General features: G+C 68.0%; 69 protein-coding genes, 4 tRNA genes and 1 pseudogene (1 of these 74 running past the window's edge). 40 read left to right on the forward strand and 34 right to left on the reverse strand.

The window, feature by feature from the left end; genetic code table 11:
- The 5 genes from DQP58_RS11160 to fdxA form a co-directional block, all read right to left on the reverse strand.
- Window positions 1-469, reverse strand: a 469-nt coding sequence (locus DQP58_RS11160) for an NAD(P)H-dependent flavin oxidoreductase (protein ID WP_133259360.1), incomplete at its 3' end; no start/stop codon positions are given.
- A gap of 6 nt (window positions 470-475) precedes the next feature.
- A complete protein-coding gene (locus DQP58_RS11165; RefSeq protein WP_112708458.1) occupies window positions 476-820 on the reverse strand; it encodes a cupin domain-containing protein in 345 nt (114 codons plus the stop codon).
- A gap of 49 nt (window positions 821-869) precedes the next feature.
- On the reverse strand, window positions 870-1,295 hold the full coding sequence (locus DQP58_RS11170) for a hypothetical protein (protein WP_112708459.1): 426 nt from the start codon (window positions 1,293-1,295) through the stop codon (window positions 870-872).
- Window positions 1,292-1,918 carry a helix-turn-helix transcriptional regulator gene (locus DQP58_RS11175; protein ID WP_240629754.1) on the reverse strand — a complete coding sequence of 209 codons (627 nt, stop codon included), beginning with the start codon at window positions 1,916-1,918 and terminating at the stop codon, window positions 1,292-1,294. The genes DQP58_RS11170 and DQP58_RS11175 overlap by 4 nt, the downstream gene beginning before the upstream one ends.
- 87 nt (window positions 1,919-2,005) lie before the next feature.
- Window positions 2,006-2,353, reverse strand: a complete 348-nt coding sequence (gene fdxA / locus DQP58_RS11180; protein WP_112708461.1) for a ferredoxin — start codon at window positions 2,351-2,353, stop codon at window positions 2,006-2,008.
- Window positions 2,354-2,732: 379 nt separating this feature from the next.
- On the opposite strand from fdxA, the gene DQP58_RS11185 reads away from it, so the two are divergent.
- From DQP58_RS11185 to DQP58_RS11195, 3 genes are all read left to right on the forward strand, one after another.
- The gene (locus tag DQP58_RS11185) at window positions 2,733-2,942 is read left to right on the forward strand and encodes a hypothetical protein (RefSeq protein ID WP_205869398.1); all 210 of its coding nucleotides are present in this window, start codon (window positions 2,733-2,735) and stop codon (window positions 2,940-2,942) included.
- A gap of 178 nt (window positions 2,943-3,120) precedes the next feature.
- Window positions 3,121-3,384: a hypothetical protein gene (locus tag DQP58_RS11190; protein WP_112708462.1), complete on the forward strand. Its 264-nt coding sequence runs from the start codon at window positions 3,121-3,123 to the stop codon at window positions 3,382-3,384.
- A 97-nt stretch (window positions 3,385-3,481) separates the two neighbouring features.
- Window positions 3,482-4,129 (forward strand): TetR/AcrR family transcriptional regulator, encoded by a 648-nt coding sequence (locus DQP58_RS11195; RefSeq protein WP_112708463.1) that lies wholly within the window; start codon window positions 3,482-3,484, stop codon window positions 4,127-4,129.
- Here DQP58_RS11195 and DQP58_RS11200 read toward each other — a convergent pair.
- From DQP58_RS11200 to DQP58_RS11220, 5 genes are all read right to left on the reverse strand, one after another.
- Window positions 4,117-5,346 carry a lyase family protein gene (locus DQP58_RS11200; RefSeq protein ID WP_112708464.1) on the reverse strand — a complete coding sequence of 410 codons (1,230 nt, stop codon included), beginning with the start codon at window positions 5,344-5,346 and terminating at the stop codon, window positions 4,117-4,119. The two genes, DQP58_RS11195 and DQP58_RS11200, sit on opposite strands and share 13 nt — an antisense overlap.
- Entirely contained in the window at window positions 5,343-5,906 is a 564-nt protein-coding gene (gene pcaG / locus DQP58_RS11205) for a protocatechuate 3,4-dioxygenase subunit alpha (RefSeq protein WP_112708465.1), read from the reverse strand. Before pcaG ends, DQP58_RS11200 begins: the two co-directional genes overlap by 4 nt.
- Window positions 5,899-6,672, reverse strand: coding sequence for a protocatechuate 3,4-dioxygenase subunit beta (gene pcaH / locus DQP58_RS11210; RefSeq protein WP_112708466.1), 774 nt, complete (start codon window positions 6,670-6,672; stop codon window positions 5,899-5,901). Before pcaH ends, pcaG begins: the two co-directional genes overlap by 8 nt.
- A 65-nt stretch (window positions 6,673-6,737) precedes the next feature.
- Complete coding sequence (locus DQP58_RS11215; protein WP_066866110.1) at window positions 6,738-7,223, reverse strand: hemerythrin domain-containing protein; 486 nt, start codon at window positions 7,221-7,223, stop codon at window positions 6,738-6,740.
- On the reverse strand, window positions 7,220-8,191 hold the full coding sequence (locus DQP58_RS11220) for a Rieske 2Fe-2S domain-containing protein (protein ID WP_112708467.1): 972 nt from the start codon (window positions 8,189-8,191) through the stop codon (window positions 7,220-7,222). The genes DQP58_RS11215 and DQP58_RS11220 overlap by 4 nt, the downstream gene beginning before the upstream one ends.
- Window positions 8,192-8,469: 278 nt before the next feature.
- Here DQP58_RS11220 and DQP58_RS11225 point away from each other — a divergent pair, with 278 nt between their 5' ends.
- From DQP58_RS11225 to DQP58_RS11245, 5 genes are read left to right on the forward strand one after another with little or no spacing between them, the layout of a single operon-like run.
- Entirely contained in the window at window positions 8,470-9,816 is a 1,347-nt protein-coding gene (locus DQP58_RS11225; RefSeq protein ID WP_112708468.1) for a Rieske 2Fe-2S domain-containing protein, read from the forward strand.
- The gene (locus DQP58_RS11230; RefSeq protein ID WP_112708469.1) at window positions 9,813-10,349 is read left to right on the forward strand and encodes a 3-phenylpropionate/cinnamic acid dioxygenase subunit beta; all 537 of its coding nucleotides are present in this window, start codon (window positions 9,813-9,815) and stop codon (window positions 10,347-10,349) included. Before DQP58_RS11225 ends, DQP58_RS11230 begins: the two co-directional genes overlap by 4 nt.
- On the forward strand, window positions 10,346-10,612 hold the full coding sequence (locus DQP58_RS11235) for a dihydrodiol dehydrogenase (protein WP_112708470.1): 267 nt from the start codon (window positions 10,346-10,348) through the stop codon (window positions 10,610-10,612). Before DQP58_RS11230 ends, DQP58_RS11235 begins: the two co-directional genes overlap by 4 nt.
- The gene (gene hcaB / locus DQP58_RS11240) at window positions 10,609-11,412 is read left to right on the forward strand and encodes a 3-(cis-5,6-dihydroxycyclohexa-1,3-dien-1-yl)propanoate dehydrogenase (RefSeq protein WP_112708471.1); all 804 of its coding nucleotides are present in this window, start codon (window positions 10,609-10,611) and stop codon (window positions 11,410-11,412) included. Before DQP58_RS11235 ends, hcaB begins: the two co-directional genes overlap by 4 nt.
- On the forward strand, window positions 11,409-12,140 hold the full coding sequence (locus DQP58_RS11245; RefSeq protein ID WP_112708472.1) for a class II aldolase/adducin family protein: 732 nt from the start codon (window positions 11,409-11,411) through the stop codon (window positions 12,138-12,140). Before hcaB ends, DQP58_RS11245 begins: the two co-directional genes overlap by 4 nt.
- On the opposite strand, the gene DQP58_RS11250 is transcribed toward DQP58_RS11245, so the two are convergent.
- Entirely contained in the window at window positions 12,125-12,943 is an 819-nt protein-coding gene (locus tag DQP58_RS11250) for an IclR family transcriptional regulator (RefSeq protein WP_112708473.1), read from the reverse strand. The genes DQP58_RS11245 and DQP58_RS11250 overlap by 16 nt on opposite strands.
- Window positions 12,944-12,992: 49 nt before the next feature.
- Between DQP58_RS11250 and DQP58_RS11255 the strand changes: the two genes are divergently transcribed.
- A complete protein-coding gene (locus DQP58_RS11255) occupies window positions 12,993-13,835 on the forward strand; it encodes an SGNH/GDSL hydrolase family protein (protein WP_205869399.1) in 843 nt (280 codons plus the stop codon).
- Between the two features lie 3 nt (window positions 13,836-13,838).
- Window positions 13,839-14,504, forward strand: coding sequence for a DedA family protein (locus DQP58_RS11260; protein ID WP_112708475.1), 666 nt, complete (start codon window positions 13,839-13,841; stop codon window positions 14,502-14,504).
- On the opposite strand, the gene DQP58_RS11265 is transcribed toward DQP58_RS11260, so the two are convergent.
- Complete coding sequence (locus DQP58_RS11265) at window positions 14,505-15,122, reverse strand: TetR/AcrR family transcriptional regulator (protein ID WP_112708476.1); 618 nt, start codon at window positions 15,120-15,122, stop codon at window positions 14,505-14,507.
- A 155-nt stretch (window positions 15,123-15,277) separates the two neighbouring features.
- On the opposite strand from DQP58_RS11265, the gene DQP58_RS11270 reads away from it, so the two are divergent.
- A complete protein-coding gene (locus tag DQP58_RS11270) occupies window positions 15,278-15,715 on the forward strand; it encodes an anti-sigma factor antagonist (protein ID WP_112708477.1) in 438 nt (145 codons plus the stop codon).
- A gap of 22 nt (window positions 15,716-15,737) precedes the next feature.
- Window positions 15,738-16,823, forward strand: coding sequence for a glutamate--cysteine ligase 2 (locus tag DQP58_RS11275; RefSeq protein ID WP_112708478.1), 1,086 nt, complete (start codon window positions 15,738-15,740; stop codon window positions 16,821-16,823).
- Between the two features lie 31 nt (window positions 16,824-16,854).
- Here the strand turns inward: DQP58_RS11275 and DQP58_RS11280 are convergent, their stop codons facing one another.
- The 3 genes from DQP58_RS11280 to DQP58_RS11290 form a co-directional block, all read right to left on the reverse strand.
- Entirely contained in the window at window positions 16,855-17,625 is a 771-nt protein-coding gene (locus tag DQP58_RS11280; protein ID WP_112708520.1) for a sulfite exporter TauE/SafE family protein, read from the reverse strand.
- A 79-nt stretch (window positions 17,626-17,704) separates the two neighbouring features.
- On the reverse strand, window positions 17,705-18,646 hold the full coding sequence (locus tag DQP58_RS11285) for a catalase family peroxidase (protein ID WP_112708479.1): 942 nt from the start codon (window positions 18,644-18,646) through the stop codon (window positions 17,705-17,707).
- An 18-nt stretch (window positions 18,647-18,664) separates the two neighbouring features.
- Complete coding sequence (locus DQP58_RS11290; RefSeq protein WP_112708521.1) at window positions 18,665-19,456, reverse strand: SDR family NAD(P)-dependent oxidoreductase; 792 nt, start codon at window positions 19,454-19,456, stop codon at window positions 18,665-18,667.
- Window positions 19,457-19,614: 158 nt separating this feature from the next.
- Between DQP58_RS11290 and DQP58_RS11295 the strand changes: the two genes are divergently transcribed.
- The 3 genes from DQP58_RS11295 (at window position 19,615) to DQP58_RS11305 (ending at window position 22,658) form a co-directional block, all read left to right on the forward strand.
- Window positions 19,615-20,217: a hypothetical protein gene (locus DQP58_RS11295; protein WP_240629744.1), complete on the forward strand. Its 603-nt coding sequence runs from the start codon at window positions 19,615-19,617 to the stop codon at window positions 20,215-20,217.
- Window positions 20,218-20,310: 93 nt separating this feature from the next.
- Entirely contained in the window at window positions 20,311-21,870 is a 1,560-nt protein-coding gene (locus DQP58_RS11300) for a long-chain-fatty-acid--CoA ligase (protein WP_112708480.1), read from the forward strand.
- Between the two features lie 8 nt (window positions 21,871-21,878).
- A complete protein-coding gene (locus tag DQP58_RS11305) occupies window positions 21,879-22,658 on the forward strand; it encodes an MBL fold metallo-hydrolase (RefSeq protein WP_112708481.1) in 780 nt (259 codons plus the stop codon).
- On the opposite strand, the gene DQP58_RS11310 is transcribed toward DQP58_RS11305, so the two are convergent.
- From DQP58_RS11310 to DQP58_RS11320, 3 genes are all read right to left on the reverse strand, one after another.
- Window positions 22,653-23,483 carry an enoyl-CoA hydratase/isomerase family protein gene (locus DQP58_RS11310; protein ID WP_112708482.1) on the reverse strand — a complete coding sequence of 277 codons (831 nt, stop codon included), beginning with the start codon at window positions 23,481-23,483 and terminating at the stop codon, window positions 22,653-22,655. The genes DQP58_RS11305 and DQP58_RS11310 overlap by 6 nt on opposite strands.
- A 77-nt stretch (window positions 23,484-23,560) precedes the next feature.
- Entirely contained in the window at window positions 23,561-23,854 is a 294-nt protein-coding gene (locus tag DQP58_RS11315; RefSeq protein ID WP_112708483.1) for a hypothetical protein, read from the reverse strand.
- A gap of 30 nt (window positions 23,855-23,884) precedes the next feature.
- A complete protein-coding gene (locus DQP58_RS11320) occupies window positions 23,885-24,331 on the reverse strand; it encodes a hypothetical protein (RefSeq protein WP_112708484.1) in 447 nt (148 codons plus the stop codon).
- A gap of 149 nt (window positions 24,332-24,480) precedes the next feature.
- Between DQP58_RS11320 and DQP58_RS11325 the strand changes: the two genes are divergently transcribed.
- Window positions 24,481-24,753, forward strand: coding sequence for a hypothetical protein (locus DQP58_RS11325; RefSeq protein ID WP_133259361.1), 273 nt, complete (start codon window positions 24,481-24,483; stop codon window positions 24,751-24,753).
- Between the two features lie 96 nt (window positions 24,754-24,849).
- Here DQP58_RS11325 and DQP58_RS27480 read toward each other — a convergent pair whose 3' ends face one another.
- The 5 genes from DQP58_RS27480 to DQP58_RS11350 all read right to left on the reverse strand — a co-directional run bounded on the left by DQP58_RS27480 (window position 24,850) and on the right by DQP58_RS11350 (window position 30,101).
- Entirely contained in the window at window positions 24,850-25,911 is a 1,062-nt protein-coding gene (locus tag DQP58_RS27480; protein ID WP_346427272.1) for an MAP_0585 family protein, read from the reverse strand.
- A gap of 15 nt (window positions 25,912-25,926) precedes the next feature.
- Window positions 25,927-26,385: a lipoprotein LpqH gene (locus DQP58_RS11335; protein WP_205869400.1), complete on the reverse strand. Its 459-nt coding sequence runs from the start codon at window positions 26,383-26,385 to the stop codon at window positions 25,927-25,929.
- Between the two features lie 40 nt (window positions 26,386-26,425).
- The gene (locus DQP58_RS11340; protein WP_133259362.1) at window positions 26,426-26,812 is read right to left on the reverse strand and encodes a hypothetical protein; all 387 of its coding nucleotides are present in this window, start codon (window positions 26,810-26,812) and stop codon (window positions 26,426-26,428) included.
- A 165-nt stretch (window positions 26,813-26,977) separates the two neighbouring features.
- Window positions 26,978-29,737, reverse strand: coding sequence for a helix-turn-helix transcriptional regulator (locus DQP58_RS11345; RefSeq protein ID WP_165827846.1), 2,760 nt, complete (start codon window positions 29,735-29,737; stop codon window positions 26,978-26,980).
- Between the two features lie 289 nt (window positions 29,738-30,026).
- Window positions 30,027-30,101 (reverse strand) — tRNA-Val (locus tag DQP58_RS11350).
- A 180-nt stretch (window positions 30,102-30,281) separates the two neighbouring features.
- Between DQP58_RS11350 and DQP58_RS11355 the strand changes: the two genes are divergently transcribed.
- The 4 genes from DQP58_RS11355 (at window position 30,282) to DQP58_RS26600 (ending at window position 31,118) form a co-directional block, all read left to right on the forward strand.
- Window positions 30,282-30,354, forward strand: a tRNA-Gly gene (locus DQP58_RS11355).
- Window positions 30,355-30,382: 28 nt separating this feature from the next.
- A tRNA-Cys gene (locus DQP58_RS11360) sits at window positions 30,383-30,456 on the forward strand.
- Window positions 30,457-30,472: 16 nt separating this feature from the next.
- Window positions 30,473-30,547 (forward strand) — tRNA-Val (locus DQP58_RS11365).
- 286 nt (window positions 30,548-30,833) lie between these two features.
- A complete protein-coding gene (locus DQP58_RS26600) occupies window positions 30,834-31,118 on the forward strand; it encodes a hypothetical protein (protein ID WP_133259363.1) in 285 nt (94 codons plus the stop codon).
- Between the two features lie 143 nt (window positions 31,119-31,261).
- Here DQP58_RS26600 and DQP58_RS11375 read toward each other — a convergent pair whose 3' ends face one another.
- Together DQP58_RS11375 and DQP58_RS11380 are read right to left on the reverse strand one after the other, a co-directional pair.
- Window positions 31,262-31,834 (reverse strand): hypothetical protein, encoded by a 573-nt coding sequence (locus tag DQP58_RS11375; protein ID WP_205869401.1) that lies wholly within the window; start codon window positions 31,832-31,834, stop codon window positions 31,262-31,264.
- A pseudogene (locus DQP58_RS11380) lies at window positions 31,815-32,162 on the reverse strand (alpha/beta hydrolase); the annotation flags it as partial. The pseudogene DQP58_RS11380 and the gene DQP58_RS11375, both read right to left, overlap by 20 nt.
- Window positions 32,163-32,452: 290 nt before the next feature.
- Between DQP58_RS11380 and DQP58_RS11385 the strand changes: the two are divergent.
- Window positions 32,453-32,623 carry a hypothetical protein gene (locus DQP58_RS11385; RefSeq protein ID WP_240629750.1) on the forward strand — a complete coding sequence of 57 codons (171 nt, stop codon included), beginning with the start codon at window positions 32,453-32,455 and terminating at the stop codon, window positions 32,621-32,623.
- Window positions 32,624-33,382: 759 nt separating this feature from the next.
- Window positions 33,383-33,667: a hypothetical protein gene (locus tag DQP58_RS11395; RefSeq protein WP_112708492.1), complete on the forward strand. Its 285-nt coding sequence runs from the start codon at window positions 33,383-33,385 to the stop codon at window positions 33,665-33,667.
- A gap of 57 nt (window positions 33,668-33,724) precedes the next feature.
- On the opposite strand, the gene DQP58_RS11400 is transcribed toward DQP58_RS11395, so the two are convergent.
- Window positions 33,725-34,183, reverse strand: coding sequence for a universal stress protein (locus DQP58_RS11400; protein ID WP_112708493.1), 459 nt, complete (start codon window positions 34,181-34,183; stop codon window positions 33,725-33,727).
- A 100-nt stretch (window positions 34,184-34,283) separates the two neighbouring features.
- Between DQP58_RS11400 and DQP58_RS11405 the strand changes: the two genes are divergently transcribed.
- The 3 genes from DQP58_RS11405 (at window position 34,284) to DQP58_RS27485 (ending at window position 35,972) form a co-directional block, all read left to right on the forward strand.
- Window positions 34,284-34,583 (forward strand): hypothetical protein, encoded by a 300-nt coding sequence (locus tag DQP58_RS11405; RefSeq protein WP_112708494.1) that lies wholly within the window; start codon window positions 34,284-34,286, stop codon window positions 34,581-34,583.
- 139 nt (window positions 34,584-34,722) lie between these two features.
- On the forward strand, window positions 34,723-35,244 hold the full coding sequence (locus DQP58_RS11410; RefSeq protein ID WP_112708495.1) for a hypothetical protein: 522 nt from the start codon (window positions 34,723-34,725) through the stop codon (window positions 35,242-35,244).
- Window positions 35,245-35,678: 434 nt separating this feature from the next.
- A complete protein-coding gene (locus DQP58_RS27485) occupies window positions 35,679-35,972 on the forward strand; it encodes a hypothetical protein (RefSeq protein ID WP_112708496.1) in 294 nt (97 codons plus the stop codon).
- An 11-nt stretch (window positions 35,973-35,983) separates the two neighbouring features.
- Here the strand turns inward: DQP58_RS27485 and DQP58_RS11420 are convergent, their stop codons facing one another.
- Together DQP58_RS11420 and DQP58_RS11425 are read right to left on the reverse strand one after the other, a co-directional pair.
- The gene (locus tag DQP58_RS11420; RefSeq protein WP_112708497.1) at window positions 35,984-36,490 is read right to left on the reverse strand and encodes a hypothetical protein; all 507 of its coding nucleotides are present in this window, start codon (window positions 36,488-36,490) and stop codon (window positions 35,984-35,986) included.
- A gap of 118 nt (window positions 36,491-36,608) precedes the next feature.
- A complete protein-coding gene (locus tag DQP58_RS11425) occupies window positions 36,609-36,800 on the reverse strand; it encodes a hypothetical protein (protein ID WP_165827845.1) in 192 nt (63 codons plus the stop codon).
- Between the two features lie 197 nt (window positions 36,801-36,997).
- Between DQP58_RS11425 and DQP58_RS11430 the strand changes: the two genes are divergently transcribed.
- The 3 genes from DQP58_RS11430 to DQP58_RS11440 all read left to right on the forward strand — a co-directional run bounded on the left by DQP58_RS11430 (window position 36,998) and on the right by DQP58_RS11440 (window position 38,092).
- A complete protein-coding gene (locus DQP58_RS11430; RefSeq protein ID WP_112708499.1) occupies window positions 36,998-37,216 on the forward strand; it encodes a hypothetical protein in 219 nt (72 codons plus the stop codon).
- 19 nt (window positions 37,217-37,235) lie between these two features.
- Window positions 37,236-37,610: a DUF4189 domain-containing protein gene (locus DQP58_RS11435; RefSeq protein WP_112708525.1), complete on the forward strand. Its 375-nt coding sequence runs from the start codon at window positions 37,236-37,238 to the stop codon at window positions 37,608-37,610.
- A 113-nt stretch (window positions 37,611-37,723) separates the two neighbouring features.
- A complete protein-coding gene (locus tag DQP58_RS11440) occupies window positions 37,724-38,092 on the forward strand; it encodes a DUF732 domain-containing protein (protein ID WP_112708500.1) in 369 nt (122 codons plus the stop codon).
- 33 nt (window positions 38,093-38,125) lie between these two features.
- On the opposite strand, the gene DQP58_RS11445 is transcribed toward DQP58_RS11440, so the two are convergent.
- Window positions 38,126-38,476: a DUF732 domain-containing protein gene (locus tag DQP58_RS11445; protein ID WP_112708501.1), complete on the reverse strand. Its 351-nt coding sequence runs from the start codon at window positions 38,474-38,476 to the stop codon at window positions 38,126-38,128.
- 133 nt (window positions 38,477-38,609) lie between these two features.
- Window positions 38,610-39,227: a TetR family transcriptional regulator gene (locus tag DQP58_RS11450; RefSeq protein ID WP_112708502.1), complete on the reverse strand. Its 618-nt coding sequence runs from the start codon at window positions 39,225-39,227 to the stop codon at window positions 38,610-38,612.
- Window positions 39,228-39,309: 82 nt separating this feature from the next.
- On the opposite strand from DQP58_RS11450, the gene DQP58_RS11455 reads away from it, so the two are divergent.
- From DQP58_RS11455 to DQP58_RS11480, 6 genes are all read left to right on the forward strand, one after another.
- On the forward strand, window positions 39,310-40,140 hold the full coding sequence (locus DQP58_RS11455; protein WP_112708503.1) for a mycofactocin-coupled SDR family oxidoreductase: 831 nt from the start codon (window positions 39,310-39,312) through the stop codon (window positions 40,138-40,140).
- A 7-nt stretch (window positions 40,141-40,147) separates the two neighbouring features.
- Window positions 40,148-40,969, forward strand: a complete 822-nt coding sequence (locus DQP58_RS11460; RefSeq protein WP_112708504.1) for a mycofactocin-coupled SDR family oxidoreductase — start codon at window positions 40,148-40,150, stop codon at window positions 40,967-40,969.
- A gap of 7 nt (window positions 40,970-40,976) precedes the next feature.
- Entirely contained in the window at window positions 40,977-41,783 is an 807-nt protein-coding gene (locus tag DQP58_RS11465; protein WP_112708505.1) for a carboxymuconolactone decarboxylase family protein, read from the forward strand.
- 24 nt (window positions 41,784-41,807) lie between these two features.
- Window positions 41,808-43,271: an aldehyde dehydrogenase family protein gene (locus tag DQP58_RS11470; protein WP_112708506.1), complete on the forward strand. Its 1,464-nt coding sequence runs from the start codon at window positions 41,808-41,810 to the stop codon at window positions 43,269-43,271.
- Between the two features lie 88 nt (window positions 43,272-43,359).
- Window positions 43,360-43,572 (forward strand): hypothetical protein, encoded by a 213-nt coding sequence (locus tag DQP58_RS11475; protein ID WP_112708507.1) that lies wholly within the window; start codon window positions 43,360-43,362, stop codon window positions 43,570-43,572.
- A gap of 58 nt (window positions 43,573-43,630) precedes the next feature.
- Entirely contained in the window at window positions 43,631-44,551 is a 921-nt protein-coding gene (locus DQP58_RS11480; protein WP_112708508.1) for a cation diffusion facilitator family transporter, read from the forward strand.
- Between the two features lie 11 nt (window positions 44,552-44,562).
- Here DQP58_RS11480 and DQP58_RS11485 read toward each other — a convergent pair whose 3' ends face one another.
- The 3 genes from DQP58_RS11485 to DQP58_RS11495 all read right to left on the reverse strand — a co-directional run bounded on the left by DQP58_RS11485 (window position 44,563) and on the right by DQP58_RS11495 (window position 46,555).
- Window positions 44,563-45,525 (reverse strand): cytochrome c oxidase assembly protein, encoded by a 963-nt coding sequence (locus tag DQP58_RS11485; RefSeq protein WP_112708526.1) that lies wholly within the window; start codon window positions 45,523-45,525, stop codon window positions 44,563-44,565.
- 30 nt (window positions 45,526-45,555) lie between these two features.
- Complete coding sequence (locus DQP58_RS11490; protein WP_066870422.1) at window positions 45,556-45,900, reverse strand: DUF732 domain-containing protein; 345 nt, start codon at window positions 45,898-45,900, stop codon at window positions 45,556-45,558.
- A 307-nt stretch (window positions 45,901-46,207) separates the two neighbouring features.
- The gene (locus DQP58_RS11495; protein ID WP_066870425.1) at window positions 46,208-46,555 is read right to left on the reverse strand and encodes a DUF732 domain-containing protein; all 348 of its coding nucleotides are present in this window, start codon (window positions 46,553-46,555) and stop codon (window positions 46,208-46,210) included.
- Window positions 46,556-46,705: 150 nt separating this feature from the next.
- Here DQP58_RS11495 and DQP58_RS11500 point away from each other — a divergent pair, with 150 nt between their 5' ends.
- The 3 genes from DQP58_RS11500 (at window position 46,706) to DQP58_RS11510 (ending at window position 48,579) form a co-directional block, all read left to right on the forward strand.
- Window positions 46,706-47,452, forward strand: a complete 747-nt coding sequence (locus DQP58_RS11500) for a Clp protease N-terminal domain-containing protein (RefSeq protein ID WP_112708509.1) — start codon at window positions 46,706-46,708, stop codon at window positions 47,450-47,452.
- A gap of 93 nt (window positions 47,453-47,545) precedes the next feature.
- The gene (locus tag DQP58_RS11505; RefSeq protein WP_240629756.1) at window positions 47,546-48,076 is read left to right on the forward strand and encodes a hypothetical protein; all 531 of its coding nucleotides are present in this window, start codon (window positions 47,546-47,548) and stop codon (window positions 48,074-48,076) included.
- A complete protein-coding gene (locus DQP58_RS11510; protein ID WP_112708511.1) occupies window positions 48,064-48,579 on the forward strand; it encodes a GNAT family N-acetyltransferase in 516 nt (171 codons plus the stop codon). Before DQP58_RS11505 ends, DQP58_RS11510 begins: the two co-directional genes overlap by 13 nt.
- Here the strand turns inward: DQP58_RS11510 and zapE are convergent.
- Entirely contained in the window at window positions 48,557-49,678 is a 1,122-nt protein-coding gene (gene zapE, locus DQP58_RS11515; protein WP_112708512.1) for a cell division protein ZapE, read from the reverse strand. The genes DQP58_RS11510 and zapE overlap by 23 nt on opposite strands.
- On the opposite strand from zapE, the gene DQP58_RS11520 reads away from it, so the two are divergent.
- The 3 genes in view from DQP58_RS11520 to aftC are tightly spaced (at most 28 nt apart) and all read left to right on the forward strand, a layout consistent with a single transcriptional unit that may run on beyond the window.
- On the forward strand, window positions 49,677-50,438 hold the full coding sequence (locus DQP58_RS11520) for a pyrimidine reductase family protein (RefSeq protein ID WP_112708513.1): 762 nt from the start codon (window positions 49,677-49,679) through the stop codon (window positions 50,436-50,438). The two genes, zapE and DQP58_RS11520, sit on opposite strands and share 2 nt — an antisense overlap.
- A gap of 14 nt (window positions 50,439-50,452) precedes the next feature.
- Window positions 50,453-52,018 (forward strand): alpha/beta hydrolase, encoded by a 1,566-nt coding sequence (locus tag DQP58_RS11525; RefSeq protein ID WP_112708514.1) that lies wholly within the window; start codon window positions 50,453-50,455, stop codon window positions 52,016-52,018.
- Between the two features lie 28 nt (window positions 52,019-52,046).
- Window positions 52,047-52,550: the start of an arabinofuranan 3-O-arabinosyltransferase gene (gene aftC, locus DQP58_RS11530; RefSeq protein WP_112708515.1), read on the forward strand. 819 nt of this gene lie beyond the right edge of the window; the window shows 504 of its 1,323 coding nt (coding positions 1-504); its start codon is at window positions 52,047-52,049; its stop codon lies off the right edge, out of view.

Consider the following 52,550-nt stretch of genomic DNA (forward strand, 5'->3'; position numbering starts at 1 on the left):
CCGCGTCCAGCAGCGGCAGCAGGCCCAGCTTGTCCTCGCCATGCCCGCCGCCCTCGGACCCGCGCGCGACCAGGATGTCGACGCCGGCGTCGACGGCCCGGCGCGCCCCGTCGCTGTCGTAAACCTGTGTGACCGTGAGGATTCCGGCGGCATGCGTCTTGGCGACCCACGACCATTCGGTGCCGAAGCTGACCGAAAGCAGCGCGGGCCGGGCGGCCAGCGCGTCCTCGAGCAGCCCGGCCTCGTTGCGCATCACCCAGTCGACCATGCCGATGCCGAACCGGCCCTGGACGTGCTGGAGCTGCTCGGCCAGTAGCTCTCGGGTCGCGGCGCTGCCCATGCCGACCATGCCGAGGCCGCCCGCGGCCGTCACCGCCGCGGCCAGGCGGCCGCCCGCGACGCCGCCCATTGGGGCGTTGACGATGGGGACCCGCAGTCCGAAGCTCGTTGACCAGGGCGTCGACAACATCGGCGGCTAGTGCGCCGACGGAATGGTCTTCAGCACGGTCAGCAGGACCACCGAATCCTCGACCGCGTGCAGGGCGTGCCGTTCGGCCGGAATCGCGACGTACTCGCCGGCCTTACCGTCCCAGGAGTCGCCGCTGGTGGTCAGCCGCACGTGGCCCTGCAGCACCTGCAGGGTCGCCTCGCCCGGGCTGTCGTGTTCGGACAGGTCGTGGCCGGCCAGCAGGGCCAGCACGGTCTGGCGAAGCTCGTGGCTGTGACCGCCGTGGATGGTGTGGGCGGCGCGCCCGCTGTGCGATTGGTTGGCCTCGGCGATCTTTTCCGCCGAGAGGTCGGTCAGCGAGATGGAATCCATGTCGGTCCTTCGAAGTTGCAAGGCCGCCTCGGGCCTCGTCGGTGGGCAGTTAGCCGCTCAGTAGGAGTATCCCCGCCACGACGAGGGCGACCACCTTGACCGCCTCCAGCGCGACGTAGAAGTAATGGGCGCGCGAGCGCGGTCCGTCCGATCCCGCGAGCACCTTGTCCGCACGACGGGTCAGCGCCGGACGCACCGCGACCAGCTGGATCGCCAGCGCGGCGACCGCGACGGCGACGGCCACCGTGACGCCCGCCCGGGTGGGGCCGGCCACCACGATCGCCCCGATGACCAGGGCGAAGGTCACCTCGACGGTGTTCAGCGTCCGAAACACCAACCGCCCGATGCCCAGTCCGATCTGCAACGTCACATTGGGCGCTCGGAATTTCAGCGGGGCTTCCAGGAACGAGATGGCCAGCACCATGCCGAGCCAGACGAAGGTCAGCGCGACGGCAAACGCTGCGCCGGTGGTCATTTGACCGCCCGTTGCCGCGTCAGGTGAGCCACACACAGGTCCGGCTCGACGAACGGGTCGAGCCGGTCCACCGAGACGGGCGCCCCCCAGGTCTCCATGGCTCCCTGCATGAGGCCCAGATGCACCGGGCACACCACGCTGGAGCGGTTTTCGGCCAATTCCAGAAACGGGCAGTGCCGCAACCCGACCTGCTGCTGCCCGTCGCTCGCCCGGCGTTCGGGGGCGAAGCCGAGTTCGTCGAGCACGTCGATCAGATGGGCGATCGCCTCTTCGGCGCCGTCTGCGCCGTCGGGCAACGGGTGCAGCTCGGCGTCCATCTTCTGCCCCCACGCCCGGCCCGCGGCCAGGGCCTTGGGCCCGGGATCGCGTTCGGTGGCAAACGCCGTCGCCAAAATCTCGGCCAGCAGCCGATAGTGCCGCGTACCGCCGCGGTCCATCTGCCGGACCGCCCGGAACATCAGCGGCGGCCTGCCCGGTCCCTTGCGGCCCAATTCGACGAGTTCCACCTGGCCGTCGGCGACCAGGCCGTCGAGATGGAAGCGAACGGTGTTGGGGTGCACTCCCAGCACGTCGGCGATCCCGGCGATGCTCATCGGATCCGGCGACGCCCGCAACAGCCGCATCACGGCCCGCCGCCGGCCGGCCGATTCCCCGCCCGATGAGTCCTGCGACTTGTCCACCTTCAACGCGCCCCTCCCGCCTCTTGCCCGTTACGCCTCCGTGGCACTGGGCTGGCCCGCCACCAGCGGTGTGTCGACACCGAGCGGACCGAGCTTGCCCGCTCCGCCCGGGGACCCCAAGGGGGCATCGCGACCCGGCAGCGTCTCCGCGAAGAACGCCTCATTGTCTGCCAGGTGCGCTTTGAGCTCTTCGGGCAGGTCGTCTTCGTAATAAATCGCCTCCACCGGACACACCGGTTCGCACGCGCCGCAATCGACGCATTCGTCGGGATGAATGTAGAGCGCCCGGCCGCCTTCGTAAATGCAATCCACCGGGCATTCGTCGACGCAGGCGCGGTCCATCACATCGATGCATGGCTTCCCGATCACGTAGGTCACGCGCCAGAGTTTACACAATACCACTTGTAAAAACTAGAGCCGAAGTCGGTGCGCGGGCTGCGCAAGCCCCACAAGCATCCGAGGATCGAGCCGCTGGAAACTCCTGACCATGCGCCGGACGTTCCACAGGCACCGCAAGCGGCTGGCCGTCGTCGCCATCGTCGCCATCGTCGCCATCGTCGCCCACAAATTGGAATCCCCGGGCACCGCCCGACATCCGCTGCACCGCTTCGACCTTCGCCTTTGCACTCCCGGCGACTTTGGGCCCGTTCCGCAATCTGTGCGTGACGGTTTAGTGACGCCCCCTGACGTAACTTGGCTGCGGCAGTTGCGGGGAGAACAAAGGAGATTGCCGGCTATGGGTGTTACCCCACCGTTATTGACGGAGTCTGACCTCGACGCGCTGGCGTCGGACTTCCTGCAGTCGCATTACGTCGGATCGATCTACGCCGATTGGTCACCGGACCGACGGCTCGACGTGTTCCTGCGACGGCGCGGCCTCGTACGGGTGGCCAACGACGGCGACCTGTCCCACAACGTCCTGGAACGCATCATGGACCGGGGTCGCGCCACGATGGCGCGGCATTGACCCGACCGTTACTTCCGTAGGGCCAGGTAGGCGATCCGATGACCAAAAACCTGAAAAAAACGCGATTTCACGCGGCGAAAATACCGGCCAACGCATTGGTACAGACGTACTATTGCGCCCTAGAGCTGAACGCGCCGCCGGGGTCGGATGAGTCGTTGAGGCTAGCGGGGAGGGCACGATGAATTCACCGAAATGGATGGTTCATTGGCCGCAGCGCAGGCCGACGGCCACGATCTACCAGCTGACCGACCGCCTCCACAAGGGACACATCGCTCGGGTGCCCGCGCACCAGATCACGTCGACGGTGGCGGCGTGGCTGGCCGACCTCGGTGCCAACAGCCCGTTGGTCGACGAGCTCGAGCGCGCGGTGTGCGGCGGCGACTGGGCGGCCGCGCACGCGCTCAGCGAATGCTTGTCCATCGAGATCGCGGTGGCCGACTGAGAAGTCGGCCAGCAAAGCGCGGTTCTTAATCGACATTATTGCTGGTTTTCATCGACAGTTTTGGTGACGTAAATCGGCGTGCCCAACAGTTGCGGGCGTGTCCGACCTCCCGACACAAACACGGTATCCGCAGGCCTCGCGGGGCCGCCGCGCGTCACACCACTGTCGTGACGACCGCGAGCAGGCGATACTCGCCACCGCCGAGCGGCTGTTGCAAGAACGGCCGCTGGCCGACTTTTCCGTCGATGACCTAGCAAAAGGAGCCGGGATCTCGCGGCCTACCTTCTACTTCTATTTCCGGTCCAAAAACGCGGTGCTGCTCTCGCTGCTCGACCAGATGAACGGCAAGGCGCAGGCGGCGCTAGGCACCCTCGACGTGGTGTCATCCGGTGACCCCGAAGCGATTTGGCGGGCGCGCATCGAATCGTTCTTCGAGGTGTCCGGGTCGCACCGGGCGGTCGCCGTCGCCGGTGCCGCGGCCAAGGCGACCAACCCGGAGGTGCGGCAGCAGTGGTCGGCGCTCATGAGCAGGTGGATCGCCTACACCACCATCGCGATCAAGGCCGAGCGCGGCCGCGGCGCCGCCCCCGACACCATCCCGGCCGCGGACTTGTCCGTGGCGCTCAACATGTTGAGCGAGCGGATGATGGCCGCGGCGTTCACCGCCGAGGATGGGGCCGTCCCCGAAGACCGGGTTATCGACACCCTGCTGCACATCTGGCTGGCCAGCATCTACCAGCGCTGAGCGAGCGCCTTTCCCGCGCGGCTCAGGCTCGCGTCGATCAGCCGGTCGGCGGCACCGACGTAGGTCGCGGACGCCTGCTTGCCCACCAGGTCGGCGATCGCCCGCTGCTCCCCCAAAACGTCCGTTGCGGCTAGGTTTTCGGCCATGCGATGCGTGTGCACGGTCAGCCCCGCGAGCAGTTCGCCGCTGTGGGACGCCGCGACAAGGGTGCGCCGGGCCAGGGTGCGCAGGGTGTCCCATTCGGCGTGCCATGCGCCGTCGGGCCGCTCGTCGTCGGTCAGCGCCGCCGCGGTGTGCAGGGTCGCGGCCAACGGCGGTGCAGCGATCGCGGCACGGCGGATCAGGATGGACAGCACCGGGTTTCGCTTGTGCGGCATAGACGACGAGCCGCCGCGGCCGGCCACCGCCGGCTCGCCGAGTTCGGCGATCTCCGGGCGGGCCAGCGTGACGATGTCGGAGGTGATGCGGCCCCAGCAGTCGGTGCAGCCGACGAAGGCGTCGGCGGCCGAGGTGACGGGCGCGCGGGCGGTGTGCCATGCGGGCCGCTCGGCCAAGCCCAGAGCGGCCGCGGTGGCGTGCACCAGTTGCAGCGCGACCCCGGCCGGGTCGGTGGTACCGGTGAGCAACGTCGCCAGCTCCGTCGTCGCCGCCAATGTACCGGCGGCGCCGCCGATCTGGATCGGTGTGGTGAGCGCGGCCACCCGCTCGAACGCGTCGACGGTCGCGTTGAGCCAGGCGGCGGCCTTGGTGCCGAAGGTGGTGGGCGCGGCGTGCTGGGTGAGGGTGCGGGCCACCATGGGTGTGGCCCGGTGCCGGGTGACGAGTTCGGACAGCGTGGAAATCTGCTGGGCCAGTTGGGTTGTCAGGTCATCGGCGGCGGCGCGCACGGCCAGCATCAGGCCGGTGTCCAGGACATCCTGGCTGGTGAGTCCCCGGTGAATCCAGGGCGCGACGGCCGGTTCGGCCCGCTGTCGTAGCAGCTTCACCAGCGGCATGGCCGGGTTGCCGCCGGCCTCGGCGCCGACCGCCAAGGCCTCGCAATCCTGGGGTGTCACCAGATCCGACAAATCCGCCGCCGCGCAGCCGGCCGGAGCCAGGCCGGCGGCCACCAGGACGCTCAGCCACGCGGATTCCGTCGCGACCATCGATCCCAGCAGGGCCGCGTCGGTCATGTGCTCACCGGCGCGATGGTCGCCGGGCCACAACAGGTTACTCATCGCGCGCCTTCGGTGTACGCCAGGAACACGGTCTCGGCCGGGCCCTGCAGGTGGATGTCGAATCGGTAGGCGCCGCCGCTGTTTTCGGCCACACAGAACAACGTGGGCCGGCGTTCGGCGGCGACCGCCGCCAGCAGCGAATCGGTGTGCGGGTCGGCGCCGGGCAGATAGGCGCGGGTGAACAGCCGGTTCAGCAGTCCGCGCGCGAACACGGTGAGCGCGAAGAACGGCGGCGCCCCGGTGGCCGCCGGACCGGGGATCAGCGTGGTGAAGGAGTAGGTTCCGTCGGCGTCGGTCGCGCAGCGGCCCCACCCGGTGAAGAGGGCCTTCTCGCGGCGCAGCGAACCGGGCTGGCGCACAACGTTTCCCGCGGAGTCGGGTTGCCACAGCTCCACCAGGGCGTCCGGGACGGCGACGCCGGCCCCGTCGTACACGGTGCCGTGCAGCCGGATGGCCCCCGGGTGGCCGGCGTCGACCATCAGGTTGTCACCGGGATACGGCAGTCCCAGATCGAGGAAGGGCCCGACGGTTTGCCCTGGCGTGCCGGGTAATTCAGTCATGCTCGTCCTTCGCCGGGGTCCGAGCAGCGCCCGCCAGCACGATGTCCCACCGGTACCCGGTGGCGTATTCCGGCTCGGTGAGGTCGTGGTCGTAGCGGGCGATCAGTCGTCGGCGTGCGGCGGGATCGAGGATCGACTGGAAGATCGGGTCCAGCTCGAACATCGGGTCACCCGGAAAGTACATCTGGGTGACCAGGCGCTGAGTGAAAGCCGTTCCGAAGACGGAGAAATGGATGTGAGCCGGCCGCCACGCATTGTGGTGGTTGCGCCACGGGTACGGGCCGGGCTTGATGGTCAGGAACCGGTAGGTGCCGTCCGGCCCGGTCAGGCAGCGGCCCGCGCCGGTGAAGTTCGGGTCGAGGGGGGCCGGGTGCTGGTCGCGCTGGTGGCGGTAGCGCCCGGCGGCGTTGGCCTGCCAGATCTCGACCAGCTGGCCCGCGACCGGCCGGCCGGCGGAGTCCAGGACGCGTCCGGTGACGACGACGCGCTCCCCGATCGGCTCGCCCGCCTGGCCGGCCGTCAGGTCGGCATCGCGAGGGTCGACGTCCCGGTCGCCGAAGCACGGTGCCCAGCGCTCGACGCCCTCGGGATCGACCACCACCAGGGGCTGCTTCGGATGGCGCAGCATGGTGCTGCGGTACGGCGGGTAGTCGAGCCGCGGCTGCCCGGGGTGCGCCCCCACCGAGGCGGTGCTCCGGTATTGCGCTGCGATGCGGGCGATCTCCGCCGTGATGTCAGCCTGGCAAGCGACACGCTCGGCGTCCATGTGCCGTGAGGCTACTCTCGGTGGCCCACCGAATCCCGCAAGCGGGCGATGTCGCCGACCAGACGTTAGAGGGCGCGCACCAACGCCGCGCGGCCCTTGGTCCGCAGGCGGTGCAGGGCCGAGCCGCGGTACTGCTCGATCTTGGCGGCCATCTTGTTGCCCAGCTCCTCGATCTGCGCGTCGGTGATCTGCACCTCCGGCGGAGCCGGGATCATGTCGCGTTCCTCTTCGTCGGCGTGCGCCTCCAGCACGGTCTTGAACGAGTTCCACTCGTCCTCATAGCCGGGTGCGCTCTGCGGCGTCTTGAGCAGCACCGAAAGCTGGTCCACCACCTGGCGGTGCTCGGCGTGGGCGACCGCGATCAGCTTGCTGGCATCCTTGAGCGCCGGGTAGTACAGGTCGTCCTCGATGCGGAAGTGGATGTCGAGTTCGATCAGCAGGTCATCGAAAAGTGCATGGCGCTCTTCGGAATTCACCGGTGCGTCGCTGATCTTGCGGCCGAGGCCCTTGATCACGATGTGGTGTTCCTTCAAGACGTCGTAGGCGTTCAATTGACTCCTCCTTTTGCGATCCCCACCGCGCCGCCGGGAGCGGGCTGCTGCTCGCCGCGGACTTCGACCACTCCGTCGACCAACCGGGCCTCGTAACACGGCAGCGGCGCCGCGGCCGGACCGCGCACCACCTCGCCGGACTCGGCCGCGAACCATGAACCGTGCCAGGGGCAAACCAGTCGGCCGCGGTCCAGCCAGCCGTCGGCCATCGGCGCGGCCAGGTGTGGACAGAATTCGCCGTACGCCGCGACCTCACCGGGCTTGGTCTGGCAGACCACCAGGCCCACTCCGTCGACCTCGACGCGCACCGGCTTGCCGTTCAACGAACTCGCGGGCAGCACCGGCGTCCAGGTCGAGGTGCGCAGCCGCGGACCGGACTGGTCGGTGCCGATCCCGGACTCGAAGACCAGCGCGCCGCCCAGGTAGCTGCCGGCGACGGTGATGGCGTAACCCAGGGCGGTGAGCACGAAGCCGCGACCGTGGCGGCCCTTGTGCCGGTCCCACCAGGACTGCAGGTACAGCGCGGTGGCGGCCACGTTCACCAGGCCGTGCACCGCGCCGACGCGGCGGTCCTCCTCGTGGGTGTGCTGCCAGTCGGTGACGCCGGTGACGGCCGAGCCCAGGCTGGCCAGGATGCCCACCCCCAGCGCGCGCGAGGCGAATCGGGAGGCGTCGACGACCTCGGACGCCGGCTGGCCGGGCAGGATGCTAAGCGCGTCGAGCGCCACCGTCGTCCCCAGGGCGCCGCTGGTCAGCGACGCCAGCGGCGGGTGCACCGGGTGCCCCAGCCAGACGCCGTTGAGTGCGTTGGTGACGGTGTTGCGGGCGCCGCCGAGCCCGTTGTAGGCGAAGCTGAGCAAATGTTCGAACCGATAGCTCGGTCGGTCGATCCACTCCTGGCGCCCGATAGCGGCCAGGACCCTCGATCCGACCTGCTGCAATCGACCCCCTCGTGGCCGACCCGCCATGGCACCAGTTCCTTCCTCAGATCAGTAGAAAACAAAGGTTAATCACCGCAAAACCCAATGATTACCCGTTGTTTACGCCGCGCCCACGGGCGCGGAGTGGCTGTCGTGAACCACCGTAGCCGCGGGCTTCGGCCGTGTAGTTGTGTGCAACCTGTGAATTGGCACCAAGCATTCTTGTAGAAACCTGGTGGTGCGGCCGCCTGGTGATTGACCGGCGCCCTCCACTGCGAGACTCTACTAAGCGGAGAACAATTCTGTAGAGCAGAAAGAACGCCGCAATGATGGACCCGTGCCCCGACTTGGTCGAGGTGTTCGAGAACGTGCGCCGGGGGATGATCCCCGCGCACATCTACAACGACTCCGAGCTGTTCGCGCTGGAGAAGCAGCGGCTGTTCGCGCGGGCGTGGACGTTCGTGGGGCACGAATCGGAGATCCCGCAGGACGGCGACTACATGGTGCGCCGCGTGCTCGACGACTCGTTCATCATCACCCGGGGTTCGGACGGCACAGTGCGGGCCCTGTTCAATATGTGCCTGCATCGCGGGATGCAGGTCTGTCGCGCGGAGATGGGAAACGCCTCCAACTTCCGCTGCCCCTACCACGGCTGGACCTATCGCAACGACGGCCGGCTCACCGGGTTGCCGTTTCACCGGGAGGCCTACGGCGGCGACGAGGGCTTCGCCAAAGGCCAAACTCTGTTGCCCGCACCGAATTTCGCCAGTTACAACGGCTTGCTGTTCATCAACATGGACCGAGGCGCCGAACCGCTGGAAGAGTTCCTCGGCGACTTCAGGTTCTATCTGGACTACTACACCAGGCAAAGCGCCGGGGGCGTCGAGGTGCGCGGGCCGCAACGCTGGCGGATCAAGGCCAACTGGAAGATCGGCGCGGAGAACTTCGCGGGCGACATGTACCACACCCCGCACACCCACGCCTCCATCGTCGACATCGGGCTGTTCCGGGAGCCCAAAGCGCAGAAGCGCAAGGACGGCGCCACCTATTGGGCCCACCGCGGCGGCGGCACCACCTACAAACTTCCACCGGGCGGCTTCGAGGAACGGATGCGCTACGTCGGCTACCCCGACGACATGATCGGCCGGATCAAGGGCGTCTGGACACCGCAACAGCAACGGCTGGTCGGCGAGGACGGATTCATGATCTCGGCCGCCACCTGCTTTCCCAACCTCAGCTTCGTGCACAACTGGCCCAAGGTGCACGACCGGGAAGACCAGGTGCTGCCGTTCATCTCCATCCGGCTGTGGCAGCCGATCAGCGCGAACGAGACCGAGGTGTGCTCGTGGTTCGCAGTGGACTCCGCCGCTGCGCCGCACTACAAACAAGACTCGTACAAGGCGTATCTGATGTGCTTCGGATCGACCGGCATGTTCGAACAAGACGACGTGGAGAACTGGGTGTCGCTGACCACCACCGCGGGCGGCTCGATGGCGCGACGGCTGCTGCTGAACAGCCGGATGGGTCTGCTCGCCGACGACCGCCCGGTCATCGAGGCGTTGCCGCCCAACGCATTCCACGGGCCCGGCCGCGCGCAGGTCGGCTACAACGAACACAACCAGCGAGCGTTGCTGAATATGTGGGCCGACTATCTGCAGCGGGTGCCGGCATGACAAAGCCTTTGCCATTCAACGACATTCGTCATCTCGAGGCGCATCAGTTCCTGGTGGACGAGGCATACCTGCTCGACGCCCAGCGGTATGAGGCGTGGCTGGACACCCTGACCGAGGACGTCCGCTACGTCATGCCGGTGCGCGTCACGACCGCGCGCGGCGCCGGCTTCGACACCTCACCCGGAATGGACCATTTCGACGAGGACAAATACTCGCTGAGCCAGCGGGTCGCGCGCATGGGCACCGAGCACGCGTGGGCCGAGGACCCACCGTCGCGGCTGCGCCATTACATCACCAACGTGCGCACCTTTGAGCCCGACGACCCAGCAGACACCGCGCACCTGGTCGTCGAATCGGCCGAACTGCTGTTCCGCAGCCGGGGCGACGTCAACGACGGCGCCCTGCTTTCCTGCGGGCGCGAGGACGTGTTGCGCTGGAGTGATGAATCCAAAAAAACACTGAAACTGGCCCGGCGCAGGATCATCGCCGACGAGTCGGTGCTACGGATGCAGAACCTGGCGGTGTTCTTATGAACGACGAGCTGCAGCGGCTGCTCGACGGCGCGGTCGGCGAAGCGATCAGCGTCGCAAACGAATTCACCGAGGTCGTGGTGCGCCGGGTTGACACCCGCAACGGGTCACGGCTGTTGATCAGCGCACCCAGATCCGGCCAGTGGATCACCCTGGACGCGCTCGAAATCGAGGCACTGACCTGGCAGAACCCCCGTACCCTGGCTGCCATGGTCGGCAATTCCCATGCGCCACTGTTGCCCGACGACGGTGAACCCCGGCCGTGACCGGCTGGCTGGAAGGCAAAAACGCCCTGGTCGTGGGCGCAGGTTCCGGCATCGGACGGGCCGTGGTGGCGGCCTTCGGCGCCGAGGGTGCGAATGTTGCCGTGCTGGAACGTGATCCATACAAGTGCGACGCGCTGCGCCAGCAGTTGCCGCAGGTGCCGGTGATCGAGGGCGACGCCACCACCCGCGAGGCCAACGACCGGGCCGTCGCCGCCGCGGTGGATACCTTCGGCGGGCTGGACACCCTGGTCAACTGCGTCGGGGTGTTCGACTTCTACCGGGGCGTGGGCGACATCGAGGCCGACGCGCTTGCCGAGGCGTTCGACGAGATGTTTCGCACCAATGTGCTCAGCCATCTGCAGTCGGTCAAGGCGGCCATCCCGGCCCTGCAGGCCACTGGGGGTGCAGCGGGGTCCTCGATCGTGCTGACCGAGTCCGCGTCGTCGTTCTACCCCGGGCGCGGCGGCGTGCTCTACGTGTCGTCGAAATTCGCTGTGCGCGGCTTGGTTTCGGCGCTGGCCCACGAACTGGCCCCCCAGATCCGGGTCAACGGGGTGGCACCCGGCGGCACGCTCAACACCGACCTGCGCGGCCTGTCCAGCCTGGGCCTCGACGCCACCCGACTGGACGACAGCCCGGACCGGGCGAGCGACATCGCCGCGCGCACTCCCCTGCGCGTCGCGCTCACCGGCGAGGACCACGCGTGGAGTTACGTGTTCCTGGCCTCCGAACGGTCCCGCGGGATCACCGGCGAAACCGTGCGACCCGACGGCGGATTCGGGCTGGGCGCACCGCGATGACGGACCTGGACCAGCACCGCGCCGTGGTGGCGCAGGGCTGCCGCGTCGCCGCGGCCCGCGGCCTGGTCGACGGCGTCCTCGGCCACCTGAGCCTGCGAATCGACGACGAGCACCTGCTGGTGCGCTGCCGAAGCGATGCCGACACCGGGGTGGCGTTCACCCGGCCCGGCGACATCCGGCTCATCAGATTCGACGGAACCGCGGGCGCCCCAGGCGAACTCGACGGCTACCGCGTCCCCAACGAATTGCCGATCCACGTCGAGACGATGCTCGCCGATCCGGGGCACGCCGCCGTCGCGCACCTGCACCCACCCGACGTGGTCGCCGCCGACATGGCCGGCATCACGATCCGGCCCATCTACGGCGCCTACGACATTCCCGGCGCCCGGCTGGCCCGCGGCGGCGTCCCCGTCTACGAACGCGCGGTGCTGATCCGGAATTCGCGCCTGGGCAAGGAGATGGTGGCGGCGATGCGCGGGCGTCCGGTGGTGATCTGCCGGGGACACGGAATCACCAGCGCCGCCGCCACGGTGGCGCAGGCGGTGCTGCAGGCCATCAGCCTCGACGCGCTGGCCCGGATGTCGTTGCGGGTGCGCGCGGCCGGGGGCACGCTGCGCGACATCGATGACGCGGACTGGGATGACCTGCCGGACTTGGGATCCGGGTTCACCGCCGAAGCGGCCTGGCGGCACGAAGTGGCACGCCTGGGCGATCAACAGCCGAGCTGATCGCCGATCTCCTTGGCGGCCGCCACAAGTGCGGCGGCCACCGCCGGATACCGGGCGGCGTCCAGCCGGTTTTGCGGGGCCGCGGCGTTGAGCGCGAGCCGCAGCCCCGGCGCGCGGGTCGGGATGGGCACGGCGACCGAGGCGACGCCTTCCTCGCTCTCTTCGGAGTTGGTGGCGTAACCGCGCTCGCGGATCCCGGCGAGCTCGGCTTCCAACTCGGTGCGGCTGCCGATCGAATGCGAGGTGATGCGCTGAAGCTGCTCGCCCGGCAACAACGCACGCAACTCCGGTGACGACAACTGGGCCAGCATGACCTTGCCCGTCGACGTGCAATGGGCCGGCATGGCCCGGCCCAGCCGCGACGCGACCCGGACCGCGGCCGGCCCCTCGACCGCGGCGACGAATCGCACGCCGGCCCCGTCCAGCATTCCGACGTGCACGGTCTCGCGTAGCTGTTCGGACAGGCTGCGCATGACGGGCGCGGCGGATCGGGCGATGTCGATGCGACCGAAGATCGCGAACGCCACCCCGGTCAACGACGGGCCGGGCAGGTACGCCTTGGACACCGGGTCTTGCCGGACGAACCCGCGATAGGCCAGCATCGCCAGCAACCGATGCGCGGTCGACGACGCCACACCCAGATACCGGGTCGCCTCGCTCAACCGGATCTGGGGCCGCTCGCCCAACAGCAGCAACAGCTTGAGCGCGTTGTCCACCGACTCGATCGGGTACTGCGGCGCAAGCGAATCGGCGATCGGCGTCGCCGCGGCGTCCTTCGCGCCCGGCGCACGCTTGAGTGGCATGGGTCCACGGTAACCAGTTATGGGCGCTGATTCGGGTTATTCTCGGCTCGTGAGCGGGGCTGTTCGCGCCGGATACCACCGTTACGTCGCCATCGGTGACAGCCAGACCGAGGGCCTGTGGGACGGTGACGACACCGTCGGCCTGCTCGGATTCGCCGACCGCCTCGCCGTGCGGGTCGACTCCCTCTATCCCGGCCTGCAATACGCCAACCTGGCCATCCGCGGTAAGCGGATCAACCACGTGCTCACCGAGCAGCTTCCACAGGCGCTGGCGATGCGCCCGGACCTGATCACCGTGTGCGCCGGGATGAACGACGTCATCCAACCCGGGCGATCGTTCGGCCCCGCCCTGGCCGACCTCGAACACGTCTACGCCGCGCTGGCCGAATCGGGGGCGACGGTGGTGACGACGACCTTCCCGAACGTCGCCCAGTTCCTGCCGCTGGGGCGGCTGGTGGCCGGGCGGCTCGCCCGCATCAACGCGGCGATCACCGCGGCCGCCCACCGCTACGGGTTCGCGCTCGTCGACCTGTACAGCGCGCCCTCGATGCGCGAGCTGGACACCTGGGCCATCGACCGGGTGCACGCCTCGACCAGGGGCCACATCCTGTTCGCCGATGCGGCCGCCGAAGCGCTCAATTTGCCTGACAGCAACCATGATTGGGCGCTCGGCTGCCGCAATCCCACCCAGCGTTCCGTTGCGGCCGGCACGTACGAACAGTGGCGCTGGACGCGGGAGAGTTTCGTTCCGTGGATCTGGCGGCGGCTGCGCGGCCTCTCGTCGTACGACGGGCGCGAACCCAAGCGTCCGCGCCTGGCGGGGCTGGACACCCCGAGCGAGTTCGACCGCGCACCTCACGCCGCGGTTCCGCGGTCGGTCAGGCATTCTTGACGCATGAATCTCGAGCCCCTGCTGCACTCGATTCCGCCGCTCGCGGTCTACCTGGTGGTCGGCGGCGTCGTCGGGATCGAGAGCCTGGGCATCCCGCTGCCGGGTGAGATCGTGCTGGTCACCGCGGCGCTGATGTCGTCGCACCACGACCTGGCCGTCAATCCGCTCGGGGTCGGCATCGCCGCGGTGATCGGCGCGGTGATCGGCGATTCGATCGGCTACGCGATCGGGCGCCGGTTCGGCATGCCGCTTTTCGACCGGCTCGGGCGGCGGTTCCCCAAACACTTCGGTCCCGGACACGTCGCGCTGGCCGAAAAGCTGTTCAACCGCTGGGGTGTTCGCGCCGTCTTCCTGGGCCGCTTCATCGCGCTGCTGCGGATCTTGGCCGGGCCGCTCGCCGGTGCGCTGAAGATGCACTACCCCCGATTCCTGGCGGCCAACGTCTCGGGCGCCATCTGCTGGGCGGGCGGCACCACCGCACTGGTGTACTTCGCCGGAATCGCCGCCGAACGCTGGCTGGAGCGGTTCTCGTGGATCGGGCTGGTGATCGCTGTCGTCGCCGGGCTCACAGCCGCAATCCTGTTGCGGGAACGCACATCTCGGATGATCGCCGAACTGGAGGCCGAACACTACCGCAAGGCCGGCACCGCCGCGCCGGACAGCGTCTGACTACACGGCCTCGCCGGTGTCGGCCACCAGCGGCGGCCGGTGTTCGTCGATCAACGTGCGGGCCATCTTGCGGGCGCGCAGCGCGGCGCCGAGATCCCCGACGGCGGCCAGGATGATGGCGCCCTTCATCAGGATGTGCCACGACGAGGCGAAGTCCTCGACGTCGGTCAACCCCGCCGCCACGGCGCGGCGACGCACGATGTCGCGGACGTGCTCGATGTGGCCGATGCACGCCTGTCCGATCGGATGCTCGGGCCCCAGCTCCAGCAGGACGTTGATGAACGAGCAGCCCTCGTACCGGTCGCGCAGCTGGAACCAATCGTGCATGACGTCGAAAATCGCCAGCAACTGCTCCTCGGGGGCGTCGCCGCGCTGCCGCGACTGCTCCTCGATCAAACCGTGGGTCCAGAGCTCCTCGCGACGCTGCAGCACCGCCAGTACCAGGTCATTCTTGGTCGCGAAGTGGCGGTACAGCGTCGCCCTGGCGACACCGGCCCGCCCGATCACCTCATCGGTACCGACCGCGCGGATGCCACGCCGGCTGAACAGGTCATATGCCGCGGTCAGAACGCGTTCGCGGGGTGACGCGGCGGGGTTTCCGGCATCGGGAGTTGTCATACCAGGCCTTACCGTACTCTTAGGCCCCTGCAGGTAGACAGACCGCCCTGTCTCGTTATAGAAATGAGATTCGCATCAACGAACAGTCTGTCTTCAGACATTAGGACGGGCATCCATCGAGGCGTCTGCGGCGCCTGTCGATCAGGGGGTCCATCATGAATTCCGTCATTGTCGAGGCGATGCAGACCACTCATCTGACGCTGAGCACAAAGCTTGTCTACGAACTCGGCGACCCCAACAGCACGCTTCGGGCTACGGCGGATCGCAGCGGCCCGTCGGTGGTGATCTACGCCGGGGGCGAGGTCGACGCCTGCAACGAGCACACCTGGCGCCACCTGGTGCAAGAGGCCGCCAGCGGCGTCACCGCGCCAGGCCCCTTCGTGGTGGACGTCACCGGGCTCGACTTCATGGGCTGCTGCGCGTTCGAAGTCCTCGCCGATGAGGCGAAACGCTGCCAGGACCGCGGCATCGACCTACGCCTGGTCAGCTGCGAGCCGCTCGTCGCCCGCATCGTCGACGCGTGCGGCCTGTCCGGCGTGCTGCCCATCTACCCGACCGTCGACTCCGCGCTGTCCGCGGCTGACCGCTGGTAAACGCCGGGCCGTAATCGGCTCAATGGCCGACCATCCCACTATGGGTGCCGAGGAGGAATTCCTCCTCATCGACCCTCGAACCGGCGAGCCCGCCCCGCGCAACGCCGCCGTGGCCGCAGAGGCGAAGTCGCGCGGCGTCGAACTGCAGCTCGAGCTCAGCAGTTGCCAGGTGGAAACCACGTCGAACGTGGCGGCGACCAGCGCCGAACTCGGCGAGGAACTGAGCCGGCTGCGGCGCACCGCGGCACAGGCCGCCGAGGCCGCCGGGGTTACGCTGCTGGCCTGTGGCCTGCCGCCTTCCACGCCGCACGAGTTCCCGGTCACCGACACCCCCCGCTACCGGCGAATCGGCGAAGAGTTCGGCATGATCGCCCACGAGCAGGGAATCTGCGGATGCCACGTGCACGTGCAGGTGCCCGACCGCGCCGCGGCCATCCATGTCAGCAATTGGCTTCGGCCGTGGTTGCCGACTTTGCTTGCACTGTCGGCTAATTCACGGGTGTACCGCAGCGCGGACAGCGGCCATGCGAGCTGGCGCAGCGTGCTGTGGCGGCGCTGGCCCGCAGCCGGGGCGCCGCCCTATTTCGCCTCGCCCGACGAGTACGACGACGCCGTGCGCATGCTGGTCGACAACGGGGTGATCGTGGACAAGGACATGATCTATTGGGACGTGCGCCCTTCCGCGGATTTCCCGACGGTGGAGGTCCGGGTGGCCGACGTGCCGGCCACCGTCGCCGAGACCGTCCTGCTCGCCACCCTGATCAGGGCGGCGGTGATGACCGCGCTCGACTCGTCCGACGACGCCCGGCGGCTGCCACCCGGCGCGCTGCGCGCGGCGTACTGGAAGGCCGCACACGACGGATTGTCCGGCCACACACTCGATTTGATCGACGGTCGCGGCGCGGTACCGGCGGCCGAGCAGCTGCGGGCGCTGGTGCGGCGGGTGCGCCCGGCCCTGGAATCGCTGGGCGAATACGACCGCGTTCGCGACGAACTCGCCCGCGTGGTGGCCGACGGCAACGGGGCGATGCGTCAGCTGCGGGCGTGGCGCAAGCGCGGCGAGGTGTCCGATGTCATCACCGAAGCCGCCGCGGCAACGCTGAGCTGACACGAACTGCGTTGGTATACTTGAATTCTCGTCAGGTCACCGCGAGCAGGCGATAGAGCCCGATCAGCCCCACGGCCACGATGATTGCCCGCAGCGCATTTCCCGACAGCCGCCGCCCGTAGCGCGCGCCGAGCAGCCCGCCGACCAGTGAGCCCGCCGCGATCAGCCCGGCGGCCGGCCAGCTGATCCGATCGAACGCCACCGCCGTATAGGCAATGGCGGCAACCACATTCACCATCAACGCCAACAAGTTCTTGGCCGCGTTGGTGCGCTGCACCGATTCCGGCAGCAGGGCGCCCATCAGGCCGACCAGCAGAATCCCTTGCGCCGCGGTGAAATAGCCGCCGTAGACGCCGACGGCGAACGTGCCGAACACCAGCGTCGCCATCCGGCGCGGGCTGACGTGATCGGGCGAGCGACCCGCCTCCTCGGCGCGCCGTGCCGTCCACGCCTGGATCCGCGGCCCGATGACCACCAACACCAGCGCCAGCACCAGTAGCACCGGCACGATGTCGGCGAACACCTTCTCGGGCAGATGCAGCAGCAGGTACGCGCCCAGCGCCGCGCCGGCCAACGATGCCGGGAGCTGCCAGCGCAGCCGATCCCACTGACCGCGCAGCTCGGCGCGATAACCCCAGGTGCCCGAGATGCTGCCGGCGACCAGACCCGTCGCGTTCGACATGGTGGCCGTCACCGGCGGATAGCCGAGCGCGACCAGCGTCGGGAAGGTGATCAGGGTGCCGGACCCGACCAGCGCGTTGATCGCACCGGCACCCAGCCCGGCCAGGCATATGAGGAACATCTGAAATGGCGACACCGGAGAAAAACCTTAGCGTGCCGCCGATTTCGGCGCGAGGCGGGCGTCGGCCCGGGTCGCCCGGTCAGGCGGGCGGGGCTTGCGCGCCGCGTTCCACACCGGTGCGCAGCTTGACCGAGGCCGAATACGCCAGGGTCCGAAAGTGCAGCACCGGGTCGTCGGAGGGCTCGATGCCGTCGGTCACCCGCATCGGATCGAACACCACGATGTCGCCGCCGTGCTCGCGCTCGGTGTCCAGACCGGTGATGGCCAGGGTCCCCACGGTGACGATTTGGGTGCTCTGCCAGGCCGCCGACGGGTCCACGGTCGAGTCGGTGGGCCCGGCGATCTGCACCCGGAAGTCGAACCGCACCGGCCCGCCGTCCAGCCGCGTCTTCAGTTCGTCGGTGAGGAAGTCCCGATCCTTGTCGTGGGCGTCCGACCCCGACAAGTACTCCTCGGCCGCGGTCGGAACCAGGTGGTAGCGAACGAATCTGGCGCTGCCGTCGGCGGCGATCCAGCGGAAGGCGTGCAGGCCGTGGTATTCGGTGGTGGCGTAGCTGGCCGGGATCCGGTTCGCCTCACGCAGCAAGGGCAACGCGCCGAGCAGCCGCGGATGGGTGAGCAGGTGTCTGGCCATGCGCAGCGGCGTGGTGAGGCCGGGCCGCATCGCCTTGAGCAGATCGATGAATCCGTCGGGCGTGCTGGCGACGAACAACCGGGCGGTCTGCGTCGAGACGTCGGTGGTGGAGCCGTCGGGCAGGGTGAACTTCACCGCCATACCGCGCACCCCGGGCGCACCGTCGCGCTGCTCAGGGTTGCCCGACCCGTTGGAGAAGCGGATCAGCGCCGGGACGGCCGAACCGTCGAGATGCTGTGCGCGCGAGAGCATGAGCGCGTCGGGGGTCGCGGTGAACGTGCCGCGGTACAGGGTGCCCTTGGCGTGCAGCGCGCGGCACCCAGGCTGTGCTCCGCCGGCGCCCCGGATCGCCTCGATCGCCTGGTCAGGGGTAAGTCCACCGCTCATGGACGAATCTTAGTTGGGTCAGTCGGGAAAGCCGAAGAGTTCGACCACACCGTGATCGCGTCCGGCGGTGTAGCCGCCGTCGACGGCGAGCGCCTGACCGCTGACGAAGGAGGCGTCGGGCGAGAGCAGGAAGGCGGCCATGGCGGCGATCTCCTCGGGCTGCCCCAGGCGCTGTAGTGCGTGCTCCTTGGTGATGGAGGCCAGCGGTCCCTCCATGCCGGGAATGCTGAAGACGCTGTGCGCCATGGGTGTTTCGATGAAGCCGGGGCAGATGACGTTGGCGCGGATGCCGCTCGGCCCGTAGTCGAGGGCGATGTTTTTGGTGAGCAACACGACGCCGCCCTTGGCCGCGTTGTACGAGCTGCCCCCGGCGGTGCCCTCCAGGCCTTCGACGCTGGCGACCGTCACGATCGAGCCGCGTTCGCCGTCGGCCCGGGGTTGGTCGATCATCTTCGCCAGGGCCGCCTTGGCCATCAGGAAGGTGCCGGTGAGGTTGATCCCGATCACCCGATCCCATTCGGCGCGCTCGAGCAGGTGCACCGGTCCTCCCCCGGCGACCCCGGCGGCGTGGAAGAGGCCGTCGAGGCGGCCCGGCACGGCGGCCAGCACCGCGGCGATCGCGGCTTCGTCGGTCACGTCGGCGGACACGAAGGTGAACCGCGCGCCCAGGTCGTCGGGCGCGGCGGCCACGTCGGCGCCGATCACGGTGCCGCCCTCGGCCAACAACCGCCGCGCGGTGGCCAACCCGATTCCGGACGCGGCGCCGGTCACGACGAAGGTGCGGGAACGGGCGCGGTCGGGGTTCACCATGTCGCATCCTTCACGGGTGGTGGGCGGTTCGGCCCCGTCATGGTGACACACGTTCGCGCCGTTGGCTTTACCAATGCAGTCGTTCGATAACCCGGCTGTATCGAGCCATAGCAAACCCGTCTTGGACATTGCCGTGCCAGCTGGAGGACGATAAGCCGATGTCAACACCTCAGCCGCAGGCGCGGTCGCGCCGGACCGGATGGCGGTTCGGCGCGATCGGCGCGGCCGCCGTCACCGCGGTGATCTTGCTCGGCTCCCCCGTCGACCGGGCCGAGCCAACCGCCGCGGTGGCGCTGTTGTCCGACGACGCCATCGCCATCGCGCAGGGCGTCTCGGTCACCCCGGCCCCCGGCTGGACGGTCGGAAACCGCGGCCCGAACTGGGTGGCGCTGAACAACGCCGACACCACCGCGCAGCTGCGGATCACGGTCAAACCGGCGGGCGGCGCGGACGCCGCGGGGCTGCTGCAGGCCGACATCGACCAGTTCACCGGCGGCGCATCGGCCATCCTGACCGACGTGAACCGTCTGACCGCGCCCGAGACCAAGCCCCTGCCCGGCCCCAACTTCCAGCAGGAAGCCTCGGTCGACTACACCGCGACCGTGGTGAACCCGCAGGGCACGATCCCGGTGATCGGCACCTTCACCGAGCTGCTGAACACCTCGAACGGCCGATCGGCGTTCATCGACTTCCGCCAGGACAGCAGCGCGACCGGCCAGGCCGCCGGCGAGGGCGCAATGATGATCGGCTCCATGCAGTGAGCCGCTAGCGAGCCGCGCGGGCGAGGGTCGGCGTCGCACGCGCGCAACCGACCGCGTATTACAAACGGGTACGAATCGATCGCGGAGGGGTTCATGCCATCAGCCCAGACGGCGACCAGCACGGCGGAGACGCTCGCCGGCATCGTCGAACGACACGCACAGCACCGGCCCGACGCGATCGCCATCCGGTACGGCGAACGCCAGTGGTCCTGGGCCGACTGGGGGTCGCGGATCCGTCGCGCCGCCGGTGCGCTGCGCGCCGCCGGTCTCGAGCGGGGCCAGTGCGTGGCCTTCCTGGACAAGAACCACCCCGCCTGTCTCGAGGTCCTCATCGCCGGCGCCTCGATCGGCGTCGTGACCACGGTCGTCAACTGGCGGGTGGTCGGCGACGAACTCGTCCACGTCCTCACCGACAGCGGCGCCCGCGTGCTGCTCGTCGGCGCCGAGCTGCGCGCGGCGGCCGAGTCCGCCGCCGAGCGGGTCCCGGGTGTGGAACGCATCATCGAGGTCGGCGACGAATACGAGTCGTTGCTCGCCGCGGCGCCGCCGACGCCGGCCGACGCGAGCGTCGACAGAACCGAGACGGCGTTGGTGATCTACAGCTCCGGCACCACCGGACGCCCCAAGGGCGTGCTGCTCAGCCAACGCGCGCTGGTCAATCACGCGTCCAACCTGGCTCCGGCGTTTCCCTTCGACGAGGGCGACGCCAACCTGGTGGCCATGCCTTTGTTCCACGTCGGCGGAATCGGCTATGCGCTGTTCGGAATCCGTTCGGGTGCAACGACGTTCATGACCCGTGAGCCCGACGCGGCAACGCTGATCGGCGCGGTGCGGGCCGGCGCCACGCACGCGTTCTTCGTCCCGCCGGTGATCGCCCGGTTCCTGGACGCGGGCGAGGCGGCGACCGCGGCCCTCGCCGGCCTGCGCTACATCGTCTACGGTGCCGCACCGATGCCGCTACCGCTGCTGCATCGCGCGCTGTCCACCTGGCCGCACACGAAATTCGTGCAGGTGTATGGGCAGACGGAACTGTGCGGGGCGGTCACCGCGCTGTCCGACGACGATCACCGCGACGCGGCGCGGCCCGAGCTGCAACTGGCGGCCGGAAAGGCGGTGCTGGGCTGCGAGATTCGCATCGCCGACCCCGAGACCGGTAACCCGTTGGCGACCGGCGAGTCCGGTGAGGTCTGGGTGCGCAGCAACCAGAACATGACGGGCTACCTCAACCGGCCGGACGCGACGGCCGAGACCATCACCGCCGACGATTGGGTGCGCACCGGCGACATCGGACGGCTGGACGCCGACGGCTACGTCTACATCGAGGACCGCATCAAGGACATGATCATCACCGGCGGCGAGAACGTCTACGGCCCAGAGGTGGAAAGCGTGCTCATCGAGCATCCCGCCGTCGAGGACGCCGCGGTGATCGGGGTGCCCGACGACTTCTGGGGCGAATCGGTCAAGGCGATCGTGGTGGCCGACGGCGAGGTCGACGCGAAAGGCATCATCGAATTCTGCCGCGAGCATCTGGCCGGCTTCAAATGTCCGCGCACGGTCGACTTCGTGCCCGAACTCCCCCGCAACGCGAGCGGCAAGATTCTGAAAACTCAGCTGCGGGAACCATTTTGGCGTGACCGGGCGCGGGGCATATGAGCACTCGAGTGGATGCGGCGCGGCGCGACTGCGCGATCGGCGTGCTGGGCGGTCCCACGACCGTCGTCGACATCGCCGGCCGCAGGATCGTCATGGACCCGACCTTCGATCCGCCGGGCGTGCACGCCTACCTGACCAAGCTCACCGGCCCCGCGGTGAGCGCCCAGGCACTGGGGCCGGTGGATGTGGTGCTGGTCAGCCACGACCAGCATCCCGACAACTTCGACGACGAGGGCCGCCGCATGGCGCTGGCCGCGCCCCTGCTGCTCACCCACCCCGGCGCCGCGGGCCGATTGGGTCCACCGGCGATCGGCGTGGCGCCCTGGCAATCCTACGACTTCTCCGACGGATCGCTTACCGTGCAAGCTGTTCCGGCGGTGCACGGCCCGGCCGACGGGCAGCGCGACGCCGGCGGTCACATCAACTGCGAGGTGACGGGTTTCGTGCTGTCCGGGCCGGGCCTGCCGACGGTGTACCTCAGCGGTGACAACGCCTCCATGGTCGCGGTGAAAGACGTCGCCGATCGCGTCGGTCGGGTCGAGGTCGCCGTGCTGTTCGCCGGTGCGGCGAGCGTGCCCACCAAGGAGCGTGGGCGGCCGTTGACGCTGACCGCGGCGCGCGCGGCGGCCGCGGCCGAATTGCTTGGCGCCAAAGCGGTGATACCCGCCCACGTCGACGGCTGGGCCCATTTCAGCGAGGGCGTCGACGAATTCGTCGCGGCGTTCGATCAGGCCGGCATCAGCGACGTGCTGAGGGTCGCCCCGCACGGCGAGTGGGTCGACTTATAGACGTCCCTGCACGCGCAGCTCCGGATGCACCCAGTCGGGCGACCGGCGCTCCTTGAACGAGCGGAAGCCTTCGATGGCCTCGGCGTCGGACAGGCTGGCGGTCATGCCGATGCGGTCATAGAGGCCCAGGTAGCTGTCGATGCTGGACTTGATGACGCCACGGGCGCGCGGTGCGGTTCGACAGCATTGCGCCAGTAGCTCTTTCGCCGCGTCCAGCAGGCCCTCGTGTGGCACCACCCTGGTGACCAGGCCCCAGTCGAGGGCTTCGATCGCGGTCAGCACCCGACCGGTGAACATCAGGTCGCGGATGCGCACCGGCCCGATGACGCGGGTGAGCATCTGGCTGTAGTAGGTGTCGGCGTAGCCGCGGAACAACTCGGGTACCCGGAAGGTCGCCCGATCGCTGACCACCGACAGGTCGCTGCACAACGCGATCTGGAACCCGCCGCCCTGGCACAGCCCGTTGACCGCGGAGACGATGGGCTTGGCCGAGGTGCGCACGGCGTCGAACGGCGTCACGTCCATGCCGAGCGCCGAACCGAAGGTGATCCAGTTGTCCTCGCCTCCCCCACCGCCCATGTCGCCGCCGGGGGCGAAGACGTCGCCGGTTCCGGTAAGCACCAGCCCGGCCAGATCCGGGTCCTCGTTGAGACGTCCCACCGCATAACGGATTCCGAAGTACATGGCCGGGCTCAGCGCGTTGCGCGCTTCGGGCCGGTCGATGGTGCACACGGCGATCGGTCCGTGGCGCTCGAAGCGCAGGTAGCGCGTGCCCAGCCAATCGCCGTCGGGCGGACGGGGGGTGTTCTGCGGTGTCTGCGCCACGGGACTCCTCTCGGGTCGGCTCCGCGGATGCGTCGCGCGGCTACTGTAGCTCTTACAGTATCCGGGCGACCCGCCGCCTACACGTAAGGCAGCGTCGCCGTCTCCGCCGTCGCGGACGCGTCGGCGATCACCGACGAGAGCTTGGACTGCAGAGTCGACGTGGCGTCCCCCACCGGCTTGTCGCAGAACCTGCAGAGCGCCTTGAAGTTTGGTTGTTCGTCTTCGTCCGGCCAGAACCGCCGTGGCCCGACCTGAGCCCCGGGGTCGAACTGGACGGATTGATGCGGGGCGTCTTTGAGGATTCTGCCGACGGGATGGCGTTGTGGGCATTCGAGTTTCAGCATGCCGACGCCTTCTTGATTTCCGAGCATGGTCCACCGTCCTCTCTCGGGTGTGCGCTCTCAGTGCAGGATCCGCGCGAGCTTGCGCCATCGCCGATGCCGGTGGCGAAACATCACCCGGACGAAGGCGCGGGTGAGCAGCCCGTGCAGGCCGTCGTCGGTTTCGATCTCGTCGGTGTAGCGGCAGCTGCGCTCGTCGATGGGTTCGAACGTCAGGCGGTGATTCCAGGTGCGGACGGGTCCGCCGTGTTCGTTGGTGTAGATCTCGGTCGGCTCGAGCCGCTTGATAGTCAGGTGATGCGTCCAGGCCGGGATCACGCCGAACCACCAGAACCGCGCCGATCCTTCGGTGCCCACCTCGATGTGCTCGGGGACATCGAGCCGGTACACCCGCAGCACCGGGCTCAACACGTGCCGCATCAGCTCGGGCTTGCGCGCCAGGGCGGACGCCGTCTCGACCGGGATCGGCAGCTCGGTAGTTAGGGTTACCTTACTCATGCAGTTCATGGTGGCTCAGCGGGCACGATCAGGCAATAGCGCGCGAGCCTATTCGGACGTCAGGGCGCCGTCGCGAGGGCCAAAGAGTAGGAATATCCCTGATATCGGCAGGCCGTGCAGCGCAATAGCGTGGGGCAATGGCAATCCCCGGTGCGGGCTTGGAACGCTTCCTGGTCGAGTGGTACGGCCCTGACGCGCATGCGCATTCCATCAATGAGACGGCGGGACATCTCAACGACAGCGCGACATCCGTGGCGGCGAGGGGCAGCCAGATCCGACTGTTGATGGCGTTGGCGGTTCCCGAGGATGAGTATGCCTTCGGCATCTTCGCCGCCGAATCGGCGGAAACCGTCGCGCGGGTCTGCCTCGACGCGGGCGCACCCGCGGAACGGATCAGTGCCGTCATCGGATGGCCAGTCACCTTCGACTGAAGTGGTCGCCGAATCCGCTTGGCCCAGTGCGCATCTAGCGCATTTTGCTTGAGCGGGTCTGCGCCGGAAGCGAATTCGACAACCACCCTCAGTGGCTCAGTACAGCGGGGTCCAGATGCCGTCGAACCAGTAACCCCAACCGCCGTACTGCCAGTTGAAGATCGGAAGGACCGTGTAGGTGTTGTAGGTGAACGGCGCGAAATAGCGCTGCCCATAGGATGCGTCAAGCGGCGGCCCGGTCCACGGGCGGTTCCAACCGCCGGCCGGCGGTGGCCCGTTCCAGCCGCCGGCAGGCGGCGGACCCTCCCAGTTGGGCGGGGGCTGGCCCGGAGCCGGGCCGTCACTCCAGCCGTAGCCGTTCGGCCGCGGCGGCGGCGGCGCCCCCTGACCCGGAATCCAGAAGCCGCCGGGCAGGTCGACGGGGCCGCCGACTTGCGGAGCGCCGCGCAAGATCGGACCACGCGGCGGGTAGTACGGCTCGTGTGGCGGCTGATAGTTCGGCGCGTTGAGGATCGGGCGGTTGGGGGTCGGTTGCGGCGAGCCGCCCCACGGCGCCGAGGGTGACGGCGGCGTCGAGCCGGCGCCGCCGTATCCGGGGCCACCGCTGGGGCTGGCACCCGGGTTGGCGTTGGCAGGGGTGCAGTCCGGATGCCAGGCGGGGCACGAGAACGGTATCGAGGTCGTGGGCGCCGGACCGCTCCACTGCGAGGGTGTCGGCCCCGGACTGCTCCACGGCGCAGACGTGGTCGGCGGCGGAGTGCTACTCCACGGCTTCGAAGTGGTCGGCGGCGGAGTGGTACTCCACGGCGCAGACGTGGTCGGCGGCGGAGTGCTACTCCACGGCTTCGAAGTGGTCGGCGGCGGAGTGGTACTCCACGGCTTCGAAGTGGTCGGGGGCGGGGTGCTGTTTCGCGGCGGCGTGGTCGTCGGCGTTGCGCCGCCGGCCCCGGGAACGTGTGACCCGGGAGGAGGCACGGTCCCCGTGCCCCCATAGCCGGGACCGGGGTTGGGGACACCGGAGCAGCCCTTTTGCCCGTTGGGGCACGGCGGCGGGTCCAACGGCGGGGCGGAGCCGGCGAGTCCCGCGTTGACCCCCGCGACGGACAAGCCCAGGCCCGCAGCGACTCCGGCTGCTGCGGCGAGACGTTTGATGGACATTGGTTGCGTTCCCTTCTAAGGGCAGGTCACGTCCAACTCGAATGGCTTGGTTACCGGCTTCGGTTGGTGCGGGTCGCTGGTGTCGGCACCGGTCGCGGTGCCCTTGATCTGGTACGACTTGCCGCTCGCCGCGGCCCCGGCGGATCCGCCCTGGCCCGGTGCGGCGTCGGAATAGCCGAGCGTGATGCCGTCGACGGTGCCCAGCCCGACCGCGTGGACGATGGGCGGGTTGTCGGTGCTGATCACCGCGCCCAGCCCGTTGGCCGCGTCGCCGATGCCGATGGTGATTCTGTTCCCGGACGGGTTGCAGGTGACCGCGCCGGCGACGTTCTGGCTCTTGCCGTCGACGATGACCTGAGGTCCGGCAGGCGCCGGCGGGTTTGATGCGCCCGTGGTTGACTTACCGGAACAGCCAGCACAACTCGCGATGACGACGGCCATGCCGGCTGCGCCGACGACGATCCCATGCTTCACCGCTGCTCTCCTTCGTGTTGTCGTCGTCGCCGTCCGCGTATTACTGCGCGGCGCCGGGGATCTGGTAAGCGCACCTACCGGTCGTGTGTTCGGTGAGCGGGACGGGCTGGCCGTCCACCTGAATCGCGCAGTCGTGCGGACCGCCGGTTTTGTCGGTGTAGTTCAACGCCAGGTAGGGGCTTCCGGTGACCTGCACGGTCTGGGACCAGGGCACCGAAACCCAGGTGGTGGTGCTCGCCGGATACACCGGTGTTCCGGGGTCGGGTATGACGGAAAAGACATCCCCACCGCCGAGGATCCGGTACACCACGGTGTGTTGGCCCGGGTGGGCCTGGGCCCTCGGCAGCATCGCCTGCGGTGCGCTGCTGGCGGCGATGGCGAGAGCCGCGAGCACGGCCATGGTGCGCAAGCGCGGATTCGTTGGCATGGCGTTCCTTTCGATATGCGAGTGCAGCGACACACGGTCTCGCCCGTATGTCTCTTGTTCGTCGATGAGGCAACCGCCGCCCGCGCGGTGGGTCCAGCAAACGCCCGCAGCGCCCGCCGTATCAATTAGGGATTTCCCTACACTTTCCGACGGCCGGACGCCCCGTTAGGAATCGACTTCGAGTTGGTCGAGGCGACGGCCGAGTTCGGCGCGTGACCGGATGCCGAGCTTGCGGTAGATCCGTGAGAGGTGGACCTCGACGGTCTTGGGGCTGATGAATAGCCCCGAGGCGATGTCGTGATTGGTCTTGCCCGCCGCCGCCAGATCGGCGATCCGGCGCTCGGCCGGCGTCAGCACCTTAGCGTCGTTTCGTCCGAAAGTAATGCGTTCCAACGAGCTTCGCGCGCGCCGTACCCACAGCGGCGTGCCCAGCTCCACGAACGTATCCACGGCGGCCCGCATCGCCGCGGCGGCATTCTCCCGGCTGCGCTGCCTGCGCAGGATCTCTCCGAGTAGCAACTGCGTGCGGGCGCGCTCAAACGGCATGGGCAACCGCTCGTGTTCGGCCATCGCCCGATGCGCGGCCGCCAGCGCCGCACCGAGGTCTCGCCCCCCGGCCAGCAGCATTGCCCGGCAACGCGCACCGGTCGCCAGCATCCACGGCCTGTCCAACCGATGTCCGTTGGCCTCCAAGACGTCGATGAGGCGCCGCGCCTCATCGAACCGTCCGAGCTGAATCAGGGCTTCGGCGGCATCGGGCAGAAAAGGGGTGACGAAAATTTCCGTGGCGCGCGGGCTTCGCTCGAACTCACTCAGCAGCGGTGAAAGCACTTGCAGCGCGGCTTCGTAGTCGCCCAGCGAAACCTCAAGGAAGCCAAGCGTGCTGGTGGGCCAGACGGTGACCAGCGCGGGCGAGTCGCAGCGCTCGGCGGCCGTCAACGCGGCGGTGGCATCGCGGCGCGCGACCGCCTCGTCGCCGGCGTAGGTGGCCACCAGCGCCTGGATCATCAGCGCCACGGCCAGCGGCAGGTCCGCGTCAAGCTGGCGCGCACGTTGCAGTCCATCCTCCCCGATGAGCGAGGCCTCCGCGAAATCACCGCGCCATATCTCATTGAGCGCGCTGTGGAACGCGCCGACCATCATTTCGCTTTCGGCGCCGCGGTCGATATAGCGTTGCCGAATTGCCCTGAGTTCCCGGCGCCCGTCGTCCAGTCTTCCTGTGCCGATGAGCAATTCGGCGCGATGTAGGGTTGGCCAGATCGTGGCCGACGACGGATCGTCGCCGTCATCCAGCGTCATTGCGGTCCGTAATTCCTCTTCGTCGAGACCCTCGCCGACCAGGAATCGCACCAGCACGCGCATGCTCAACGCCTGGCTCAGCAGCTGGCGGTCGTCCAGCCGGGACGCCGTGACGACCGCCTCGTCAACCGCGTCGATGGCGGCGTCGAACTCGTGAATGTTGAGGCGTGCGAACGACAGTGTCGTGAGTATGTGGCTTAGCAGCCCGTCGTCTCCGGCCGCCGCATCCGCGGCCCGTTGCAGCTTTCGGGCGCTGTCCCGTGAACTGCCGTCGAGCAACGCCCACTGCCCCAGCAGGCTGAGGGCCTCGGCGTGTACATTCGCCGGCGCGGGCGTCCCGATGACTTCCTCGAGGATGCCCCGCGCCCGTGCGGCATCGCCGGCGCTGAAATGGAATGCGGCGCAGCGAATCCGGCGTTCGGGACTGACGGCGCCGAGCTCGTTCGCCAACTCGATGAATTCCGCGGCGGCCGCCGGCGCCCCGCGCCTGTTGGCCAACTCGGCTGCGGCATCGAGGGCCGTCAGCGTCTCCGCGTCACCGTGGGTGGCGGCCAGCGCCAGGTGGCGAGCCCGCAATTCCGGGTGGTCGACCACGGTCGCCAACCGCCGGTGCATGACGCGCCGCTGCGTGGGCGTGGCCATCGTATAGACCGCGGCGGTGAGCAGCGGGTGGGTGAACCGCACACGGTTGCGATCGATGGTCACGATGCCGCGCCGCTCGGCGTCCAGCAGTCGGTCTACGCACTCCTGGACGTCCCGGGCGGTCGCCTGCGAGACGGCTTCCATGCTCGGCCTGGCCAGGCATGCGGCGGCGAGGAGGATGTCGCGAAGATCCTCATCCAGCACGCCGATCTTGGAGGCCATCAGCCCGGTCAAGGTGGTGGGCAGCGTCATCTCGATGCCCGTTTCGCCCTCGGGGATGGTGCGCGCTAACTCGATGGCGTAGAACGGGTTACCGCCGGACGCTTCGTGGATGCGCAGCATGGCGTGCCGGGAAAACGAGCGGCCCAACCGTGCGGTGATGACCTGGTGTAGCGCGCCGATGGCCAAGGGGTTGAGCGTCATTCGCCTCGTGGCGTCCGGCTTTTCGAGCTGCAACCAGGACACATCGTCACCGTCACCGGTGCGCACGGTCGCCAGCAGGCCGACCGGACCGGAAAACCGTCGTGCCGCGAACGCCACCACGCGAGCGCTCGACGGGTCCAGCCACTGGAGGTCGTCGATGGCCACCAGCACCGGAGTGTTTTCGGCCAGGATGTCGACGACCGAGAGGAACGCCGCCGCGACCGCACGCTGATCGGTCGTCAGGCCGTCGTCGCTGACCTGCAACAGAATTCGGTCGATCGCCAGGCGCTGGGGTTCGGGTAGCGCGCCAAGCACCGCACGATCGACCGTCGACAACAGGTCGGCCAGCGAGATGTAGGCCGTCACCGATTCCGTGATCGCCGCACGCGCGGTGAGAACACGCATCCCTTTCGCGCGAGCCTGCTCGAGCGCGGCCAGCCACAGGGTGGTTTTGCCGATGCCGGCCTCGCCCTCCACCAGCAGGCAGGCCGGTGCGGCCCGGCAGGCCTCGAGGAATTCGGCGACGGCCTCGGCCTCCGCGGCCCGCGTCCCCGATGGCACCAACCCCACCATGAGCGTCGGCGTCAGGAGCCGTTGACGAACGAAGAGATTCCGGCCAGGCACCCGGCGCGGCGAGCAAACTCGCCTACTTGCCGCAGGTGCACCTGGATGCGCATTGCAGCCCGGTTCACGACCCGGCGCACGTTCGCATACAGCGAACTTATCGGGGCTGGAAGGCGCCTGCAATACGAAGCGGCGACCGGGGCCGGTTGGAGTGGGGCCGGTTAGCCGCACCGAGCCGTCACACCGGCGGCCGGCGTCCGGGTGGAGCGCCTTGACCTGCGGTGATTGGTGGTCCCGGCTGGGATCGAACCAGCGACCTTCCGCGTGTGAAGCGGACGCTCTCCCACTGAGCCACGGGACCGGCGCCGAGACGGCGAACGACGTCGAAGACTAGCACGCGCCGGCCCCGACACTACCGGCCGCATGCTGTGACGGGCCGACGCGATAGCCTAGACACGGCTCGTACCAAGAAATTTGTATGTGCCCGCTCACGTGGACTATCGTCGTGCTTCGCACCGGGCGACGATGTTGTCCGAGGCGCGCGGATGTAGCGCAGTTGGTAGCGCATCACCTTGCCAAGGTGAGGGTCGCGGGTTCGAATCCCGTCATCCGCTCGAAGGTGCAAGTGGCGTGGACCCCAACGGTGGAGTGGCCGAGTGGTGAGGCAACGGCCTGCAAAGCCGTGCACACGGGTTCGATTCCCGTCTCCACCTCCAAGCTTTTGGTTTCCCGGCGCGATTAGCTCAGCGGGAGAGCGCTTCCCTGACACGGAAGAGGTCACTGGTTCAATCCCAGTATCGCGCACCAGAGTTGCTGCATTTCAGAGTACGTTCTTGTAATTCAGAACCGGCTCCGTGCCCAATACGTGCCCAACTGGTCTGGTGGCTCGGTATCGCGACTCGCGATACGAAAGGTTTGCCACATGGCCGCACCCACTCCCCCCGCCTGCCCGATACCCGTCGGCGCTGTCGCCGGCGACTGGTTCGACATCGCCGACCCCGACGGCCACCGGATGCTCACCTGGTCGCGCCACGACGTCGCATCGTGTCGCCTCCGGTGCGATCCTGCGCGCGACACAATTACAGTGGTGAGGATGAGTGATCCGGACGCCGAGGCCGAGGCGGTCGAGCGCTGGCTCGATCAGCTCGACCCTGATGACCCGACGGTGAGGGTCTACGACGTCGAGGCGCTTTCCCGCGCGGCGAGGCAGCTGGAGCAGGCCGTCGCCGATGCCCTCGCTGCCGGCGTCCCAGCTCGTGTGATCAGGTTGACCACAGAACTCCTCGAGGATCGGCTCAGCGTGCTGCTGCGCACGGGCGAGACGATTCCCGCGCCCGAACCGTGGGACCAACTCGGCCTGCGCGACGACGACAGCTAGTCTCCGCGTGGTTCGGGTGCGGCGGGCCGCAGGGATTGCAGGCCGCCCCTGCCCAATCCCCTGCAGTGCAACCGAGTTTCGAACAATTAGATGATCGGCCGGACCAGATCAGCGGAATAGATATTCCCCATGCAGACGGTGTCCTACCGCGCGGCCAACTGATCGTTGATGTTGCTCCATTGACCTTCGCCCTTGTGGTTGACCATGTTTCGGCATTGGCCGTCGAGGATGATCTGTCCGTAACTGTGGTCGGACGGCATGTAGTTGATGCTGGCGGCTACGCCGTCTTTATTGAGCGTTGCGCCGTGGTAGTGCTGGCCGGCTGGTGCTCCGTCGTTCCATCCGTGCGCGATCATCGCTGCTCGTATTTGCTGGAAATATGCATCGGGGTCGCCGTGGATTAGGAAGCTGAGGGTGACGGTGCCTTGAAACGGCGGGTCGCCTTGGTCGTTGCAGGAGGCGAAGGAGAATGCCCCGCTGACGCCCTCCAGGTTGGCGGCGGTGACGATTTGTTTGGCTGGCTCGATCACCTGGGCCTTGGTCTGATCGTCGCTCATGGGGTGGGCTGTGTCTTCATAGGGGTTGCTCGATCCGGCGGCGTGTGGTTTGTGTTGCACTGGCGCGCATCCTCCTAACAACATGGCGACGGTCACAAGCGATGCAAGCAGTACTTGGCGCAACGGCACGCGTTGTTCCTTAATGGTGGTGTTGGGCATCGAAGACATGGTTGTCGGTGATAGATCCTGGCGACCGCTCCCACTCGGGGTCAACGACGGCCGGCGTGTGTGGGCCGACGGTGACCGGTGGTAGCCCCGGAATCCTGACTTGCACGCCGCCCAGCGAATGGCGGTGTTCTGCGGTCATGCCGTCGGCTTTGAGCTGGTCGCCGTGGCCGGAGACAATGTCGGCCATGCCGTAGAGGGCTTCGCTGCCGCGATGGTAGTAGTAGGAGTGGTCGTGCGGGTTGATGCCATCGGAGCCAGGCACTTCGGCGCGGAATCGGACCGATCCAAACCCGTCGACGGCAGGGTCGCCGCCAGAACCGGGGTGCCTGTCGTCGGAGGCGGGGGCGCGTATCAAAAGCGGATATGAAAGCGCATCAAGGGCGCTACGGCTCGAATAGCGATGCCCAGCCTGCTGTCGACCGCTTGTCAGCGGCATTGCCGCGCTGGATGGTTATCACTTCGCACGCGTAGTGCGGGGGAATCCCGACGCATACGTCTCATGCATGGAGCATATGACCCGCCCGGGAAATCCGCGGCGACGTCGGCAACCTGCCCTAGCCTGCTAGGTGTACCTATCCGAGCTAGGAGCGCGTCGTGTTGGAGTACTGGGTGGACGAGGACTACTGCGAGCTGTGCGGCGGTCCTGTCGCGGTCTACATGAAGCGGGACTACACCCATGGCGGGACTCCCCTCCCGGCAATCGCGCAGCGGGCCCTCTGCCTCAAGGGCTGCGTGGGTCAGGTGCTGTCGCCCGAGCGCATGACTAAACGCGGCGCATAGCGGCGAGGTCGTCTCAGACGTGCGGCAGCCGACGGGTCCCTTGTGCTGAGATCACAAATCCCCGGCCTTGAAAGTCGTTGCAGGCAATCCCGCCGGCACTGTCAACCCCGCAAAGGTATCCGACAACGGCCAGCGACTGGAGCGCAGGCAGCGTTCTGACGGGCTGCCCTTGGGCGTTTCCGTTGCTGTAGGGGCTGGAACCGGCGGCCTTTATGCCGCTGGCCGTCGGCATCAGCGTGTAGGGAATTTTATCGTTGTCTGCGACGCCGGGGATGTTTGTATGCATTCGACGCTGTCAGTGTGGAAGTTGCACGGAATCCCTTCAGGCTTAAGGAAATAGTCGGCGTTCGTCGAGTCGGGCGGATGGAAGTTGGGGAGCGCGACCGCGTAGTCCGTCGAGCGGCACGCGCGTAACTCGACAAATCAGGAAAGCGGAATCGGCGTGTGACGGTGTGCTGCAAGCTGATCCAGCAATCAGACCCGTTGCAGATACGGCCGCGATCTTTCGACAAGTGGTCATGGGCGCTGAGTCCTTTCAGGTTCCTGGCGTTACGCAGAACGTTGCCATGCAGGTAGGCGGGTCGGGCGACCCGTGCCGTACGTGCTTATCCGCATGCTGATGACTTGTTTGCTCCCAGGTGTCGCCCCTGACCTTCGCGATATCGCGCGTCCCACCGCCCGTCCGACGGCACCGCATCAGCGCAAATGAAGTAGTGCACTACTCGTGCCCGCGCCCGCGATCGCGGACACGATCGAGCCATGAAAGACAACCTTGCACCGCCCAGCGGGGCGACCATGGTCGACGAATGGGACAACCTCGGACCGGCCTTCAGGGTGTTCGACGGCCCGGAGTGGAGCATCGACCACGCCGGCCACGGGCAACCGGCCGAGATCGTGGTCTCCGTCATCGGGCGGCAATACGTCGACGGGCGCGCCGAGTGCCAGGTCGTCATCGACTGTCCCGACACCCCGATCATCGCGCCGGCCGCAGCCCGCCAGCTGGGCAGGGCGTTGATTGCCGCGGCGGACGCCGCGCACGGATGACGTGGTGCGAGTGGCCGGCGCCGACCAGGGGGCGGCACCGACCGATTCTTGGCGAACTCAGTCGCTGGTGTGGACGATCAACACGTCGGTCTTGGCCCTGCGGGACACCGCGGACGGGACCGAGCCCAGCAGCCGCCCGGCGACGCTGTTGAGTCCGACGTTGCCGACCACCAGCAGGTCGGCATTGACCTCCTCGGCCAAATTCACCAGCGCGTTGATGGGGGCACCGACGACCGACTTCTCCTCGACGTCCTTGGCCCCGGCTTGGTGCGCGCGCTCCCTGGCATCCCGCAGGATCCTGTAGTAGGGCGCCTCGCCCACCGTCCGGTAGTCCTGACCGTGATCGCTGCCCGGCGGGATGGCGTAGCGGCCGCGCTCCTCCTGAACGGGAAGATGCGCCGTCACAACGATCAATTTCGCGCCGTGATCCGCCGCGATCGCGGCCGCGCGCCCCACCGCGCGCAGCGACGAGTCCGAACCATCCGTGCCGACCACAACGGTCTGATAGGCGCTCATTCTCATGCAGTGTAAGGCCCACCCCGACTCGCGAGAGAGAAATCGGGCAGACCCCCGAATTCGTGGTTGTTAAACGCCGCGAACACGCAATAATGCCAGCATGCGTCTGATCTACGCCGCTGCGACGGTGGGCATCGCCAGTGCTGTGTCGATGGGGGCGCCCCCAGTTCACGCTGACACCGGCGCCCTCGGTTACGCCCAGTGCGTGGGCGGCGATGCGAAGCCCCCACCACCAGGAGTAAGCGCCGAGAACTGGTTCCCCAGCGTTCATGTCATCGACAACGACATCGCTTCTGGCATTCCCTCCGAAGAAGTAGTTCGGCGATTGATCACTATGGGAGTCAAGCCCGACGACGCCGCCACCCGAGTGCGTTGTTATCTGGCCAATCTGCCGCACTAGCACCCGTCGGCTTTCTGAAACGGTAATGCGGCAACGCTTTTCAGGCCTCTCATTTTCTCAATGCGAGCCGGGCGCCAGCACGAGTTCGCGGTCAAATCTCCGAATGCGTTATCTTCTGGCAGTGACCAGACCCGCTCACGTGAGCGCACTCGCGGCGACGCTGGCGCTGACGGCGTACTTCACTGCGCCCCAGGGCACCGCCGACCCGACAACCCAACAGTCGCCTTTCCCAACGGGAAAATCCGGCACCAGCATCCATGTCACGGAATACAGCACCGCAACCGCCGACGTCACGGTCAACAACGCGACCTGGATCTCGTCCGGCTGCTCCGTCAGCGGGGGCTGCACCGTCATCGAGGTGACCATCGAAGGCAAGTCCAGCGCGCCGTTCAACTACAGCCAGTCCTCCCTGACCGCCTCCTCATCCCCGTGGCGGCAGGACCCGAACCGCGATGTCGAGGGCGGCTCATCGCTCGTCGACTACCAAAAGATCAACAAGACGCCGCCGCTGCGCGCAGGCAGTGTCACCAACGGCCAGACCGCCCACGGATTCGTCGCCTACGACGGCAGCATCAAACAGGGCGACGTTTACATCGAATTCAACGATCCCGATGCTCCGGCGGCCCCGACCCCATTGGCGGGCTGGAAAGTGCACACCTGAGCGGAGCCGTCACCGTCACGTTTCGGGACCCTTGTGACATAGCAGGTTCCGATCGCCTGACTAGCCGCCGGACGAAGACTTGGTGGGGTCCTCCGCCTCCGCCAACGCGACCGCGCTTTTCCGGTGATCATTCGCTGCGGCCTGCCAACGCTCGTCGGCCTCCTCCTGCAGTTGCCCCGGATCGGGAATCCCTGCGTCTCGCCGTGCATCCATCAGCTGTTGATTCTCGTGGCACGCGACATGATTCGACTCCGTTATTTCGCGCGGAACTGGAAGCGCTGCCCGATGCCCTTGGCCATTCAACGTATCCATTTCGCGCGGTCGGTGTCGACGAATTCCGCCGATTCCGCAGGCAGGATTCCGAGTCTCAAACCGCCATTGTGCGTCGGGGCCCGGGGTTACGATCTGCCGAAGAGCTACAGATTCGAGGGGCCATGCACCGCACCCGACGTCTCGTCACCACACTCACGGCGGCCATCGCGTTAACGCTCACGGCCGCGGCTTTCGCTTGCGCGCCGCCTGTCTCGGCCGACCCGGTATGCGGTGTGCCGGGAACGCCGCCGTGCGCGGGCCCCGGCCCGCTGACGCCCGAGCAGCAGTGCGCGTTCATCGCATGGCGGTCGATGATGCCGTGCAACTGGCTCGGAGTGCAGGTGCCCGCCGGCACACCGGGAAGTTGGGACAACCCGCCGGCCCCACCGCCCGGGACACCGCCACCGCCACCCTGAACCGAATCCGGCTAGCTACCCACGCGCTCGGCGGTCATGTTCATGTCGATGGTCCCTTGGCATGCGCCGCTCAAGATGTCGGTGTGCATGACGCCGGCCAGCGTTCCGTCGGGTTGGGGCGTGTAGTGCACCTCGGCCCGGGCCGGATTCCACTGAATCGTGGTGTCGGGCATCATGCAGTCCCACTGAAAGTCGTTGGCCTGCGACCACGACTTTCCATCCCAGGTGAACTGGACCGGCTGCGGCACCGTCGGGTTGGTGGGCGGCGGGCCGCTGACGATGGTGGCGACGCATTTGCCGCTCGTGCAGCTCGACCGGAGACCGTAGGTCTCGGTGTGTTGCACCTCCGGGTCGCCGACCGCCATGCTGGTCCCGGCCTTCGGGCCGACCATGAACGTGATCGCATACTGGCCATTCCAGGACGGATCGTCGGCCAAGACGGTCGGGATAAACCACACGGAAATTGCGAACGGCACCGCCGATAAACCGACGACGGATTTCACACGGTGCGGCGTCATCGTTCCTCCTGTGGGTCCGTACTCAGTCAATAGTCGTATGCCGAGCCGTTGCCGACAAGGTGCCGGCGATAACCCGAATTCCGGCAGGCCGGTCCGCCGGATGGCGCGTGGCGGCGCCCTACCAGCCCCAATCGTCGTCGTCCAGAACATCAACGGTCAGTGCGTTGTCGGCGGCGCCCTTCGTCCCATAGGTAAAGGTCAGCAGGGTGCGGTCGTCGTCGAGGGGTTCGGCCGCGACGACGGTGGCGTGCCCGACCTTCATGCGGATCCGGTCGCCGGGCTTCAATTCGTCGACGCGTTTCAGGGTCACACTCAACCCATCGGTGAAGTGCTGATGCTGCAGACACTTTGGCGATTCATCGCCCTCCATAACGACCGAGCCTCCCGGCCTGCAAGCGCATTTGCGGACCACCTGACCCTGCAATTTCACGCGGCACAGCGGCGGGTTGCAATATACCCCGGTGTCGAATTGCGGCCCGGCGCCATGGCCGGAGCACAATGTGAGGCGTGAGTTGGACGAGGTATACCGGCAGAGCGCTCGCGGGTGCCACCCTGGACGGCGACGCGTTGCACGCCGAGCTCGAAGACTTTATCCGCGTGGACAATCCGCATCTGACCGATGTTCGCCTCGAGCACGCCACCGCGAGCGAAACGGACAGCGCCGGGCCATCCAAGCGGTGGTACGAAGTCACCTACCTGGCTGAAGACCCCGAAGGCAGTTCGTAGCATGCGCGGGAGCGCGCCGATGCGGCCGGTCATTGCCGTCGTCGCTGCGGTCGGTTGCGCGGTCGCCGCGCTGCCCGCGCCGACGGCCCGGGCCGACGACGGGTTCGTCGCCCTCGCCGTGTCGGTGCGGAGCGGACGAGCCGCCGGATGGGGCACCGGGGCCAGTCAGGACCAGGCCAACCAAGTCGCGCTCGCGCACTGCACCGCCGAGGCCGGCGACGTCTGTGAAGTGGTGGCCGGCACCCGCAACGGCTGCGCATCGGTGGCGTTCGACCGCGTCTCCGGCCGGTTCCAGGGCGGTTCGGGGCCCGACGCCACCGCATCCATCGCCGACGCGCTGGCCAAGCTAAATTCACCCAACGGGCACATCAAGGCCACCCACTGCTCGTCCTGAAATCCGTGGACCGACGCGGGCGTCGCCCCGAGATGGACACCGCGATTTCGACTATCGTTCATGGAAGTCGTCCTTGACTGCACGCTGATGGGCCCGCGCACTGAGGGGAGACCATGTCCGTGACGAAGGCTGGGAAGTGGCCGACGGTCTGCGCGATCTTGCTGTCCACCGCCGCGCTGGCGGTCGCGGCGCCCGCTTCAGCGGATGACCCCGACGACGCGTTCATCGCCGGCCTCTCCAGGGGCGGAATCACCATGCCCGACAACGACGATGCGATTGCGAAGGCCCGCACGGTGTGCACCAGCATCGCCACCAACCCGAACGCCTCGGTGCTGGCGATCCAGCTGGCCAGGCAAACGGACCTGTCGGTCAAACAGTCCGCCTACTTCGTCGGCCTGTCGATAGCCACCTATTGTCCGCAGTACAAGGAGGACATCGACCCGTCGGTCACCTGGCTGCTGCCGGGACCCCCGCTCATGTGAGCACACCTGCTGCAGCGCAAGGGATTTCGCTTTTCAGCAGTGGTCGGTCCAGCACCGCTGCAGGGGGCAGTACGTCGAATGTGCAAGGCTCACCATGGATCCGACGTCTCCGAAGGTGACATTCCTGGGGTCCAGGATCTGGTGGATGCTCTGGGAGATCTGCTCATAGGTCCAACCCCAGCCGATGTCATCACAGATCAGGCGCCCCATCCCGGTAAGGGCGGCGTCGTGATCGGGCGGCCAACTGAAACCGGCGGCACGCAGTTGCGACAGGTACGCGTCGTCGAGGGGATCGGCGGTGGCAACCGCGGCGCTGGTCACCAGAGCCGCGCTCGCCAAAACGGGAATGGCCAACGCGGCCAGCCTGCGAGGTGAGGACATCATGCGCTTCCTTTCTTCGGGGCGTTCACGATGCCGTCGACCCATAGCGGCATGAAGACGAAGAATAGGCACAGTCGGGAAAAAGCGCCTTATGAACCGCTGAATAATCGGATTTCAAGCCGTCACCACACGCGGCTCAGCCTCGCGCTGGCAGACCGTTCTCATACGCCGTGGTCAACCAGAACACGGTGCGCTCAATACCCGGCACAATTTCGGTGACGTCGATCTCCCCCTGAGCGAAACGGGTGAGTAGCCCGTAGACGACGCCGGTGAGAATGAGCTCGAGGTCTTTGGCGAATCCCGGCTCCGCTTGCGCCAGAACGGCTTTGGCGACGGGAACGACGGCGTCGACTCCACGCTGGATGAGGCGCTTTCCACCGGGCCCCGAGCGGGCCTGGAAGTAGGAGCGCAGCATCACCGGATGCCGTTCCCACGGCCCAAAGATGGTCCGCATCACGTGCATCAGGTCCACATAGATCGACTCACCGGGCAGATCGTCGATCAGCGACGGTAGGCGCGCATAGCGATTGGCGTCCATCCACCCGTCCAGGGCCGCAACGATCAGCTCGTCGCGCGTGCGATACCGCTTGTAGATGGTCGCCAGGGAAACCCGCGCCCGTCGGGCCACCTCGCGCAGCTGGACGGCCTCGTAGCCCTCGCTGTCGAGCATCTCGACCACGATGTCCAGGATCGGGTCGGTCCGCGGCCCGGACGCGCCGTTCTCGGCGTCCAATGCCGCCCCTTTTGCCGCCATGAGTAACCATGTTACTGTGCGCAGGTGAGTAACGGCGTTACTCTGCCCTGATCTGGGCCGACCAACAGAGAGGACGCGCGCCGTGGGGTCAGTAGATGGCAAGGTCGCCTTCATCACCGGGGTGGCGCGCGGCCAGGGTCGCAGCCATGCCGTCCGGCTCGCCCGCGAGGGCGCCAACATCATCGGCATCGACATCTGCGCTGACATCCCCGCCAACGGTTACCCGATGGCCTCCCACGAGGAGCTGGACGAGACCGTCGCACTGGTCGAACAGGCCGGCGGCAAGATGCTGGGCACGGTCGCCGACGTCCGCGTCTTCGAGCAAGTCAAGGCCGCGATGGATGCCGGCGTCGAGCACTTCGGCCGCCTCGACATCGTGCTGGCCAACGCCGGGATCGCGCCGCTGGCGTTTCGCCAGTTGAGCATCGAGGAGGAGCTGGCCCAGTGGCGGGCGGTCACCGGCGTCAACCTCGACGGGGCCTATCACACGGCGTGGGCGGCCGTCCCGCATCTGTTGGCCGGCAACCGCGGCGGGGTCATCATCTTCACCAGCTCGACCGCCGGCATCAAGGGCTTCGGCGGCCTGCAGGGCGGCGGCCTGGGCTACGCGGCGTCCAAACACGGGATCGTCGGGCTGATGCGCACCCTGGCCAATGCACTTGCACCGCTGAGCATTCGGGTCAACACCGTGCACCCGACCGCGGTGAACACGATGATGGCCACCAACGACGACATGACCGAGTTCCTGGAGAAGAATCCCGGCGCGGGTCCCCATCTGCAAAACCCGATGCCCGTCGGCATGCTGGAACCCGACGACGTCAGCGCCGCCATCGCCTACCTGGTCTCCGACGAGGCGAAGTACGTCACGGGCGTGACCTTCCCCGTCGACGCGGGCTTCTGCAACAAGGTTTGAGACGCGAATGACAACGAACAACGCCGCCGGCCGGGTCGCGGGCAAACGGGTCTTGATCACCGGCGCCGCGCGCGGCATGGGGCGCTCGCACGCGGTGCGGCTGGCCGAGGAAGGTGCCGACTGCATCCTGGTGGACATCTGTTCCACCCCAGCGGGTTTGGAATACCCACTGGCTACCGAAGACGACCTGCATGAGACCGCGCGACTGGTTGAGAAACACGGCCGGCGTGCGATCACCAAAGTCGTCGACGTGCGCGACGAGGCCGCCATGAAAGCGGCGGTCGACGACGCCGCGGGCGAACTCGGCGGACTCGACGGCGCGGTCGCCAACGCCGGCGTGCTCACGGTCGGCACGTGGGACACCACCACCGCCGAGCAGTGGCGACTGGTCGTCGATATCAATCTCATCGGCGCCTGGAACACCTGCGCGGCCGCACTCCCCCACCTGGTCGCCCGGGGCGGCGGGAGCCTGGTCAACATCAGCTCGTCGGCCGGCATCAAGGGCACGCCGCTGCACGTGCCCTACACCGCCTCCAAGCACGGCATCGTCGGCATGACCCTGGCGCTGGCCAACGAGGTTGCTGCACAGAACATCCGGGTCAACACCGTGCACCCCACCGGGGTGGCCACCGGGATGGCGCCGCCGAGCATGCACACCCTGATCGCCGAGCAACGGCCCGACCTGGTGCCCATCTTTCTCAACGCGCTGCCCGCGCCGCTGATCGAAGCGTCCGATGTGAGCAACGCGGTGCTGTATCTGATCTCCGACGAATCCCGTTACGTCACAGGGCTGGAGCTGAAGGTCGACGCCGGTGTCACCATCCGATAGGGCCCCGATGAGCGACGGTGCGCGACGCGAACGAGGGGTGCGAACCTTCGCCGAGGTGATGACGGTCGACCCGCCCGACGCCGACAGCCCGTATGCGGGCGGATTGATCGACTTCGTCTTCGGCGAGGTCTGGTCGCGACCGGGCCTGTCCCGCCGCGATCGGCGGTTCGTCACGCTGGCCTGCGTCGCGGCCGCCGACGCGCAGGCGCCGCTGGAGCAACACGTCTACGCCGCACTCAACAGCGGCGACCTCACCATCACCGAAATGCGGGAGACCGTCCTGCATTTCGCGGTCTACGCGGGCTGGCCGAAGGCGTCCCGATTCAACATCGCCGTGGACTTGCAATGGGCCAAGATCGCCGAGGAGCGCGGCGAGGCGGCCCCTCCCCCGGAACCGCTGCTGCCGCTGGTCACCGCCAGCGACCCCGAGCAGCGACTGCGGGGCGGCGAGGAGTCATTCAAGGACATCAACTGCCTGCCCTTCGCGCCGATGCGGGACAACCCCTACTCGGGAGCGGGCATTCTGAATTTCGTCTTCGGCGAGATGTGGTTGCGGCCCGGCCTGGGCATGAAGGAACGCCGGCTGATCACCGTGGCCTGTGTCGGGTTCCAGGACGCCGAAATCCCGATCATGTCCCACGTGTACGCGGCGCTCAAGAGTGGCGACGTGTCGTTCGAGGAGATGGACGAACTGGCGCTGCAGTTCGCCGCGTACTACGGCTGCGCCAAGGCCGACTACCTCAACCAGGTGATCGCCGAACAGAAGCAGCGGGTGACGGCCGAGGACCAGGCCGATCACACCACCGTCGGCTGACAGCACACCGGAAGGCATCCCGCCATGGCGGCCACCGCAACTTCACTGCCCCGCTCGGGCGCGTTACTCATTGGCGGGCAACGCATTACCACCGCCTCGGGTGGCAGCTATGAGCACACCTACCCCGGCACCGGCGCGCTCAACGCGACCATCCCGCTGGCCGGTCACGACGAGATGGACAGGGCCGTCGACAGCGCCTGGGACGCGCACCGCGAATGGATCTCCTATCCCGTCGATCGCCGCCGCGACCTGCTGTTCGCGCTGGCCGACGTGGTGCGCGACCACTTCGCGGAGCTGACCGAGCTCAACGTGCACGATTACGGCGTCCCGGTGTCGGTGGCCGGCAACTCCGTACTGACCGAGCGGTTCCTGCGGTACTACGCCGGTTACGCCGACAAGACCCACGGCGCAAGCACTCCCGTTGCCGGTGCCTTCGACGTCAACCTCGTCGAACGCGAACCGTACGGCGTCGTCGGCGTGATCGCCCCCTGGAACGGGCCGCTCGTGGTGGCCGGCGCGGCCGTGGCGCCCGCGCTGGCGGCGGGAAACGCGGTCGTCCTCAAGCCCTCCGAGCTGGCGTCGTTGGCGCCCTTGCGCTTTGGTGAGCTCTGCCTCGAAGCGGGCCTGCCGCCGGGATTGGTCAACGTGTTGCCGGCCGGGCCCGCGGGCGGTGACGCGCTGGTGCGCCATCCCCGGATCGGCAAGATCCACTTCACCGGCGGCCAGGCCACCGCCCAGAAGGTGCTGCAGGCCGCGTCGCACAATCTCACCCCGGTGACGGCCGAATTGGGCGGTAAGTCGGCCTATCTCGTGTTCGCCGATGCCGACCTGGATCTGACCGCTGTCATCGCCGCCCATCAGGGGCCCATCACCCAGGCCGGCCAAAGTTGCGCCTGCGCCTCGCGCATTCTCGTCGAGGCGTCGGTGTACGCGAGCTTCGTGGACAAACTCGTGGCGACGGTGCGGACCGCCAAGATCGGTGATCCGCTGCAACCCGACGTCATGCTCGGTCCCGTGATCACCGAAGCCGCAGCCGACCGCATCCTCGGCGTCATCGACCGGGCGGTCAGCGACAAGGCCGGTGAGCTGGTCACGGGCGGACGCAGGCTCGGTGGCGAGTTGGCGTCCGGTTATTTCATCGAGCCGACGATCTTCGCCAACGTCGACAATCGGTCGGCGCTGGCGCAAACCGAAACCTTCGGGCCGGTGGCGTCCGTCATCCCCTTCGCCGATGAGGCCGAGGCGGTCAGGATCGCCAACGATTCCCGCTACGGCCTCAATGCCTTCGTGGCGACGTCCAACCTGGAACGTGCACACCGGGTTGCGCGTCAACTGCAGGCGGGTTCGGTGTGGGTGAACCGGCACAGCGACATCGAGCCGCAGGGCCCCTACGGCGGCTACAAGCAGAGCGGGTTCGGCCGCACCGGCGGCGTCGAAGGCCTGTATGAGTTTTTGCAGGTGAAGAACATTCGCATCGGTATGAGCTGACACCGCCATTTTCGGCCCCGGAGGGCATTTGTTGTCGTGAAATATTGTGCAAATCAAGTATTTCCGCTAAAGGGGTAGAGTCGCGGGCATGAGTTTGGTCGAGTGGCTGAGGACGCCCCGCTACTTGCGGACGCGTTTCATGATGGAAACGCGGCCGCTGAACCGCCTGGAGATGGAGATCGTGTTCGTCGAGGTTGCCGCCCGCGACGCGTTGGTACGCCTGCCCGTGGCGTTCATGATTCTGCCGAAGGCCTCCCGGCCCTGGCGCGATGGCCCGTCCACCCCGGAACAGGGCAAGTAGCAAGTAGAGGTTCCACGCGGGGCTTGGGAGCCGCGACCGAGTCGGGCATGCTGACGGTATGCACGTGATCAACGGAGTGCGCGACCCGGCGGCCAGTTTTCCCCTCGACAGCGCGGCGGACGATGCCGGCGAGCGCCGGCAGGCCAACCGTGCCGTCGCCGTCAGCGCCGTCGGGCTGGCGCTGACCGGCGTGGCCGAATTGGTGATCGCGCTGGTATCCGGTTCGGTGGCGTTGCTGGGTGATGCGCTGCACAACCTGTCGGACGTCTCCACCAGCGCCCTGGTGTTCATCGGCTTCCGCGCGTCGCGCAAGCTGCCCACCGAGCGGTATCCCTACGGCTACGAACGTGCCGAGGATCTCGCCGGTATCGGTGTGGCCCTGGTGATTTGGGGCAGCGCCGTGGTCGCCGGTTTCGAGAGCGTCACCAAGCTGCTCCGCCACGGCGGCACCGGCTACGTGGGCTGGGGCATCGGCGCGGCCGTCGTGGGCGTGGTGGGCAATCAGCTGGTGGCCCGCTACAAACTGGTGGTGGGCAGGCGAATTCGGTCGGCGACCATGGTGGCCGACGCCAAGCATTCGTGGCTGGACGCGCTGTCGTCGGGCGGCGCGGTGCTCGGGCTGATCGGCGTGGCACTGGGGTGGGGCTGGGCCGACGCCGTCGCGGGGATCGTGGTCACCGGGTTCATCTGCCACGTCGGCTGGGAGGTGACCGCCGACATCGCCCATCGCCTGCTCGACGGCGTCGACCCCGACATCATCACCACCGCCGAGGCCGTCGCCGCGTCGGTGCCCGGTGTGACGCATGCGCACGCCCGGGCCAGATGGACCGGGCGGACCCTGCGTGTCGAGGTGGAGGGGTTTTTGAACGCCGACACCCCGCTGGCGGCCGCCGACCAGATCGGCCGCAGCGTCGCCGCGGCACTGACGCCTCGGATCCCGCAGATGCAGAGCTTCACGTGGACGGCCCGCGCCGCCTGAGGTAACAGGCCTCAGCGGCGGAATCGCTCCCGCAGCTGCGGGTCGTTCTCCCACCAGAGCCCCGACGGCGCCGGGGTTTGGCCCTCGACGTCCTCGGCGTCCTGCGTCTTGGGGGCCGCCTCGGCCTCGTCCAACTCGGCGTCGACCGCCACCGCATGCGCCTGCTCGTCGCGCGACAGCGCGCGCATCAGCAGCAGCACGAACGGCCACCCGACCAGATCGCCGAGGATCCACAACACGCCGGCCCCGATCGTCTGGTCGAGCCGCGGGTCGGGTCCCCAATTCCGTTGCAGCCCGGCGTAGTACGCCGCACCGATCAACGATCCCTGCCAGATGACCAATCCCAGGACGCCATCGCCGAGCGCCTCGGCGACGGTGATCAGCAGCGAAATCGACTGCGGGTACCTGCGGGGTACCGGGTCCTCTTGCAGCCGGGCGTAGAAGTAACCGAATCCCAGCACCACCAACAGAATTCGCGTCGGCGCGCCGATCCACTCGGTTTGCAGGGCCGCGGTGTACCAGGGCGTCAGATACAGCAACCACGGCGTGGCGAGCATCACGATCGACGTCGTCGCGGGATGGACGAGCACGCGGGCGAACCGGGCGGCCAACCACCGGTCGACGCGGTCGCGGCCGGCCGGCCCGACGGCATCGCGAACGACGGTGACCGGCTTGGCCTGCGCCATGAAGAACGGCACCACGTACAGCAGCAGCAACACCTGCAGCGCTCGCACCCAGAACAGGACGTAGGCGTAGGCACCGATCGCGCTGATCGTGGCCAAGGCCCACGCCAGCAGGCCCAGCCCGAAGCACGCGGCGTTCGTCGGGCCGACCGCACCCTGGGCGCCTCGGGCGCGCCGGTAGCACCACCCGTATCCGGCGGCGGACACCGCGACGACGACCACCGCGACCGGATCCAAATGCCAGGTCTGGACGGCCGCGTCCCACGTCAGCGGTCCGGGATCGACGCGCACGAACACCAGCCTAGGGCGGCCGGGAACGGCTCAGTTGCCGACGGCGCCTTCCGGCTTCGGACCGCGGTCCTCGCCGGTGATGTATTTCGGGCAGTAGTGCGCGGCCGCCAGGTAGGTGAACTTGGCCGCGGCGGCGCCCTGGAAGGCGGGATTCTGGTTGCGCAGGTCGGTCACGATCTTCGCGTCGGACTGGCCGTCGTCGAGCAGTTCGCACACCGACTTGCCGATGGTGATCGCGTTGCCGGCGTCCTGGTAGGTGAGGCCGGCATCGCGGAGGTCCTTGAGGAAGTCCTGATCATTGTCGATGTCCGCGTGCGCCGGCGCGGCCAGGACGAGCATGGCGGCAAGGCTGGTCAGCCCCAGGAGAAGTCGCATAGCGCTGTGATTCTCGCAAACCTGCGGACGATTGGCATCTCGTCGGGCGAACGGGAGGTGAATTGTCACGGTGCCGCCCCCGCGTGGATGCCAACCGTTGCGCACCGAGAAATGACGCCCAATTCATCGCACAGCAAACCCGCGGAAATGTGCCGCGCAATTGGTCGACGCAATCGCTTTCGCCCCTGACCGCGCGCGGCACATTAACGCTGAAATGTTGACAACAGGTTTCGTTTACAATGCGGCGAGCGCGCAATTGTAAAATTCGGATTACCTGCCCCGCGCATGCCTGCCGTCGGGCGGTCCGCTAGGACGAGGAGCTGGTGGCCGTCACGCTGGGCGCGGGCGAGCTCTTGTTCGAAATCACATATGGGCAATAGGCATTGACTGCTATGGCAGCGAACTTGTTGGCCTTGTCATCGCTCAGGTCGGAGTTCTTGGATTCCAGCGTCGAGACGACGTCGGACATCCCGGTACCGTTCACGAGCGTCTTACACACCCAATGGCCCGCGCCGACCACCGTATCGCTGTCGGAATAGGTGATTCCCGCGGAGTCGAGAGACGCGACGAATGCATCGTCGGTGTCGTCGGCGTGCGCGGGCACTGCCATGCCGATTACTGCGGCAAAGCTCGCCGCAACAAGAAGAAGTTTCATATACCACAGATTGACAGAGAAGCGAACGCTCCGCATCTCCTGCGGCAAAACCTTGCCGCGTTCCTATCGGAGGCCCTCCGGGCGGGGGCCCCGGCGCTGTTCGTCAACCGTTGGTTGACACCGTCTGAGCGTCAACTTACCGTTGACGGCATGTCCGATCCCGTCCGCATCTCCTACCCGATCCGCCTCGACGAGCTGATCGACGCCATCAAGTCGACGCGCTCCGACGTGCTGGATCAGCTGGCGGACGCCGTGCTCGCCGCCGAACACATGGGCGAGATCGCCGACCATTTGATCGGTCACTTCGTGGACCAGGCCCGCCGCTCCGGCGCGTCCTGGACCGACATCGGCAAGAGCATGGGCGTCACCAAGCAGGCCGCCCAGAAGCGCTTCGTCCCGCGCGCCGAGCCCGCCACCCTCGACCTCGATCAGGGGTTCGCGCGCTTCACCCCACGGGCGCGGGGCGCGGTGGTGGCGGCCCAGAACGCCGCGCACGACGCCGGCAACAGCGAGATCACCCCGGATCACCTGTTGCTCGGTGTGCTCGGCGATGCGGCCGCGCTGGCGACCGTGTTGCTGCGCCTGCAGAACGTCGACACCGAGGCGCTGCGCGTCGCCGCGACGGAGGCGATCGCCGCGCTGCGCGTGGATGCCCAACCGCCGCAGCTTATTCCGTTCAGCGGGCCGGCGCGCAAGGCGCTCGAGCTGAGCGTGCGCGAGGCGCTGCGGCTCGGCCACAACTACGTTGGCACCGAGCACCAGCTGCTGGCGCTGCTGGAGCTGGAAGCCGGCTCTTCGGTCCAGGGGCCGCTGCACCGCTGCGGTGTCGACAAGGACCGGGTCGAGGCCGATCTGGTCAAGGCGCTGCAATCCCTGGCCGGCGGCAAGGACGGTTGAGCGGTGCGCCTGACCCCTCCCTTCGGCATCACCGCGTGTGCGATCATGCGTTGGTCCCCTGCAACGTCGCCGAGGAGGCACGACATGGCGAAGATGCACCGCTGGCTGATGGTCGCCGCCGCCTTGTTACTCGCGGTTGCCGGCGTCACCGCCGTCGGCGTCGGCGCGGTTCCGTTGCCCCGCGCGTGGGCCGGTGACGCGCCGATCGGTCACATCGGTGACACGCTGCGGGTGGACACCGGCACGTTCATCGCCGACGTCACCGTGAGCGGCGTGGCGCCCTGCGACCCGCCGCCGGGATTCGGCTACACGCGCGAAGGCACCTACAAAGGCTTCCCGGGCAGCACCGTCGAGCGCGCCGACGTGACCATTCGCGCGATCCGGGTGCCCAATCCCTACGTCATGGCCACCGTGATGAGCTTCAACGGGGTGACCCCGAACGCCGACGCCTACAAGCCGCGGGCCTCCGATGCCCCCGACGCGCTGGACAACGTGCTCGTCAACGCGCCCAACGGGGCGATCGTGCGCGGCGGCGTGTACTGGGACGCCTACCGCGACCCGGTCACCACCGTGGTGCTGCTGGACAAGAAGACGGGTTATCACCTCGCGCAGTGGAACCTCTGACCGGAACGTTGCAGATCGCGCCGGCGAGATCCGGTGACGCCGCGGAGTTGGCCGCCGTTGCGGCCCTTACCTTTCCGTTGGCGTGCCCACCCTCGGTGACCGCCGAGAACATCGCCGCGTTCGTCGACGCCAACCTGTCGGCCGCCCGCTTCGCCGAGTACCTGCGCGATCCGGACCGCGCCGTCATCACGGCGCGCCGGGACGGCCGAATCTGTGGTTACGCCATGCTGATTCGCGGCGATCCCGCTGATACCGCCGAGCTGTCCAAGATGTATGTCCTGCCCGAGCACCACTCCAGTGGGGCGGCGGCGGCACTGATGGACCGCGCGCTGGCCGTCGCGGCCGACTGGGGCGTGCGCCGGGTGTGGCTGGGCGTGAACCGGGCAAACGAACGCGCACAACGCTTTTACCGCAAGAGCGGATTCACCATCCACGGCACGCGCACGTTTGGGCTGGGCGCCGGCGTCGAGCACGACTACGTCATGACCTGCGAGCTGGGTTAGCCGCCGCGGTCAGCGCCAAGAGCCGGGAAGTGGCCCGCAGATATTTCTTTCGGTATCCCCCGGCCAGCATCTCCTCGCTGAAGATGGTGTCCAGCTTGGTCCCCGAGGCCACGACGGGAATGCCCGCGTCATAGAGCCGATCGGTGAGCGACACCAGCCGCAGCGCGACGTTCTGGTCGTCGATGCCGTGCACGCCGGTCACGAACACCGCGCTCACGCCCTCGATCAACGCCAGGTAGCGCGACGGGTGCATGGTGGCCAGGTGCGCGCACAGCGCATCGAAGTCGTCGAGCGTCGCGCCGTCGACCTGCGCGGCGCGTGCGGCCACCTCGCCGTCGGACAGCGGCTGCGGCGCCGGCGGCAGGCCGCGGTGCCGGTAGTCGGGCCCCTCGATTCGCACGGTCGTGAAAATGCTTGCCAGCGTGTTGATTTCGCGCAGGAAATCCTGGGCGGCGAAGCGGCCCTCACCGAGCTGCTCGGGCAGCGTGTTGGAGGTGGCCGCCACCGACACCCCCCGCTCGACCAGCGACGAGAGCAGCCGCGAGATCAGCGTGGTGTTGCCCGGATCGTCGAGTTCGAATTCGTCGATGCAGACCGCCGTGTAGCCGGCCAGCAGGTCGACGCACTCGGCGAAGCCGAACACCCCGGCCAACTGGGTCAGCTCCCCGAACGTCGCAAACGCCTTGGGGGCCTGGCCATCCGGCGAGGCACCCGGCCCGTCACCGGGTAGCTCGTAGTAGGCCGACGCCAGCAGGTGCGTTTTGCCCACGCCGAACCCGCCGTCCAGGTACAACCCGACACCGGGCAGGATTTCGCGCCGCCCCAGCAGCTTTCGCCGACCGGCGCGACGCTGCACGGCCTGCCGGCAGAAGTCGCGGCAGGCCACCACCGCGGCGGCCTGCGTCGGCTCCGCCGGATCGGGCCGATACGTCGCGAAGCTCACGTCGGCGAACGTCGGGGGCGGCCTCAATTGGGCGATCAGCCGCTCCGGCGACACCGTCGGGTGCCGATCCACCAGGTGAGCCACGCCGCCCGCGGCGCCCGCGGAGGTGGACCCGTGCATGCAGGCACTGTAGCGGCGTGCTGCAATCAGACCCATGCCCGACTCTGGCGCCGCGCTGTCGCTGCTCGGGTCGGTGCGCGGCCTCGACGAGGGCGACCTCCCCGGACTCTATGGCTATCCCGCACACGACGGGACGTGGGTGCGGGCGAACTTCATCACCAGCGTCGACGGCGGGGCCACCTCCGGTGGCAGCAGCGGCGCCATGGGCGGCCCGGGCGACCGGTTGATCTTCAACCTGCTGCGCGAACTCGCCGACGTCATCGTGGTCGGTGCGGGCACCGTGCGGATCGAGGGTTACTCCGGGGCGCAGCTGTCCGTCACCCAGCGTCAGCACCGGCAGGCCCGTGGGCAAAGCGAGGTGCCGCAGCTGGCGATCGTGACCGGATCGGGCCACCTCAACCGGGACATGGCGGTGTTCACCCGCACCGAGGTGCAGCCGCTGGTGCTCACCTGCACCGCGGCGGTCGAACAGACACGCCGGGCGCTCAGCGGCCTGTGCGAGGTGATCGACTGCTCGGGCCACGATCCCGAAATGGTGGACGAGGCCGTCCTGCTGGCGGCCCTCGGCGCGCACGGCATGCGCCGCATCCTCACCGAGGGCGGACCGACGCTGCTGGACTCGCTGATCCAACGTGACCTCCTCGACGAGCTGTGCCTGACGATCGCGCCCTGCCTCGTCGGCGGCCAGGCACGACGCATCGCCACCGGCTCGGGGCAGCTGCTCACCCGGATGCGGTGTGCCCACGTCCTGACCGACGACGCCGGCTACCTTTACACCCGCTACGTCAAGGCCTAGCTACTGTGGTCGGCATGAGTCGGCCGTACACGTGCGCCACGATCCTGGTTGCGGTGACCGCGTTGCTGGCCGGCTGCGTCCCGGGGCTGGCCGCCGACCCGCGGTTCGCCACCAATTCCGGTGCGCGACCGCAGGGAGCGGCGACCCCCAAGCCGCCACCCAGCGGGCCGCCGCCGATCGCGGCACCCAAGAACGACCTGGCGTGGCACGACTGCACCTCGCGGGTGTTCGCCGACGCGGCGGTCCCCGCCGCCGCCGGGGTCCAGTTGGACTGCGCGAACTACGACGCCGACCTGGACCCGGTCAACGGCGGGGGCGGCACCCTGAGCATCGGCGTGGTGCGCGCCCGCTCCAACCAGACACCCAAGGACGCCGGCCCGCTGGTCTTCACCACCGGCTCCGATCTGCCGTCCTCGACGCAGTTGCCGGTCTGGTTGTCCCGGTCGGGCGCCGACGTGCTGGCCAGCCACCCCATCGTCTCCGTCGACCGCCGCGGCATCGGCATGTCGAGCCCCATCGACTGCAGGGACAAGTTCGACCGCCAACAGATGCGCGACCAGTCGCAATTCCAGACCGGCGACGATCCGGTGGCCAACCTGTCCGAGGTGTCCAACACCGCCACCACCAACTGCGGCGACGCCGTCGGCATCGGGCCGAACGCCTCCTCCTACGACGACGCGCACGCCGCCTCGGACATCGAGCGGCTGCGCACCCTGTGGGACGTGCCCACCTTGGCGCTGGTCGGCATCGGCAACGGCGCGCAGGTGGCGCTGGCGTACGCCGGATCGCGGCCGGACAAGGTGGCTCGGCTGATCCTCGACTCACCGGTTGCCTTGGGCACCAACGCCGAAGCCGCCGCCGAGCAACAGGTCAAGGGACAGCAGGCCGCGCTCGACGCCTTCGCCGCCCAGTGCATCGCGGTGAACTGCGCGCTGGGCGCGGACCCTAAGGGCGCCGTCAGCGCCCTGCTGGCCGACGCCCGCGCCGGTCATGGCCCCGGCGGCGCATCGGTGGCCCAGGTGGCCAACGCCATCACCGTCGCGCTCGGTTATCCCTCCGGCGGGCGCGTCAACGCCACCACCGACCTGGCCAACGCACTGGCCGGCGCGCGCTCCGGCGACACCAACGCGCTGAACAATCTGATCAACCACGCCAACGCCGTCCAGGACTCCGACGGCCAGTTCGTCAACGTGTGCAGCGACGCGGTCAACCGCCCCACCCCGGACCGGGTGCGCGAACTCGTCGTCGCCTGGGGCAAGCTCTACCCCGAATTCGGCACCGTCGCCGCCCTCAACATGGTCAAGTGCGTGCACTGGCCCACCGGCTCCCCGCCACCCACGCCGAAGACCCTCAAGGTCGACGTCTTGCTGCTCGGCGTCCAGAACGACCCGATCGTCGGCACCGACGGCGTCGCGGCGACTGCCGCCAGCATCATCAACGCCAACGCCGCCAGCAAGCGGGTGATGTGGCAGGGCATCGGGCACGGCGCCAGCATCTTCTCCGGCTGCACCGCACCGCCGCTGATCGGTTACCTCAACAGCGGCAAATTGCCCAGCACCGACACCTACTGCCCGGCCTGACGCTGCTTTCCGGCGCGCGCGGGCGCCGGTGTACGGTGCGCTGGTGACGGCAGCTGAATCGACCCGAACCGGCCTGCGTGACCGGACCCTGGCCGCCTTTGGTCCCCGCACCGGCGCTCCGAGCGTCGCGGCCGTGCTGCGGATGGCGTTGTGGCCGATGGCCATCTTGTCGGTCCTGCATCGCAGCATCGTGCTCACCCTCAACGGCAACATCACCGACGACTTCAAACCCGTATACCGCGCGGTCCTCAACTTCCGGCACGGCTGGGACATCTACAACGAGCACTTCGACTACGTCGACCCGCACTACCTGTACCCGCCGGGCGGCACGCTGCTGATGGCCCCGTTCGGGTACCTGCCGTTCACGCCGTCGCGGTTTCTGTTCATCGGAATCAACACCGTTGCGATTCTGATCGCCTGGTACCTGCTGCTGCGGATGTTCAAGTTCACGCTGGCCTCGGTGGCCGCGCCCGCCCTGCTGCTGGCGATGTTCTGCACCGAAAGCGTGACCAGCACGCTGGTGTTCACCAAC

It is taken from the genome of Mycobacterium colombiense (assembly GCF_003284975.1).
Taxonomy (GTDB): domain Bacteria; phylum Actinomycetota; class Actinomycetes; order Mycobacteriales; family Mycobacteriaceae; genus Mycobacterium; species Mycobacterium europaeum_A.

Bases quoted from the DNA above. Each gene is read 5' to 3' on its own strand.
- DQP58_RS11165 (WP_112708458.1), bottom strand. From the start codon at position 820: ATGGATTCCATCTCGCTGACCGACCTCTCGGCGGAAAAGATCGCCGAG.
- DQP58_RS11170 (WP_112708459.1), bottom strand. From the start codon at position 1,295: ATGACCACCGGCGCAGCGTTTGCCGTCGCGCTGACCTTCGTCTGGCTC.
- DQP58_RS11175 (WP_240629754.1), bottom strand. From the start codon at position 1,918: ATGCGGCTGTTGCGGGCGTCGCCGGATCCGATGAGCATCGCCGGGATC.
- DQP58_RS11190 (WP_112708462.1), top strand. From the start codon at position 3,121: ATGAATTCACCGAAATGGATGGTTCATTGGCCGCAGCGCAGGCCGACG.
- DQP58_RS11200 (WP_112708464.1), bottom strand. From the start codon at position 5,346: ATGAGTAACCTGTTGTGGCCCGGCGACCATCGCGCCGGTGAGCACATG.
- pcaG (WP_112708465.1), bottom strand. From the start codon at position 5,906: ATGACTGAATTACCCGGCACGCCAGGGCAAACCGTCGGGCCCTTCCTC.
- pcaH (WP_112708466.1), bottom strand. From the start codon at position 6,672: ATGGACGCCGAGCGTGTCGCTTGCCAGGCTGACATCACGGCGGAGATC.
- DQP58_RS11220 (WP_112708467.1), bottom strand. From the start codon at position 8,191: ATGGCGGGTCGGCCACGAGGGGGTCGATTGCAGCAGGTCGGATCGAGG.
- DQP58_RS11225 (WP_112708468.1), top strand. From the start codon at position 8,470: ATGATGGACCCGTGCCCCGACTTGGTCGAGGTGTTCGAGAACGTGCGC.
- DQP58_RS11230 (WP_112708469.1), top strand. From the start codon at position 9,813: ATGACAAAGCCTTTGCCATTCAACGACATTCGTCATCTCGAGGCGCAT.
- DQP58_RS11235 (WP_112708470.1), top strand. From the start codon at position 10,346: ATGAACGACGAGCTGCAGCGGCTGCTCGACGGCGCGGTCGGCGAAGCG.
- DQP58_RS11245 (WP_112708472.1), top strand. From the start codon at position 11,409: ATGACGGACCTGGACCAGCACCGCGCCGTGGTGGCGCAGGGCTGCCGC.
- DQP58_RS11250 (WP_112708473.1), bottom strand. From the start codon at position 12,943: ATGCCACTCAAGCGTGCGCCGGGCGCGAAGGACGCCGCGGCGACGCCG.
- DQP58_RS11260 (WP_112708475.1), top strand. From the start codon at position 13,839: ATGAATCTCGAGCCCCTGCTGCACTCGATTCCGCCGCTCGCGGTCTAC.
- DQP58_RS11265 (WP_112708476.1), bottom strand. From the start codon at position 15,122: ATGACAACTCCCGATGCCGGAAACCCCGCCGCGTCACCCCGCGAACGC.
- DQP58_RS11270 (WP_112708477.1), top strand. From the start codon at position 15,278: ATGAATTCCGTCATTGTCGAGGCGATGCAGACCACTCATCTGACGCTG.
- DQP58_RS11275 (WP_112708478.1), top strand. From the start codon at position 15,738: ATGGCCGACCATCCCACTATGGGTGCCGAGGAGGAATTCCTCCTCATC.
- DQP58_RS11280 (WP_112708520.1), bottom strand. From the start codon at position 17,625: ATGTTCCTCATATGCCTGGCCGGGCTGGGTGCCGGTGCGATCAACGCG.
- DQP58_RS11285 (WP_112708479.1), bottom strand. From the start codon at position 18,646: ATGAGCGGTGGACTTACCCCTGACCAGGCGATCGAGGCGATCCGGGGC.
- DQP58_RS11290 (WP_112708521.1), bottom strand. From the start codon at position 19,456: ATGGTGAACCCCGACCGCGCCCGTTCCCGCACCTTCGTCGTGACCGGC.
- DQP58_RS11295 (WP_240629744.1), top strand. From the start codon at position 19,615: ATGTCAACACCTCAGCCGCAGGCGCGGTCGCGCCGGACCGGATGGCGG.
- DQP58_RS11300 (WP_112708480.1), top strand. From the start codon at position 20,311: ATGCCATCAGCCCAGACGGCGACCAGCACGGCGGAGACGCTCGCCGGC.
- DQP58_RS11315 (WP_112708483.1), bottom strand. From the start codon at position 23,854: ATGCTCGGAAATCAAGAAGGCGTCGGCATGCTGAAACTCGAATGCCCA.
- DQP58_RS11320 (WP_112708484.1), bottom strand. From the start codon at position 24,331: ATGAACTGCATGAGTAAGGTAACCCTAACTACCGAGCTGCCGATCCCG.
- DQP58_RS27480 (WP_346427272.1), bottom strand. From the start codon at position 25,911: ATGTCCATCAAACGTCTCGCCGCAGCAGCCGGAGTCGCTGCGGGCCTG.
- DQP58_RS11340 (WP_133259362.1), bottom strand. From the start codon at position 26,812: ATGCCAACGAATCCGCGCTTGCGCACCATGGCCGTGCTCGCGGCTCTC.
- DQP58_RS26600 (WP_133259363.1), top strand. From the start codon at position 30,834: ATGAGTGATCCGGACGCCGAGGCCGAGGCGGTCGAGCGCTGGCTCGAT.
- DQP58_RS11375 (WP_205869401.1), bottom strand. From the start codon at position 31,834: ATGCCCAACACCACCATTAAGGAACAACGCGTGCCGTTGCGCCAAGTA.
- DQP58_RS11395 (WP_112708492.1), top strand. From the start codon at position 33,383: ATGAAAGACAACCTTGCACCGCCCAGCGGGGCGACCATGGTCGACGAA.
- DQP58_RS11400 (WP_112708493.1), bottom strand. From the start codon at position 34,183: ATGAGCGCCTATCAGACCGTTGTGGTCGGCACGGATGGTTCGGACTCG.
- DQP58_RS11405 (WP_112708494.1), top strand. From the start codon at position 34,284: ATGCGTCTGATCTACGCCGCTGCGACGGTGGGCATCGCCAGTGCTGTG.
- DQP58_RS27485 (WP_112708496.1), top strand. From the start codon at position 35,679: ATGCACCGCACCCGACGTCTCGTCACCACACTCACGGCGGCCATCGCG.
- DQP58_RS11420 (WP_112708497.1), bottom strand. From the start codon at position 36,490: ATGACGCCGCACCGTGTGAAATCCGTCGTCGGTTTATCGGCGGTGCCG.
- DQP58_RS11435 (WP_112708525.1), top strand. From the start codon at position 37,236: ATGCGGCCGGTCATTGCCGTCGTCGCTGCGGTCGGTTGCGCGGTCGCC.
- DQP58_RS11440 (WP_112708500.1), top strand. From the start codon at position 37,724: ATGTCCGTGACGAAGGCTGGGAAGTGGCCGACGGTCTGCGCGATCTTG.
- DQP58_RS11445 (WP_112708501.1), bottom strand. From the start codon at position 38,476: ATGATGTCCTCACCTCGCAGGCTGGCCGCGTTGGCCATTCCCGTTTTG.
- DQP58_RS11450 (WP_112708502.1), bottom strand. From the start codon at position 39,227: ATGGCGGCAAAAGGGGCGGCATTGGACGCCGAGAACGGCGCGTCCGGG.
- DQP58_RS11460 (WP_112708504.1), top strand. From the start codon at position 40,148: ATGACAACGAACAACGCCGCCGGCCGGGTCGCGGGCAAACGGGTCTTG.
- DQP58_RS11465 (WP_112708505.1), top strand. From the start codon at position 40,977: ATGAGCGACGGTGCGCGACGCGAACGAGGGGTGCGAACCTTCGCCGAG.
- DQP58_RS11470 (WP_112708506.1), top strand. From the start codon at position 41,808: ATGGCGGCCACCGCAACTTCACTGCCCCGCTCGGGCGCGTTACTCATT.
- DQP58_RS11475 (WP_112708507.1), top strand. From the start codon at position 43,360: ATGAGTTTGGTCGAGTGGCTGAGGACGCCCCGCTACTTGCGGACGCGT.
- DQP58_RS11480 (WP_112708508.1), top strand. From the start codon at position 43,631: ATGCACGTGATCAACGGAGTGCGCGACCCGGCGGCCAGTTTTCCCCTC.
- DQP58_RS11490 (WP_066870422.1), bottom strand. From the start codon at position 45,900: ATGCGACTTCTCCTGGGGCTGACCAGCCTTGCCGCCATGCTCGTCCTG.
- DQP58_RS11495 (WP_066870425.1), bottom strand. From the start codon at position 46,555: ATGAAACTTCTTCTTGTTGCGGCGAGCTTTGCCGCAGTAATCGGCATG.
- DQP58_RS11500 (WP_112708509.1), top strand. From the start codon at position 46,706: ATGTCCGATCCCGTCCGCATCTCCTACCCGATCCGCCTCGACGAGCTG.
- DQP58_RS11505 (WP_240629756.1), top strand. From the start codon at position 47,546: ATGCACCGCTGGCTGATGGTCGCCGCCGCCTTGTTACTCGCGGTTGCC.
- DQP58_RS11520 (WP_112708513.1), top strand. From the start codon at position 49,677: ATGCCCGACTCTGGCGCCGCGCTGTCGCTGCTCGGGTCGGTGCGCGGC.
- zapE (WP_112708512.1), bottom strand. From the start codon at position 49,678: ATGGGTCTGATTGCAGCACGCCGCTACAGTGCCTGCATGCACGGGTCC.
- DQP58_RS11525 (WP_112708514.1), top strand. From the start codon at position 50,453: ATGAGTCGGCCGTACACGTGCGCCACGATCCTGGTTGCGGTGACCGCG.